The following is a 41,871-nucleotide window of genomic DNA, read 5'->3' as shown; positions in this document are numbered from 1 at the left end:
CAAGGGCGCGAAGACTTCATCTTCAATGGCGATGCTAGATCCTCCCGCCTCAGGACCATAACCGCAAGGGTGAGCAACGCGAACGGCTCAAAGCCCGCCCACAAAACCAAGTCTTTCCAAAACTTCCCTACCGACTGACGCAAAACTCATGTCAAAATCTCGGGCGAGAACCTAAAAGCGGGCGTTCGTAGATCTGCGCCGTAGTGCATTCGCGGAGAGGGGTGGGAGCCACTCAGCCGCCGGCTCGATCAGCGGTAATGATCCATGCGCGGGAGTCGAAGAGCACACCACCGGAGGTCATATGCGCTTCCAGTAAATCACGCAGCCGCAGAAGTGGCTGGTCGGGCGCCTCATCGGTGTGCATGAGCGCGTCCTTGACCATATAGAGGCCGGCAAGGGCATCAAGGGCGGCATCGACATTGGCTCCATAAAATACCGGTTCTTCCACTTCGATAAAGTCGATCGAGGTGAAGCCGGCGGTGCTCAATAGCTTCGTGGCTATGGCTGGATCGCCGAGTGAAAACGCCTTGCCGGCATTTCCTGGAATTGCGCTTCCTGGAGCCAGCGCATCCCGGATTGCGCCAGACCATTCGTTGCGCTCCTGGCTTTGCCATACCATCCAGGCGATGCGTCCAGCCGGGCGGATTGCATGGGCGATATTGGCGAATGCTACCGGCGGATCGGCGAAGAACATGACGCCGAACCGGCTGATGCATAGGTCGAAGCCGGCAGCTGGAAAGGCGTAGGTTTGCGCGTCGCCCAGCTCGAAGCTGACGTTGTGTAATCCTGCTTCAGCGCTACGCTGGCGCGCAATCTCAAGCATCTCGGCGGAAGTGTCCACGCCGACCGCGCTGCCTTGTGTTGCGGCGAGAGCGGCTTGCCGGGTGGTTTGCCCGGCGCCGCAGCCGATATCGAGTACCCGGTCATGCGTCCGGACGCTGGCTGCGGCTCGCAAATGCCGGTTATGCCGTGACAGTTCGGCGTCGTAAAAATCAGCACATTGCCGCACTACAGGCCCCCCTTATCTCGCCTCAATCGCTATTGTGCTCAGCTCTCGCAAGATCTCCGAACAGCTCCAACCCATTGTTCCTACACAATTCCGGCTGGAAAACCGCTGGACGCTCTTCTGGAGTTGCTCTGACGGAAGTCGATACCCGGTTTTGCAGCTCTCTCATAAACTGATTGCATAATAAGATCAGTCATGCAATATGGATTCCAGTTGCAATTTGCAATCGGATGGATTTTGTCATGGAACGAACGAGATCATTCGCCGCCACCGAGACGTCAATCGAGGTCAAGGGAGCGAAGCTGCAGACCCAGGCTTTCGGTGATCCCTCCAGCCCGCCCATCATATTGATCATGGGAATGATGGCTTCGATGCTGTGGTGGCCGGACAGGTTCTGCGAGGCACTTGCCACTCGCCAGCGCTATGTGATCCGGTACGACCAGCGCGATACCGGCCTCTCGACACATTATCCGCAAGGCGAACCCCGGTATTCGTTCACCGATCTGGCCGACGATGCCATCGCCATTCTCGACGGCTACGGATTGGAAACGGCGCATGTGGCGGGCATGTCGATGGGCGGCGCCGTTGCGCAAGAAGTCGCGTTGCGCCATCCTCGGCGCGTGCGGACGCTTACGCTGATCAACACATCACCGCTCGGCGTCGAGGGCTTGCCTTCTTCGACGGAGGCCTATCAGGAGCATTCCAGGTCGGCCGAAGCAATCGATTGGTCGAACCTCGAAGCCATTGCCGGTTTCCTGCGCCGCGAGACGGCCATGCTTGCCGGCACCCGGCATCCGCACGATCCCGACGCTGCAAGGGACCTGATCGCCCGCGACATGGCACGGGCGCCGTCATTTGCCAGTGCTACAAACCATTTCACGCTCGTGAGCGAGGAAAGGCCTGCAAGGCTTCAGGCCTCCGATATCAAGCTGCCGGTCCTTGCGATCCACGGCACAGCCGATCCGCTGTTTACCATAGAACACGGGGAGGCCTTTACCAAGGTCGTCCGAGACGCGCGGTTGCACCGGGTCGAAGGTGGAGGGCACGAAATCCACGAGCGCGACATTGGCGAGATCGTGCAGGCCATCATCGATCATACAGCCTGATAGACGACCAGCCCGAGAGACAACCGGAAAGCCAGGCATGACCTCGCTTTCCGGTTCGTTGGAGATCAGCTTCTCGGCTTCAGGTTTTCGGCGTCATAGAGCGGCTTGTAGCCGACGCCGGCAACTTCGACCGGATAAGTTTCGCCGAAATATTCGACCTTCAGTTTGCGGCCTTCCTGGGCATAGGACCAGGGGAGGTAGGCGAGTGCGATATTCTTGCCGATGGTCGGGCCATAGGCGATCGAGGTGGTGAAGGAGCGGCGGCCGAGCTCATCGACGAGGGTTTCGCCGGTTTCGGGATCCATGACCGGCAGGATGCCAACGGGGTAGCGGGCAACGCCGTTGGAGTCGATATTGTCGGTCATGACGAGCGTGCAGAGCATGGCCGGCTGATGCTCGCGGGCGCGATATTCGAGGTGCTTCGCCTTGCCGCGGAAATCGGCGTCCTTGACCTTCGGGCGGGCGAGATCGGCTTCGAGGAGGTTATATTCCGTCAGCAGGTCGGCATTCTGCAGGCGCAGGCTCTTTTCCATACGGCGGCTGTTGGCATAGGTCTCGACGCCGACGGCGATCGCGCCGGTCGAGCGCAGCGCATCCCAGACGGCCAGCGCGTCGCCATAGGCCATGTGCAGTTCCCAGCCCTGTTCGCCGACATAGGAAATGCGGAATGCGGTGACGTTCTTGCCGGCGATGCGGATCTGCTTGATCGCGGCGAAGGGGAAGTTTTCGTGCGTGAGGTTTTCCGGGCTTTCGACCACCTTCTGCAGGTTGGTGCGGGCATTCGGTCCCCAGATGCCGATCGTGACATAGCGTTCGGTGACATCGGTGATGGTGACGTTGAAGCCCTTATCCTGGGCAACACGGCGCATGTAGTGGAAATCGCGCGGGCCGGCATCGGCGCCGTCGATCAGACGGCAGCGGTCGGCCATGCGGATGACAGTGAAGTCGGCGCGCACCATGCCCTCGTCGTCGAGGAAGTGGGTGTAGATGCCCTTGCCGATATTGGCGTCGCCACCGATCTTGGCCGCGCAAAGCCATTCCAGCAGTTCGACATGATCGGGGCCTTCGATATCGTACATGGCGAAATGCGAGAGGTTGATGATGCCGCAATCTTCGCTCAGTGCCAGGTGCTCAGCATTGGAGACGCGCCAGAAATGGCGGTTGTCCCATTCGTTTTCGCGCACCGGGATGCGATCGCCGTATTTTTCGAGCAGGTGCTCGTTGGCGGCATAGCCATGAGCACGCTCCCAGCCGCCGAGCTCCATGAAGTAGCCGCCGAGCTCTTTTTCTCGTTCATAGAAGGGCGAGCGGCGGATGTTGCGGCCGGTGGCATAAGGCTCGCGCGGGTGGACTGCGGGATTGTAGATCTTCTGCGCAGCCTCCGTGCAGCGGCCTTCGATGAAGCTCTCTTCCAGCATATGCGGGTAGAAGCGGGAATAATCGATCCTGTTGTGGTCGATCGGCGTGCGGCCGTCGGTCATCCAGTCGGCAACGAGCTTGCCGAAGCCAGGGCCGTCCTTCACCCAGATGGCGACGCAATACCAGAGACCGCGGACCTTCTGGCTTTCGCCGACGGACGGGCCGCCATCGGTCGTGACCTGCAGGAGACCGTTGAAGGAATGGCCTTCATTGTAGCCGAGTTCGCCGAGGATCGGCGTCAGTTCCATGGCGCGTTCGAGCGGCTCGATGATCTGTTCCATGTCGAGATCGCGCTGTGAAGGCGAAAGGCGGGCCTCATGCTTTTCAAGGAGATCGCGGGGATGGCAGAGGCGCGGGTTCTTCTCTTCGTAGTAACCCCATTCGATCTGGCCGCCTTCGGCGGTCTTCGGGTCGCCGGTGTCGCGCATATAGGCGGAATTGCCCTGGTCGCGCATCAGCGGGAAGCCGATTTCCTTGCCGGTGTTGGCAAACTCATTATAGGGGCCGAAGAAGGTCAGCGGGTGGTCCACCGGCATGACCGGCAGGTCCTCGCCGACCATTTCGGCGATCAGGCGGCCCCAGAGGCCGGCGCAGACGATGACATATTCGGCTTCGATCGTGCCGCGATGGGTGACGACGCCGCTGATGCGGCCGTCTTTCACGATCAGAGACTGGGCCGGCGTATTGGCGAAGGACTGCAGCTTGCCGCTCTTTTCGCCCTGGTCGATCAGCTTGCCGGCAACGGTCTGAGAGCGGGGAATGACGAGGCCGGCATCCGGGTCCCACATCCCGCCCTGAACCATGCTTTCCTCGATCAGCGGGAATTTTTCCTTGATCTCGGCGGGGTCGATCAAGCTCACGCGCGTGCCAAAGGCCTTGCCCGAGGTCACCTTGCGCTTGATTTCGGCCATGCGGTCGTCATCGCCGACGCGGGCGACTTCGAGGCCGCCGACGCGGGCATAGTGGCCGAGCTTGTCGTAGAAATCGATGGAGTAGAGGGTCGTCCAGCAGGAGAGGAAATCGTGGCTGGTCGTGTAGCAGAAGTCGGAGGCATGGGCCGTCGAGCCGATATCCGTCGGGACGCCTGATTTGTCGATGCCGACAATATCGTCCCAGCCGCGCTCGATCAGATGATGAGCGATCGATGCGCCGACGATACCGCCAAGCCCGATGATGACGACCTTCGCCTTTTGAGGAAATACTGCCATTGCGTGCGACCCTGATTGATACTGAAAACGGATTTTATGATGTGTGCGGCGGCGACCAGAGCCTGTCTACGACATATTCAAGATGCTTGCACGACGACCATCACGCTGTCCTATCAGGAAATGGCTGGGTTTGTCGGTGACATATGCTGATCGGAGATGTCGCAAAGGCGACGGCATCTCCTGAATGCGCTTATTGCGGGATCGACTGCATCATGATCTCGCGTCGCAGGATCGGGCCTTCCGGCCGAGGCTAATGGTCAGCGCGCCGCAGAGAAGGTCGACCTGGCCGCTTTTGACTGCGTCGAAGCCATCGGCAAGCGTGGTTTCGACATAGTCGCGCTTGAGATCGGTGACCTTGCGCCCGACGGCATCGGCGACCTTGCCGCAGAGATCGATGGCATATCCCGCCGGGTTGCCGTCCTTCTTCTTGAAGGAGAAGGGTGCTTCGTCGCTGATATAGCCGATCCGGATCGTGCCCTTTTGGGCGATGAGATCCAGCGTTTGCGCGGCCGTAGCCGTGTAGGCGGATATGCCGAGGATAATGCCTGCCAGAACCAGTCGTCTCATGCAATGTGCCGGCATGATCCTGATCTCCAAAAGAAAATTGGGCAATCGCAAAGGCTTAGGCGCAGATTATGGCCTGACGGTTTTTTGTCAACGATGGATTGTACTTGATCGCCTGCCGTCGAGCAGAGGTGGCGGCCTTTCCTGTCGCGAAGATCGGCTTTTCAGCGAGACAAACTATGATTGGCGGCCCAGCTGGAGATGGCGGCTGCAATCGCATGGGGCTGATCTTCCGGCGCGATGTGCCTTGCCGGTCCGCAATTTTCGATCTCCAATCCGGCAATATTCTCGCGGCACCAATCTATCATCCTTTCGCCTACCAGCAGCGTCTCCGCCGGACCATCGAAAGTCAGCAGCAGTTTCGGGATATCTTCGCTGCGGGCAAGCCAGGCATCATAGGCTTCGATGCGCGCGACGACATCGGCGGGTTCGCCTTCGATCGGCATCGCGCGCGGCCAGGCAAGCAGCGGACGGCGGCTTTCGCGCGTCGGGTAGGGCGCGCGATAGACGGCATGATCCTCGGCGCTCAATCCATTTAGAACCGTGGCTTTCAAAGCTTGTTCGATGAAGAAATTTTCGTCCAGAACCTTCGCTTCGCCCGTGCCCGGTGAGCGCAGCAGTTCATAGCGAGCCCGTGCATTCGGCAGGTCGTTCCAGGTCAAAGGCCTGATGATCGTTTCCATGAAGGCGATGCCGCGCACGCGTTCCGGATGGCGGGCGGCCCAATCGAATGCGAGTGCGCCGCCCCAATCATGGCCGATCAATACGACATCATCGAGCGCGAGTTTATAGAGCCAAGCTTCGAGATAGCGTGCATGGTCGTCAAATGAATAAGCGATATCGGGTTTGCCGGACTGGCCCATGCCAATGAGGTCGGGAGCCAGGCAGCGGGCAGGCACGGCAAGGGCCGGGCTGATATGCCTCCACAGGTAGGATGAGGTCGGATTGCCATGCAGGAAGACGAAGGGTGTTCCCGTTCCGGCATCCTCGTAGAAGATCGTCGAGTCCAGCACATTGAGGGAGGGCATGTGGGTATCCTCTCGTGAAAGAAAATGGTAAGGTACCTGTCTATTTAACATAATAGTCAGGTGCCTGTCTATATCATGAAAGATTGTGTTCCCACTCGCCCGTCCCTGGGCCTGCTGCTGCGGCTCGTGCATCAACATTGGACACAGGATGTCGAAGCCGCGCTGGAAGAGGCCGGTTATGGCGATATCCGACCACCGCACGCCAATGTGTTTACCTTCATGCGTCCGGAAGGAATTCAGGTGAGTGAGCTCACTCGGCTTTCCCATGTCCGCAAGCAGACGATGACGCAGGCAGTAGAGGAGTTGGAGCGCCTGGGTTATGTCGAGCGCCGACCGGACCCTGATGATCGACGTGCAAGACTTGTGTTTCTGACCGAGCGTGGCAGAGGCGTGCGGCCGATAGCAGCGGCAACCGGTCGCCTTGTGGATCAGCGCTGGTCCGATATCGCCGGTTCTGAGGAGATTAATGCGTTGAAGCAGGCTTTGCAGGAGGTGCTCGGCAAGCTCCGCGGCGACCGGGATTCCGCAGAGCCGATGGACGAGGCGGCGACATAGGAGTTTGGGTGATCTGCCTGAGATATGCGGCCGCACACTTTGGAGCGCTATCACGAAGAGTTTCGTTACTCCGTTCTGGTTTATGGCCTATCTCTCCTCCACGACCGTCAAGCGAAGGGGATGTGCCGATGCAAGAGAGGAGCCTGATCAGGAAGACAAATGGAGCGAGGCGGAAATCGGGCCTCGCTTTCGGCTTCGGCTTTTCGGTTCTTTCTGGGACCTTTGGCCTCGCTCTGCCTTCGCCGGCAGCAGCGCAGACGATCATCGATGATTGGCAGAAAGTGAAGCCGCCGGTGGCGCCGGAGCTGAAGACCGTTACCGTCGATCCGAAGACGACGGCACTGCTGATCTTCGATTTCAACGGCGCGCAGGACCCGACCAAGGGACCGTGCAACGTGAAGACCAAGCCCCGTTGCCTGGCGTCCGTCCCCAAGGTGAAAACTCTGCTCGATCAGGCGCGCGCCAAGGAGATGCTCGTCGTCTTCAGCCTGGCCGGTGTTGGCGAGCCGCAGGATATCGCAACGGCGCTGGCGCCCCTGGCGAGCGAGCCGATCGTCAAATCCGGGCCGGACAAATTCATCGGCACCAATCTGCGCAGTATTCTCTCAGACAAGGGCATCAAGACCATCATCGTGACAGGCACGGCCTCGGAGGGGGCGGTGCTCGATACGGCGACGGACGCGGCGCTCAACGGCATGAACATTGTCCTGCCTGTCGACGGCATGTCATCGACAGAGCTTTACGGTGAGCAATATGTGGCTTGGCACATGGTCAATGCGCCGGGCGTTTCGCAGAAGACGACACTGACCAGCATCGACAGGATCAAGTTTTGATTTGCTGCAGCCCGCCGGCCAGCACGCCCTCAAGCGCGCCATTCTCCAGAAGTGCCATGACCGATAATCCGTCGATCAACATCTCTTGAGTTTCGGCGCTTGTCGTCTGTGACATAGTATCGCCGGCAACGACAGCTATGCGATGATCCATTTGGAGGATGCGATTTCATGTCTTTTCGCCAGATAGTTCCCGGCCTGGCGCTGGCCCTTTCGCTGATATCGGCCACGGCATCCGCCGCTCCGCCCGAGCAAGGCCATGGCGCACCTGCCAGTGCGAGCGGCGTGCTCTCGCTCCTGCCGCCCGATGCCGTGAGCGACCATGTGCTGACTACGGATGGCAAGACCATTCCCTATACGGCGACGGCGGGCACGCTCGATCTTTTCGGCCAGGATGGCCAGCGAAGCGCCGCGATCTTCTACACCGCCTATGTCGCCAAGAACCGGGATGCGAACCGGCCCGTGACCTTCGTGTTCAATGGCGGGCCGGGTGCTGCTTCGGCCTTCCTCAATCTCGGGCTCGTCGGTCCGCGCATCGTCGATTTCGGCGCAGACGGCCGTGACGGCGCCAATGCCAAGTTGGTCGACAATCCGCAAAGCTGGCTCGAATTCACCGATCTCGTGCTGATCGATCCGATCGGTACCGGCTGGAGCCGCGCTGCTAAGCCCGATGATCAGAATGATTTCTATAGTGTCGACAGCGATGCCGAAAGTCTCGCCAAGGCGATCGCGCTCTACATCGCCCATAACAGCCGGGCGTCGTCGCCGAAGTACATTCTTGGAGAAAGCTATGGCGGGTTTCGTTCGGTCAAGATTGCCAACAGCCTGCGCGAGGATCAGGGCATTCTGATTTCCGGCATCGTCATGCTGTCGCCGCTGCTGGAGGGCCGGTTCGTCTTCGGGGACGGTGAGGATGCGCTTGGCGCAGCCTTGCAGCTGCCGTCACTGGCGGCGGCCGAACTGGAGCGTCTAAACGCCTTCAGCGAGAAAGCAGTCCAGGATGCCGAAACCTTCGCCTTCAACGACTATTTGCCAACTCTTGCCAGACGGCCGCCATCAGGAGATTCCGGCCAAGCCTTCTACGGACGCATCGCGAAGCTGACGGGCATACCGCAGGATGTCGTTGCCAAGAACCAAGGTTTTCTCGGCGGGGTCTACCGCAAACATTCCGATGGTGACGGCGCGGACGTGGCGAGTGCTTATGACGCCTCGTTCCTCGCGCCGGACCCCTATCCGCAGTCGGAGGCCGAGCATGGCGGCGACCCGATCTTGGATGGCTTTGTTCGTGCTTATGGCGGTGCCTTTTCAGGCTATGCCCGTGACGAGCTGGGCTTTCATACCGACATGACCTACACGCTTCTGTCGTCGTCCGTGAACCGGGAATGGAAATGGAGCGGGCACAATGGCGGCTCGCGCGGGACCGCCGGTGTTGGCGATGATCTCAAGGAGCTGCTATCGCTCTCGTCATCCTTCCGCGTGATGATCGGGCAGGGTTACAGCGATCTCGTCATCCCCTTCGGCGTCAACAAATATGTGCTCGACCATATGCCGTCCGCCTTTGCTGATCGCGTGGCGATGAAGCTTTATCGCGGCGGTCACATGTTCTACACACGGCCGGCGTCGCGCGAGCAGTTCACGATGGATGCCAGGGCGTTTTACGCCGGGCAGGTCCAGGCGGCGCCGGCAACGCAATCGAACTGACTGGCTGGCCTCGCGCAAGGCATCCCGAGAAAGCGGATGCGGCCTAATCGTGCTGCTGCAGTTGAAAGAGATGCTTGATGCGCGAGCTTAGCGAGGTCACATGAGCGCCATGACCGAGCATATCGGCATTGGCGAAGAGATGCTGCTCCGCCTCAATGCGTTTTGCCAGCATGGCACCGAGCTCTTCGGCAAGGGTGGGCCGGTCGTGCAGCAGCGGCGCCAGACATTCCTCGCCGATTTCATAGGTGACGACGAAGGTAAGGGCGCGAACCGTGCCGACTTCGCCCGATCCCATCAGCAGCCCGTTCTCACCGAAATAATCGCCTGGCGCAAGGCGCGTCAGCTCGATCTGGCGATGCCCTTCGCGGCGGGTGATGCTGACGACGCCCGAGCGGACGATCGTGAGCGCCCGCATGCGGGCATCCTGTTCGGCGATGACAGCATCCTTGCGATAGGTCCGCCGCTGCATATGCGATGCCAGATGCTCCTTTTCATCCTCGGTCAGCGAAGAGAACAGAGGGATATTGCTGACAAGCCGCCAGGGCGTTCCGGGCGCATGTTGCTTCTCGTCGGCCGTCTCAGGCTTTTGCTGCATCGGAAGCATGATCGTGCCGGGCGGATCGGCGAGTTTCAAGCCTGCCGCCTTGGTGTGACGAACTAGCAGATCATAGATCTCGTTCTTTGCGGCTTGTGTCAGCGACATATCGCGTACTCGAAAGGACAGCTGCAGCTCGATCGCCTGCCCATCGATGGAAGTGATGGCGACACTGGGTTCCGGGTTCTTCTGGATCGAGTTGCAGCTGATCAAGACGTTTTGCATCACATCCGCGATGATGCGTGGCAGGGCGGTGGGCTGAATGCGTACGTTGACGGTTGCGCCGTGGCTTTCGTCAGGCGAGGAAAGATTGGTCAGCCGCGTCTTGGCAAGGATACTGTTCGGAATGACGATCAGATCGTTGGTGCCGCTCAGCAATTGCGTGGCGCGCCAATTGGTTTCGACGACGCGGCCCTGGACGTCATTTTCGAGGACGATCCAGTCGCCGACGGAGTAGGGGCGGCCGAGATTGAGAGCGATGCCGGAGAAGACGTCGCTCAAAGTGCTCTGCAAGGCAAGGCCGAGAATGATGGCGAAGACGCCCGATGTTGCGATCAGTGTACCGATCGGGACGCTGAAGACATTACCTACGATGGAGAGAATGGCGCCGAGATAGATGACGCCGACGATCAGATCCTGCAGCAGCCGGCCCTCGCGGGGCTTGCGCTCGAAAATCAGGAACAGCCGCACGCAGGCGATCAGCACCCAGGCGCCGTTGACCCACCACACGATCTTGGCAAAGCCCGTGAAGGTGCGCAGCGTCACCGATTCCTGCGACGGGCTCGGCTCATAGGGGACGATGCCGTGATAGAATAAAAGTGCGGTCAGGCAGACGAAGAAGGCCATCTGACCGATCAGACGGCCGGCCCGCTGATGACGCAGCATGACGCGGCTGACGAATGTGCCGACGACAACCAGAATGAAGAACTGGACGATCGGATCGCCAAGAAGCGCAATGGACATGGGGACTCGGTCGCACTCGGTCTTTCGGATGGGCGCTAAATTGGCATGAAAGAGGCCGCAGCGCCATATGCAGAAAAAGTATGATTAATTGACGTTGTCGCCTTGATCTCAGGACATGCACCTTGATAATTAGATGACGATTATCATCTTATATCTGTCATCCCATCCTGCTATCTGCTCTCGCAGCGCAACGCCCTAGCGCTCCGACATCCTTGAGGAATACCCATGACACAATCTTTCGAGATTCGCGGCGATCTATTGATCGGCTCAGATTCTACCGGCGGCAACAGAACCGTGCGTGCCATCAACCCGGCAACCGGCGCAAATCTGGAGCCGGCCTTTGCGGTCGCCAGCGAGAGCGATGTCGCTAAAGCCTGCGAGTTGGCCGCTCAGGCGTTCGACGTCTACCGTGCGACCAGCCCGGAGCAGCGCGCAGCATTTCTCGAAAAGATTGCCGACAACATCATGGAGATTGGCGATACCCTGATCGAGCGCGCGACGGAGGAGACCGGCCTGCCGGTGGCGCGCCTGCAGGGCGAGCGCGCCCGCACCGTTGGCCAGCTGCGGCTCTTTGCGCAGGTGGTCCGCGCCGGCGAGTGGCTCGATCTGCGCGTCGATCCGGCACTGCCGGAGCGCAAGCCGCTGCCGCGGCCGGATCTGCGCCTGCGACAGATCCCGCTCGGCCCGGTTGCTGTCTTCGGCGCCAGCAATTTCCCGCTCGCCTTCTCGGTTGCAGGCGGTGATACGGCGTCAGCACTTGCCGCCGGCTGCCCGGTCGTCGTCAAGGGCCACCTTGCCCATCCCGGCACGGGCGAGCTTGTCGGCCGCGCCATCCGCGCCGCCGTCGGCCAATGCGGCCTACCGGAGGGCACATTCTCGCTGCTGACCGGTGCCAACGAGACCGGTGCCGCGCTGGTGCGCGATCCCCGCATCAAGGCCGTCGGCTTCACCGGCTCGCGCGGCGGCGGCCTGGCGCTTGGCGCCATTGCCGCGGCCCGGCCTGAGCCGATCCCGGTCTATGCCGAGATGAGCAGCGTCAACCCAGTTTTCCTGTTCCCCGCCGCTCTCGCAGCACGCGCTGAGGCGATCGGGACTGGCTTCATCGATTCCCTGACGCTCGGTGCCGGCCAGTTCTGCACCAATCCGGGCCTGCTTTTTGCGATCGAGAGCCCTGATCTCGACCGTTTCGTTCAGGCGGCCAGCGATGCCCTGACTGGCCGCGCGCCGGCGCCGATGCTGACGCCCGGCATTCACGCCGCCTTCGACAAGGGTGTTGCCGCATTGGCGGAACATGAGTCTGTCAAGACCGTCGCTCATGGCGCTCCGGCCGAAGGCGTCAACCGGAGCCCGGGCATCTTCTTCGAAACGGAAGCGGCGGAATTCCTGGCAGACGAGCGTTTGGGCCATGAAGTCTTCGGCGCGGCAAGCCTTCTCGTACGCTGCAAGGATGTCGACCAGATGATTGCCGTTGCGGAAAAGCTCGAGGGCCAGTTGACCGCGACCCTGCAGATCGAAGCGGAAGATTATGCCACGGCCGCCAAGCTGGTGCCGGTGCTGGAACGCAAGGCCGGGCGCATTCTCGCCAATGGCTGGCCGACCGGCGTTGAAGTCTCCCATGCCATGGTGCATGGCGGGCCTTTCCCCGCGACCTCGGACAGCCGTACGACCTCGGTCGGCACGCTCGCCATTCGCCGCTTCCTGCGCCCGGTCTCCTATCAGGATCTGCCGGAAGGCTTGCTGCCGGCGGAATTGCGGGATGAGGGCGTCAAGTCGCTGCCGCATCTGTTGGATGGCGTGCGCAAGGGCAGCTGAGCCGCTCCCGACGGGATAGATGACATTCTTTGGAGCGGGTCAGGTTGGCCCGCTTTTCTTTGAGTGCGGCTATGCTGCCGCATTTTTCTGACGGGCCTCGAGATGGGCCTTGTAGTGCTGAAGCGATAGCTCGGCTCCGAGGTGGGAAAGCTCCGTCGCTACGGCCTCGGCGGCCTGTTCTGCCGGCTCGATGACGCGCTCGAACATCTCTGCTTCATAGGCTCGGACGGCATGTTTCCAGTCCGCCTGCTCAAGAAGCTGGCGGCTGAGTTCCGCTGCATCCAGCATCGCCATATTCACACCTTCGCCGCCGAAGGGCGACATCACATGCGCGGCATCGCCGAGCAGCGTGATGCCGATGCGGTTCTGCCAGTGGTGGCCGACCGGCAATGCGTAGATCGGTCGACAGACGATATGGTCGTTGCTGGCTTCGATGAGGCGCAGTATCTCCGGTGTCCAGCCTTCGAACTCGGCCATCAGCCGCGCGCGGGCTTTTGCCGGCGCTGCAAAGTCGAAGGTCCTGTCTGCCCAGCCGGCCGGCACACGGAAGATCGCGTAGCCTCTGAGATGAGCATTGCCGTTGCGCTGGACGATCAGGCTTTTTCCATCGGCCTCGACGCCGATCTTGCCGCGGCCGACAAGGGCTGCGAGGTCCGGGTGGCTGGCGTCGACGTCGTCGATGCCGAATTCGATGAAGGTGATGCCGCTATACTGCGGGCGGTACGAGGAGACCAGCGGCCTGACCTTGGACCAGCTGCCGTCGGCGCCGACGACGAGGTCGAAGGGACCAACCGTTTCGTTTTCGAAGACCAGATCATAGGTGCCATCGCCGCGCGGGCGGACTTCGCGCAGGCCGTGGTTCCAGCGGATGACTTCTGATGGCAAAGAGGCGAGCAGGATTTGCCTGAGCGCGGTGCGGTCGACCTCGGGCCTATCGGATTCATCAGCGTCGTCATCGGCAAAGAGCAGCGCGCCATGCTTGTCATAGAGCCGGCTTCCTTGATCCTCATAGCGGGCGATCGCCAGGAATTCGCGGTAGAGGCCTGCGCGGCGCAGCGCGAGCTGGCCAGATTCCACATGCAGGTCGAGCGTGCCACCTTGCGGCCGGGAAAGTGCATGTTCATCGCGTTCGAAGACGATAGCCGGCACACCTGCCTGATGAAGGATGCGGGCCAGGGTCAGACCGCCGGGGCCTGCGCCGATGATGGCGATACGGGGATAGGATGTCATGGACAGGGTCCTCATAATTTCGTACATAGGTACCTATATAAATTAACATAGGCACCTATTCAAGTGGTGAAGACATGATGGATTGGGATTTGTTCGACACACCGGCGCCGCTCATCAACATGGCGTCGCGCGCGTTCTCACGTCTTGGCGAACGTCGGGTGAGGGCTTTGGGCTTCAATATCGGTCAGCTGCCGGTGCTGTATTTGCTCCGGAATGGCGCGCAGATGTCGCAGAAGGATTTGGCGAAATTCGCCAAGATCGAGCAGCCGTCGATGGCTCAGATGCTGGCGCGCATGGAGCGGGATGGTCTGATCCGGCGCACGCCCGATCCAGCCGATGGCCGCAGCAGCCTCGTGTCGTTGACCGAGGCAGCAGTCGCGAAACTCCCGGCAGCGCGCCAGGCGCTGGAAGAGGGGCGAGACCGGGTTCTTTCTGGCTTCAGCGCTGATGAAGTTCAGACGCTGGTTCAGCTCATGCGCCGGCTGAACCAGAATCTGGATCGGATGGTGGCCGAGGAGGATGGGTCGTAGGCGCGCTGGTTTGCGCCTACGATGATCAACATTCAGATTTCGGCGTAGACGATGCCGGTGAACGAGCCGGCATGATGAAGAAGTTCGCGCTCGCCCGAACCATCGAGGCTGGCGGAATAGAGATTGCCGCCGATGTCGGTGAAGAACATGCGGTTGTTGGGTAGATCGAGCGAAAGGCCGATGCCTTCGTCGAGGCCTTCGAGAACGACTTCAGATGTGCCGGCGAGATCATCCATCTGGGCGCGGTTGACGGTATTTCCACGCGGAAGATTACCGCGGTCCGTCCAGTAGATGGTGCGGGTGGCGAGGTCCAGCTCGAGGTCGATCGGTTCCGGCAGCTTGTCCAGCAGTGTTTCGATGTCGCTGCGGTTCGTCGCGGTTTCGCCGGCGGGGATGTTGATGCCGGCGCGGAAGATGCGGCCGAGGCCAGCATCCGGCGGCCCTTTCTGGGTCCAGTAGATCTGGCCGAGCGGCAGGTCGAGGGCAATGCCGACGCACCAGCGTGCGATATCGGTGCTATCTCCCGGGCTGTCGCCGTTCTGCACCAGGGTTTCGATGTTGCTGCCATCGATATTGGCGCGCATGACGCGCATGCCTTCGCGGTCGCACCAATAGAGCTTGCCGTTCTCGCGGTCGAGTTGGATCTGCTTCGGCGTGACGAGGGTGCTGCCCGGCGGGATCAGCGTGATGTGGTTGCCGCCGTCGAGGTCCATGCGCTCGATGGAGCCGTCATGGGCGTTGTAGTCGTTGCCCATCTCGGTCCAATAGATCCAGCCGTTCTCGCTGTCGACGAGAATGCCGTCGGGGCTGCGGCCCGCCCGCTGGACGATAAGCTTGAGATCGGTGCCGTCGATGGCGGAGGAGAGGATTCGTCCGTCGTTGATATCGAGGAAAAACAGTCTTTCGGTCTTGTCGGTGGTGGTGGCAGGCGTCCGTGCTTCTGACATGAGAGCATCCTTTCGAGGGGCGGATCTGCGGATCATAGCGCGGCAATCATGGCATCGATTGATGACAGCATCATTCGCCGCTGCGATCGGAACGAGCATCTGCTGCGCTGCAGCAAAGATCAAGGGCCGGAATGTCGCGGTGTGCGGGGAGGGCTGTCAAATAAGTGTCATCGGCCTGATATAAATCCCCCACATTCCCATAAGACTGCGCCAGTCCAGGGCTGAAACCGAAGCCGGAGGTGATTGATATCATGTCGACGCTCCAGCAGATCGCCTTCCGCGCCGGCTGTTCCGTCGCGACCGCCAGCCGCGTGATGAATCGCAGCGGTCCGGTCAGCGACGAGATGGTGCGGCGCGTGCGCCGGGCGGCGGCGGAGCTTGGCTATCGGACAGGTGGGCGTACCGGCACCGGCCGACCGGCGATCGGCGTGCTCATTCCGAGCATCACCAATCCGGTTTTCGCGGCTTCGCTTTCCAGCATCCAGAACCGAGCTCTTCACGCGGGGCATAGCGTGCTGATCGCGCAATCGAACTACGATCCGGCGCAGGAGGTCGATGCCGTCGCCTCGCTGCTCCAGCAGCAACCGACTGGGTTGATCCTGACGCTCTGCGATCCCGAGCGCAGTCTTGTTCTATCCTCCGCCCTGCCGCCGACCGTATTGCTCGGTAACCTGCCGACCGCCCGCTTTACCGCCGCGGTCGCGACCGATAATTTCGGCGCGGGCCGGGATCTGACCGATCACCTCCTAGGCAAGGGTCATCGCCGCATCCTGTTCATATCAGGCCACTTCTCCGCGTCGGATCGGGCGAAGCTGCGCTATCTCGGCTATATCAGGGCCATGGAAGCGGCGGGGCAACAGCCCCTCGACGCGCTCGAAATTTCCTTCGTAAACAGCCTGGAACAGCTCGATCTTTCCGATGCGATTTCGCGGTTCGACCCGACGGCGATCATTGCTTCCAACGATCTTCTGGCGCTCGGCGTCATGGGCGCGCTTCGGCGTCAGGGTCTTTCGATTCCGCGCGATATTTCGGTCGCCGGCTTCGACGGGATTTCCCTCGGTTTTCTGGGCGAAGTGTCTCTGACGACGGTGGAAATTCCGGATGGAACCATGGGGGCCGCTGCCGCCTCGCTGCTGCTGGATATGGCGGAAAATGCCGCGCCCCCGCGTCATCTGACTGTGCCCTATCGAATGCGTGCGGGTGGCACAGTGCGCGATCTCACCATACAATCCTGACCCTTGCCCGGGAATGGAAACGCCGCCTCTTGTTGGGAGGCGGCGCAGGTTGCTCAGCCGGTTCGAATGATCAGCTGCGCGGCAGCAGGCCTTCGACGTCAGAAGCGGCGTCCTCGAGCGCTTCCTTCGGAGCGGCTGAGCCATCGACGATGCGCGAGAGGTTGTCGACGATGGTCTGAGTGACCTTGACGCCGTTGGCGCCCGGGAAGGCATACCAGGGAACCATGATCGACATCTGGCTGAGGCCAGCCTGGAACAGCGGGTTCTTCTTGTAGAAGTCGCCGAGATATTCGGCTGACTTGGCGGCAAGTTCGTTGTTCGGAACATAGCCGGTGCCGGGAACGACGACCGAGGCGCCGTAAGGGCCGGCGGCGAACTTGGCGAACTTCCAGGCTGCTTCTTCCTTGACCGGATCATGGGTCAGGATGACGACGGCATTACCGCCCGTCGGCAGACGGCCATTGACCGGGTCGATCAGCGGCAGCTTGGCGGTGCGCAGGTCGAACTTGGTACCGACATTCTTGATGGTGTTGACGAGAGCACCCGTGGTCTGGAATTCGAAGCCGACCTTGCCGGCAGCGAAGGCCTGTTCGCCGGCAGCCTTGGTGAAGACCGGCATGCCGCCTTCCTTGACGAAGCGCTGGATCAGTTCGACGGCCTTCTGGCCCTCGGGACCGTTGAAGGCAACCTTGCTTTCGTCGTCGTTCAGCATCTTGCCGCCGGCGCCGAAGAGGAGGGCGGAGAACATCCAGTCGTCGCCCTGCCAGCGGAAGTCCATGCCATCGACGCCGTTGCCGAGCGCCTTGATCTTGCCGGCAAGCGTAATGACCTCGTCCCAGGTCTTCGGCGGGTTGTCCGGGTTGCCGCCGGCAGCCTTCACTAGGTCGGCATTGTAGTACATGATCGGGTTGGACGTCGCGAAGGCGAGGCCGACCTGCTTGCCCTTGACCTGGGCGAGCTTCAGGATCGTGTCCGAGAAGCCTTTCTCGGCCATATTGCCCTCCTTCTTGACGAGGGGGCCGAGGTCGACGGCGACGTTGCGCTCGTCGATCATGCGCAGGCGGTTGAGGCCGATGAAGGTGACATCCGGCATTTCGCTGGTGCCGGCCTGACGCAGGATGGTCTGGATGCCTTCCTCATAGGTGGCCGAGGGAGCGGCGAACTGAATCTTGATGTCGGGATTTTCTTCCATGAACTTCTTCGAGATCGTGTCCATCACGTTCTTGAAGAAACCCGGCATGGGATAATGAACCGTCAGGGTGGTTTCGGCATAGGCCGGGACCGTCACGACCATAGAAATGGCCGCAGCGGCGAGAATCTGGGTGATATGCTTCATCGCTCGTTCTCCGTTGTCGAATTTCGAACCGGTCAGTCTTTGAGACCGGTCATGGTGATGCCCTCGACGAAGCGCTTCTGTGCCAGAAGGAACGCCGCGACGAGGGGAAGGGTGATGATCAGGGTTGCCGCCATGAGTGCGCCGTAGTCGTCCCCCGCTTCGGCGGCGCGGAAATACATGAGACCCAGCGGCGGCGTGAAATATTCCTGCTTGGTGATGACGATCAGCGGCCAGTAGAGGTCGTTCCAGTGCGCGACGACCGAGAAGATCGCAAAGGCGGTGACTGCCGGCCAGGCATTCGGCACGATGACACGGGCGACGATGCCGATTTCCGACATGCCGTCGAGGCGGGCGGCATGGATCAGATCGTCGGGCATCGAACGGAAGAACTGCAGGAACATGAAGATCGCAAAGACCGAGATCGAGAAGGGTGCGACGAGAGCCGCATAGCTGTTCAGGAGCGACAGGCTGTTGAAGCCGACATAGAGCGGCAGCGCCGTCGCATGGATCGGGACCAGCAGGCCGAGCATGACCAGCACCATCATCATGCGTGCCGCCGGGAATTTCAGCTTGGCCATGGCATAGGCGCAGGGGATGGCGATCAGCACCTGGAAGAAGAAGATCAGGCCGCAGACGAGGACGCCATTGAAGAGCAGCGTGCCCATGGAAACCTTGCTCAGCGCTTTGGCGATGTTCTCGACGTAATAGAAATGCGTCGGGATCAGCTTCAGCGCCGAGGTAAAGATATCGTCCTGCGCCTTGCCGGCGGTCGAGATCATGAAGATGTAGGGCGCGAGGAAGATGAGCGAGCCCAGGATCAGCAGGGAGAGGCGCAGGATGCGGCCGGGAGTGAAGCCTGTCGAGGTCATGTGTAATGCACCTGCCGGTCTTGGACGCGATATTGCAGGAAGGTCAGCACCACGAGGATGGCGAGGAACACCGTCGTCATCGCCGAGGCATAGCCGACCCGGAGATAGACGAAGCCTTCCTGGTAGATGGTGAAAAGCAGCACCTCGGACGCATGGTTCGGGCCGCCGTCGGTCAAAGCCTTCACCGTGTCGAAGACCTTCACCGCGTTGATGATGCTGATTGTGGTGACAAACAGCGTCGTCGGTCCGAGCATTGGCCAGGTGACGAGCCAGAAGCGATCGGACGCCGATTTCGCGCCGTCGACTTCGGCAGCCGCGTAGAGTTCTCGCGGAATGGCGGTAAGGCCGGCGAGAAACAGCACCATGTTGAAGCCGACGGATTGCCAGACGCCGATGATAGACAGGCTATAGAGCGCTGTTGCCGACGAGCCGAGCCAGTTCGGACCATGCACGCCGATCTCGCCAAGTAGGGCGTTGATCGGGCCGATCGTCGGATGGAAGAGATACTGCCAGACGGTCGCCATCGCGACGATCAGCGAAGCGACGGGCAGGAAGTAAGCGGTGCGGAAGAAGCTGCGGCCGATGCCTTCGCTTTCGATCAGCAGCGCGACGCCGAGGCCGAGCGCGATCGAGACGGGCGCGACGATTGCAGTATAGGTCGCAGTGTTCCAGAGCGACTTTACGAAGGCGCGGTCACGCAGCAGATGCGCATAGTTCTCGAAGGCGACGAAGCGCAGGCTCTTGTCGCCGAGCTGGAAATCCGTGAAGCCGAGCACAACGACGGCGACGATCGGCACGATGATGAAGAGCACGATCAGGACGATGGCGGGCAGGGCGAAGAGCAGGGCCGTGCGGGCTTCGCTTCGCTCGCGGGCCGCAGCCATCCGCACGGGCAGGGATGTGGCGGCAATACTAGCCATGCGCCCTCTCCCGCGTGGCGTCGACGCTCGTCGGGCTCGCGCGCAGGCGGCGGCCGTCTTCGGCGAAGACCATCGCCTGTTCGGCCGCCAGTGTCAGCGCAACGGGCATGTCGGCGGAAAGGCCGGCAGCTTCGGCCGGCGAGAGCTTGACGACCATAGTTTCGCCGATGGCGTCGAGCTTGGCATAGAGGATGACTTCGGAGCCGAGGAACTCCATTCGCTCGATATGGGCGGCGAGCGCATCCTGGCGGTTTTGCGTGAGGCTCACAAATTCCGGACGGATGCCGAGGGTCACGTTCTTGCCGGTAACACTGCCGTCTTCCAGCGCAAGCCGGATGCCACCGAAGGCAACGATGCCGTTTTCGGCGAGCGCCGGCAAAAGGTTGATGCGCGGCTGACCGACGAAGCGAGCCACTTCAACATGGGCCGGGTCGTCATAGATCGTCTGGGGAGAGGCAAGCTGCAGCAGCTGACCGCCGATCATGACGGCGACGCGGTCGGCCATCGACAGCGCCTCGGCCTGATCATGCGTCACGTAGACAGTCGGCACGCCGGCTCGGCGATGCAGATCGACGATTTCGCCGCGGGCGTGGACGCGCAGATTGGCATCGAGATTGGAAAGCGGCTCGTCCATGAGGAAGACGGCGGGGCGGCGCACCATGGCACGGGCAAGCGCCACGCGCTGACGCTGGCCGCCGGACATCTGCCCGGGCTTGCGGTCGAGCAGGTGATCGATCTTCAGCGAAACAGCCATTTCGCGGACGTCGCGGATGATGCCGGAGCGGGCAGCGCGCTGACCGGGGATCAGCGAGCCGATGAAGGGCAGACGCTGGACGCGCGACAGGCGGCGCATGGCGAGCGGCACGGCAATGTTTTCGGAGGCCGTCAGGTGCGGATAGAGCGCGTAGGACTGAAAGACCATGGCGATGTTGCGGTCCGCCGCCGCGACGCCTGATACGTCGCTGCCGCCGAGGATGATTTCGCCGCTGTCGGCATGGTCGAGGCCGGCGAGGATGCGCAGCAGCGTGCTCTTGCCGCAACCGGACGGGCCGACGAGCGCAATGAACTCACCGGGCTGGACATCGAGATCGACGCCCTTGAGAATGGCGTTGCCGCCGAAGGATTTGGCGATGCCGCGAAGCGAAAGCGCACTCATTCGGTCGGCTCCTTTGCCTTGGGGGCGGCCTGCGGATAGACTTCCATGACGACGTCATCGAGGAAGTAGGCGCTCATGCCGGGTACCGCGACGAGCTCGGTCGAGACCATCTCGCCAAGTTCGTGAATTGCTGCGCCGATCAGGCGTTCGCCCGGCATTTCGCGCTCCATCTCGCCAAGGATAAAGGCTGCGGGCGGTGCCCAGACCAGGTTGGTATCGTTGAAGCGGCCTTCCCAGGTCCAGTGCAGGTGGCCGCTGCCGAAGAGAGCCACGTCATGGGCTGCGATCAGATCATAGAGCCTGCGGCGCTGTACCGGACGAACGCTCCAGTAGCCGGTATCGCCCTCATCCGGCGCATCGACGAAGAGCGGCTTATGGGCAAAGAGGGCAATGCGGCGCTCGCCACGGTTTTCGAGCTTCTCCTGCAGCCAGTCGAACTGCTTCTGCTCCTCGGCGTCCTCGAAGCCCATCAGTAGGCTGTTGAGGCCGATCAGGCGCCAGTTGCCGACGTCCTTCGCCCAGTAGTCCGGGCCAACGAGGCGGCGCCAGCGGTCCAACCGTTCGGGATTGACGGGCTGATAGGAGCCGGGCAGGTGGCCGACATCGTGGTTGCCGGGCACGATCAGCATCGGCACCGACACCTGTCGCATCAGATCCATGGAAAAGAGGAGATCTTCGTCCTTGTCGGCGCCATCGACACTCAGATCGCCAGTGTGAACGACGAGATCGGCGCCGCTTGCCTCGATCCATTTCGCCAGCGGCTCCCAATTGCCGTTGAAATGCGGCTTGTTGGGGCTCAAATGCGTGTCGGTGATCTGGATGATCTTCAAGGCGCTTCTCCGCAGTCTTCAGAAAGGGTGCGCCCGCGGAAGGAATGGCCTTCAAAACCGGCGCGTCTCTGCGCTCTCTTTAGAAGGCCGCCATGTCATTTAGGTAACGGGTCTTTTCAGCTGTTTTTCAGTTTTGTCACATTACCGTCAAACGACGCTGCAGCTCGCCTCATGCGGAATGGAAGGGCTGTACGCGACGGTACCGGTGCTATAGATCGTTGCGAAAGGGATCAGACATGTCAGACGAACAGAGCCGCATCACCAAACTTGAGGAAACGGTCGCCTACCAGGCCAAGACGATCGAGGAGCTTTCCGATCAGCTCGCCGAGCAATGGAAGGTAGTCGAGCAGACCAGGCAGAAGCTCGACCGCCTGACCGAGCGGTTTCTGACGCTGGAGGAGCAGTCGCTCGACGCACCGGCCGTTACCAAGCCGCCGCACTACTGAGCTGCGTTCGGCGTTCACGTTTCGGTGTTGCACGCGGGCGTGTGTAACAAAAATGCCCGTCTTCCCGTATTTCCTTGTGACTGTCGCATTTACAATCGCGGTCGAGAGGAAATCACCATGAAGATTTTATCGAAGGACACGACCCGCATTTATTCATCGCGCGTCACCCGCTTGGCCGGCTTTACGGCGCTCGCGGTATTACTCGGCGGCGTCGCGCTGCAATTCGTCGGCCGCGCCTCGGCAGAGGATGCACGCGTCATTCCCGCGCCGAGTATGGATGAAAAGGCGATTACCACCAGCACGGAAACAGCGGTGCTTGCCGGCGGCTGCTTCTGGGGCGTCCAGGGCGTCTTCCAGCACGTCAATGGCGTGATCAGCGCGACTTCGGGCTATACGGGCGGCAGCAAGGATGCGGCTCATTATGAAACGGTAAGCGCAGGTGATACCGGCCATGCCGAATCCGTGCGTATCGTTTTCGATCCGCACAAGATCAGCTACGGCCATCTGCTGCAGATCTATTTCTCGGTGGCGCATGATCCGACGGAGCTGAACTATCAGGGGCCGGATACCGGGACGCAGTACCGTTCGGCGATCTTCCCGACCAGTCAGTCGCAGGCTGATATCGCCAAGGCCTATATCGAGCAGCTCAACCACGCCAAGGTCTTCGATGCGGCTGTTGTCACCAAGATCGAGCCTGCGCGGCAATTCTATGCGGCCGAGGCCTATCATCAGGATTTCCTGACGACGCATCCGACCTATCCCTATATCGTCATCAACGACCTGCCCAAGATCAAGAACCTGCAGCATCTCTTTCCCGGCGATTATCGCGCCGACCCGGTTCTGGTAACGGCAAGCGCCAGTGTGAAATGATGGCCTGCCCTGACCGGCGAGCGATATCGGCCGGTCGGGGCCGCCTTGCAAGAAGTACTCGTTACTTCCGGCTCGTCTGGTGTATTGCTGCGCCGTCAGACATTCATCGAGAGTGCGTTTCGTCATGATCGTCCGCGACCGGCCGAATCTCTTCCAACTTTTCTTCATCGTCCACGGGTCGATTATCCGCCGCATCCTGCCGCAGATCATCGCCATCTTTTTGCTATCGGCGCTGATCGTCTGGGGTCATGAGGCTCGGCCGAACCTCATCGTTTCCTTCAACGGCTCGGCACTATCGCTGCTCGGTATCGCGCTTTCGATCTTCCTCGGCTTCCGCAACAATGCCTGCTACGACCGTTGGTGGGAGGGCCGCAAGGATTGGGGGCAGCTCGTCCATCTCGCGCGCGGCTTCGCCCGGCAGACGCTGGTGCTGGAGAGTGCAGGGGAGGCCGGTATCGAGACGCGCAATAACCTGCTGCGCCTGACCATCGCCTTCACACAGGCGCTCGTCTGTCTCCTGCGACCCGGCAGCGACGAGGGCAAGGTGTTTTGCCTGCTGACCGCAAGCGAGGCGGAATTCTATCACGCGGCCCGCAACAAGCCTGATCTCATTCTGCGCCTGATGTCCGCCGATCTCGCACGGCTGAAAGCATCGGGTGTGATTTCGGATATCCAATATCAGATGCTGGATATCACGATCGGTCAGATGGGCGTGGCCCAGGCGGCCTGCGAGCGGCTGCGCAACACGCCGCTGCCCTTCGGCTACACGCTGCTTCTGCATCGCACTGCCTATCTCTTCTGTTTCCTGCTGCCTTTCGGTTATGTCGATACGCTCGGCTGGGGCTCGCCCTTTGTTACGGCACTCATCGCCTACACCTTCTTCGGTCTGGATGCGCTGGGCGACGAATTGGAAGACCCTTTCGGCAAGCGCCCCAATGCGCTCGCCATCGGCGCGCTTGCCGATACGATCGAGATCAATCTGCGCGAAGCGCTTGGGGAAACCGACCTGCCGCCGTTGCCGCAGCCCAAGGATTTCCTGCTGATGTAAAAAATCAGCAAAAAATATTCGCCGGGCGATGGAATAGAATCCGGAGTGCTTCCGTATATAGGTGTATGGAACGCAAAGGACGCACATTCGATGTTTTGGGGCAGCTCGGTTCGCTGAGACGTTACGCCCGCTCGCTTGTGCGCAATGCGGACGAGGCCGAGGATCTGGTGCATGACGCGCTGGTCAAGGCTTATGAGCGCAAGGCATCGTTCAGGCGCGACGGCAATCTGCGCACCTGGCTGCTGTCGATCCTGCACAATGTGCATATTGACCGCCTGCGCCAGAAAAAGTCGCTGAGCCGTCGTCACGAGGAGGCTGCGGCCGACCTCGAAACTGCATTGCCGGCATCGCAGGACCATACGGTGCGTTTGAACCAAGTTCGCGAAGCCTTCTTCAGTCTGCCCGAGGAGCAGCGCGAGGCGCTGCATCTCGTGGCGATCGAGGACCTCTCTTATCAGGAGGCGGCATCAGCGCTTGGCATTCCTGTCGGCACGCTGATGTCCCGCATTGCACGGGCTCGCGCGACGCTGCGTAGTTTCGAGGAGGCAGCCTCCAAGGTTTCGCATCTCAGGCTTATCGAGGGAGGCGGCAATGAAAATCGTTGATCCGATCATCGATACCGATCTCGACGCCTATGTCGACGGCGAGCTGACGCTTGCGCGCCGTATCGAGGTGGAATCCTATCTCTCGGAGCATCCCGAAATCGCAGCCAAAGTGATGGCCGACATGAGCATCCGTGGCGAGCTGCGCATGGCTCTGGCCGGCGAAGGCCATGTGGTCCGGGCGGAAACGCGGGAGGCCGCACGGCGGCTGGAGCGCGGGCTGGCCTATGGCCGCGTGCTGGGCTCGTTTCAGCGTGTCGCCGCCATCGCCGTGCTGGTGACCACCGGCTGGGTTGCGCATACGTCCTTCGGCGCCTTCACGGCGAGCGAGGTTAGTGCGTCGACACGTCCACCGGCCTTCGTCGATGACGCGGTACGCGCCTACAAGACGACGGCCGTGCGCGAAGAGATCAAGCCGCAGTCGGCGTCTGCGAATTACAATCCGGATGAAATCCGCGCATCGACGGCAATCATATTGCCGGAGCTGCCGGGTGGCTGGCGTGTCACCGATGCGCAAATCTATCCATCCGAATTCGGGCCGAGCGTCGAAATGATGGTCGATGCCGGCGAAGACGGACATTTGTCACTGTTTGCCGTCCGTCCGGGCAATTTCGCCGTCCAAGATGTCAGTCACATCAAGCGTGACGATGTCCAGGCTGCCTACTGGCAGATTGGCGAAGTCGCCTATGCGCTGATCGGCAACGGCAAGGCGGGTCAGCTTGACGGCGATGCCGAAAAGCTTGCCCGCAGCCTCTACTAGTTTGGATTAAAGGAGAACGACCATGAACCCGACCAATCCGCGATACGGCTACGGAGCCGCCGCCGGCTCTCAGGCGCTCTTCGACGAGGGGCTGCGCCGGCACATGCTGCGCGTCTACAACTACATGGGTATCGGCCTTGTCGTGACGGGAATCGTCGCGCTGATCGTCGGCACGACGCCGGCGCTCTATGTGCCGATCTTCCAGAGCCCGCTGAAGTGGGTCGTCATGCTGGCGCCGCTTGCCTTCGTGTTCTTCTTCTCGTTCCGCATCCAGTCGATGTCGGCGGGAATGGCGCAGATGATGTTCTGGGCCTTCTGCGCTGTCATGGGTCTGTCGCTGGCCTCCGTCTTCCTGGTCTTCACCGGTACGAGCATCGCGCGCACCTTCTTCATTGCCGCGACCATGTTCGGCGCGACCAGCCTCTACGGCTATACGACCAAGCGTGACCTTTCCAACATCGGCTCGTTCCTGATGATGGGTCTGTTCGGTGTGATCATCGCCAGCATCGTCAATATCTTCCTGGGTTCGAGCGCGCTGCAGTTCGCCATCTCGGTCATCGGTATCGTGGTCTTCGTCGGCCTGACCGCCTGGGATACGCAGAACATCAAGGAACAGTATGCCGAAAACTACGATCAGGAATCGCAGCAGAAGCTTGCCGTCTTCGGTGCTCTGTCGCTCTACCTGAACTTCGTCAATATCTTCCAGCTGCTGCTGAACTTCACCGGCGAGCGGGAGTAGTTTGAAATTGCCTGCTTGAGCATGGTCCAAGCTAAAGGGCACTCCACGCCTTTGGTGATCATGCTCCGGTAATGCGTCTCCCTGGGGGCTTGTTGAGACGCATGACGCGCCTGCAGTATCTGCGCCGATACTGCAGGCGCAACTTTTTTGAGGGCGAGCCAACTTGGCTAAACCGCTCGAAAATCACCTTCGCCGCCAGGCGGCAAAGGGGGAAGGTGCCGGACCAAGAGAGCACCGTCTAAAGAAAAGGCCCGATAGCGCAGATCTGCTGCCATCGGGCCTTTCATCATTGGAGATATGCGGTGTCTCGTCCGTCAGGTGACGAGCGTGGTCTTACCACTCCGCAACGCTGCCGTCCTCGTGGCGCCAGACCGGGTTGCGCCAGCGATGGCCTTCCTTGGCGCGTTCGATAACATAGGCTTCGTCGACTTCGATGCCGAGGCCGGGACCCTGGGGAATGCTGACGAAGCCGTCGGCATACTGGAACACCTCCTTGTTGGAGATGTAGTCGAGAATGTCGTTGCCCTTGTTGTAGTGGATGCCGAGGCTCTGTTCCTGGATGAAGGCATTGTAGCTGACGGCATCGACCTGCAGGCAGGCGGCAAGCGCGATCGGGCCGAGCGGGCAATGCGGGGCAAGCGCCACGTCATAAGCTTCGGCCATCGCCGCGATCTTGCGGCACTCGGTGATACCGCCGGCGTGCGACAGGTCGGGCTGCAGAATGTCGACATAGCCGTCCGACAGAACCGACTTGAAGTCCCAGCGAGAATACAGGCGCTCGCCGAGCGCAATCGGCGTCGAGCAATGATTAGCGATTTCCTTCAGCGCCTCGCGGTTTTCCGACAGCACCGGCTCTTCGATGAAGAGCAGCTTGTAGGGTTCGAGCTCCTTGGCGAGCACTTTGGCCATCGGCCGATGGACGCGGCCGTGGAAATCGACGCCGATGCCGATATAAGGGCCGATCGCCTCGCGGATGGTGGCGATGGTTTCGACGGCCTTCTCCACCTTGTCATAGGTGTCGACGATCTGCATTTCCTCGCAGCCATTGAGCTTGATCGCCTTGAAGCCGCGGGCGACGACGTCCTTGGCATTGTTGGCAACGTCCGAGGGACGGTCGCCGCCGATCCAGGAATAGACCTTGATCTTGTCGCGCACCTGGCCGCCGAGCAGCGAATGGATCGGCTGTCCCAGCGCCTTGCCCTTGATGTCCCAGAGCGCCTGGTCGATGCCGGCGAGCGCCGACATGTGGACGGCGCCGCCACGATAGAAGCCGGCGCGGTACATGACGTTCCAATGATCTTCGATCAGGAACGGATCCTTGCCGATCAGATAATCTTCCAGCTCGTGGACAGCCGCCTGTACGGTCAGTGCACGGCCTTCGACCACGGGCTCACCCCAGCCGACGATGCCTTCATCGGTCTCGATCTTCAGGAACAGCCAGCGCGGGGGAACGATATAGGTCGTCAGCTTGGTGATTTTCATGGGAATGATTCCGTTTGGCTTTGGGTTGTGTCAGCGGCGCGATGCCGCAGATCTCTGGGTTGCGGGATTTGTTTTCCGGCCTTTGTCCAGCCGTCGTTCGACGGCGAGATCACGGGCGGCAAGATCGAGCATGCGGTGAGCGCAGACGCGCGCCGCATCGCGGTCGCGAAGGCGCAGGGCCTCGACGAGTTCGCCGTGCACGGCGATTGCTTCGTCGCGGCTGTCGGCGGCGACGTTGGAGGCGTGCAGCGCATATTTCAGGCCGGCATGCATGGCGCTGGAAAGACGGCGAAACACCTGGTTGTGACTGGCGTTGAGCAGCAGCTTGTGGAACGTCACGTCGGCTTCGGTAAAGCCTTCCGGATCATCGCCGCTGTCGCGCATCTGCTGCCATGCGCTCTCCAGGTCGGCAATTTCGCGAGCCGTGGCGCGCTCGGCTGCATATTCTGCCGCGGCGGGTTCTATGGTGCGGCGTGCCTCGAGGATGGAGCCGAGAATATCGAAATCGGCGATATAGGGACCCATCCATTCCAGCACGTCCTGGTCGAGAATGTTCCAGTCATCCCTGTCGCAGACAGTGGTGCCGATGCGCGGCTTGCCGCGCACGAGGCCCTTGGATTCCAGCACCTTGAGGGATTCGCGGATAACAGTGCGGCTGACGCCGTACATTTCGCAAAGATCGTTTTCGCGCGGCAGGGTCGAGCCGGATGAATAGCGTTCGGCGCAGATGTCTTCAGCGATTGCCGCCGTCACATTCTTACGCACACGCGGACGACGCTCAGGCTTGGCCAACGCGCCATGCTCCTGCCCTTGCAGCGATTCCACGCTTTTTCCTCCGCACCATTCCGCATTCTCTGCGGAAACCTCTCGCTGCGAGGGAGCTGGGCGTGTTGGCACCTTCCCTTTTCGCATTGAGATCAGGATACGCTAATCATCATACATTGGCAATATTCTTGTATGATGATTTAGCCTGCTGCATTCCAGCCGTTTGGGAACAATCCGCGACCACCAGGCTTTTCAAAGTCGGCGCCCCTGCTGTTACTGCGGCGTCGTCTTCGAGGGATAGAAGGATTAAGGTGACGACGCAGGCGGCCGTTCCGCCTGCCGTCGATCGTTACCGGGAGGCGGGACCGCCTCCCCAAGTTCATTCAACGACAAGGAGAACGACATGCAGATCAATCGTACGGGTTCGGCTCAATGGTCGGGCGGTCTGAAGGACGGCAAGGGTCAGATCTCGACCCAAAGCGGCGCACTCAATCACTATCCTTACGGCTTCGCCAGCCGTTTCGAAGGCGTTGCTGGCACCAATCCGGAAGAGCTGATCGGCGCGGCTCATGCGGGTTGCTTCACCATGGCCTTGTCGCTGATCCTCAACGAGGCCGGTTTCACCGCCGAAAGCATGGAGACGACGGCCAAGGTCACGCTCGAAAGCGTCGAAGGCGGCTTCGCCATCACCGCCATCCACCTGACGTTGACCGGCAAGGTGCCTGGCGCCGATGAAGCGACCTTCACCGAGCTTGCCAACAAGGCGAAAGCCGGTTGCCCGGTTTCCAAGGCGCTTGCCTCCGTTCCGATCTCTCTGGAAGTTCACGCCGCCTAAGCGGCCTTTTCGGACCTTCGCGTCGCGCTGGCTGGCGCGGCGCGTTTCGTATATATTCCGCATTCGGGGCGTTGGGCTGTCATTTCTATCGGAATGCAATGCCCCTTGGAGGGGCGAATGTCTGGAATTCTCTTGATTCACGTCGTCATCAGCTTGGTCGCCATCATCAGCGGCATCGTGGTAGCCTACGGCTTTCTCACCGCCGATCGTCATAACCGCTCGACGCTCGTCTATATGCTGACGACGGCTCTCACCAGCTTGACGGGTTTTCTGTTCCCGTTTCATGGCGTGACGCCGGCGATCATCGTCGGCATCATCTGTCTGCTGATCTTCATTCCGACGGCGCTGGCGCGTTACACATTCCATCTTGCCGGCTTATGGCGTGCCGTCTTCGTGATCGGCGCGCTCGTGCTGCTGTTCTTCAACTGTCTGGTGCTCATCATCCAATCGTTCCAGAAGATTCCGACGCTCAATGCGCTGGCGCCTACCGGTAACGAGCCGCCGATCCTTGCGGCGCAGGTGGCGCTTTTGGTGGTCTGCCTGTTTGTTGGCTATTTCAGCATTCGGCGTTTCCATCCGGCTTTTGTAGGCGCCTGATCACGCGGCGATCAGCCTGCGGCAAAATGCCTGACACTTTTAGCCCGTTCCGCAAGGAACGTTGTTGAACGTTTAACTGTTGTTTCAAGTTCTTCGCCACATCATCGGTTTATTCAGTAGCATCTGAAGCTGCCTACGGTTGTGGGCGGCTTCTTGACATCGGCACTCTGATAGATTACGAGTGACGAAAATTGAAAATCGTCACTCGTAATCTATCAGGCTTCCTTCATGCTCGAGCTTTCCGATGTCAACGCCGATCCTGCCCGTCAGGAAAACATCACGCGCATTCTCGATGCCGCTGAAAGGCTGTTTCGCCACTACGGATACAGCAAGACGAACGTAGCCGATATTGCGCGCGATCTCGGCATGTCGACGGCGAATATCTATCGGTTCTTCGGTTCCAAGACGGAAATCCACCAGGCTATCTGTGGGCGTATGCTCGGCCAGAGCTACCAGATGGCTCTCGCCATCCGCAATCGCCCAATCAGCGCGACCGAGCGGCTGCGAACCTACGCGCTATCCCAGTACAAGATGATATTGGAGACCATGCTCGATGAGCAGAAGGTTCACGAGATGGTCATCGTGGCCATCGAGCGCGACTGGCACGTCATCGAAAAGCATATCGAGCGCACGCAGGCGTTGGTCGCAGAGATCATCGCGGAGGGAATTGCTGCCGGCGAATTCGCCGAACAGGACCCGCATCTTGCCGCCAAATGCTTTGCTGCGACCACCGTCGATCTCTGTCATCCGCAGATGGTGGCGCAATGCCTTGCCAAGCCCTACCAGGCGGATCCCGAGGATATCATCGAATTTGTCATCAGGGCTTTGAAGAAATAACGGTGCGCTCCGGATGTCCGGCGTGCTCTCACTCTTTGTTCGACTTTAGGAGAGCGACATGGTTTCGCTGACGACCAACACTTTACGGACCATTGCCGGTGCGGCTCTCTTTGCCGCTTTCGGGCTTGGGCTTACGGGCTGCAATGAGAAGAAAGAGGAGACGGCGGAGGTGGTCCGGCCGGTCAAGGTCGTTGAAATCGCTCAAGCTGACACGACGCGCAAGCTTGATTATTCCGGCGCCGTTCGAGCGCGCACTGAAATGAATCTCGGGTTTCGCGTCAACGGCAAGATCGTAGAGCGCAAGGTGGATATTGGCCAGAAGGTAAAGCCCGGCGATGTGATCGCCCGCATGGACGCCACCGACTATATTCTCGCGGTGCGCCGCTCGCAGGCCGATCTGGATGCGGCCGAGAAACAGGTGCAGACGACCGAGCTTGCCCGCACGCGTGCGCAGACACTCTTTAACAAGAATGTCACCTCCAAGTCGCAGCTCGAACAGGCGGAACTTTCCTACGAGCAGGCCATCTCGACCCGGGATTCTGCGGTGTCGGCACTGAGCGAAGCCAAGAACCAGGTCGCCTATGCCGACCTGACGTCCGACATGAACGGTATCGTGACTGCAATCAATGCCGATGTCGGCCAAGTGGTCAGTTCCGGTACACCCGTCATCACCGTTGCTGTCGATGGCGAGAAGGAAGTGCAAGTCGCTGTCCCGGAAATGGACATCGCCCAATTCAAGGTCGGCAAGGACGTCAAGGCGCGCTTCTGGTCCGACGCCGCCCTCGTGCTCAATGGAAAGGTGAGGGAAGTGTCCGGCAGTGCCGATCAGTCGCGCACCTTCGCTGTGCGCGTGAGCGTGCCGAACGATCCGCGCGTGCTGCTTGGCATGACCGCGACGATCGAGGCGCTTGCCGACAATACCCAACCCTATGTTTCCATTCCGCTCAGCGCTCTCGCGCAGAAAGACGGAAAGCAGATCGTCTGGCTCGTCGATCGCAGCGCCGGCACAGTTCATTCCCGGGCCATCAAGGTTGCCGATTTCGCCGATGACGGCGTAAGGGTCGCCGATGGCCTGAAAGCCGGCGATGTCGTCGTTGCCGCCGGCACGCAATTCATGACCGAGAACATGAAGGTCAAGCTTGCGGTTGCATCAGCCCAGCAGGCTTCCGCAGAAATCAACGCCGCCTCGGCGGATATCGTACGCTGACCCGGATCGAGGGGGACGAGATTATGTCCATCAATAGCACCTCCGGTGAGAGGAAGCGTTTCAACCTGTCGCGGTGGGCGATCGCCCATCCAAGCATCGCGCGGTTCCTCTTCGGGCTCATCATCGTCGCTGGCGCGCTTGGCCTCACCCATATGGGCCAGAAGGAAGATCCGGATTTCACCTTCCGCGTCATGGTCGTGCAAACCGTCTGGCCCGGTGCCTCGCTGCAGGACATGGAAGACCAGGTGGTCAACAAGATCGAGCGCAAGCTGCAGGAAACGCCGCATCTCGATTGGGTCAAATCCTATACCCGCGCCGGCTTTGCCATCACCACCATCCAGATCAAGGGCGACACCAACACCGCTGAGGTGAAGGACGCCTTCTATCAGATCCGCAAGAAGGTGGGCGATATCAGCAACGAGCTGCCCTCCGGCCTGCTCGGCCCCTATTTCAACGACGAATTTGGCGATACCTTCATCACGCTGCATTCGATCAGCGGCGACGGCTACACCTATCCGGAGCTGAAGAAATTCGCCATCCAGGCGCGCGACATGCTGCTTTCGACACCGGGTGTCGAGAAGGCCACCATCATCGGCGACCAGGCGGAGCAGATCTATATCGATGTCTCCTCCAAGGTTTTGGCCGAACGCGGACTGACGCTCAACGATCTGAAGAACGCCATTATCGGCCAGAACAACGTCGATCCGGCCGGTAATGTCGATACCAGCACCCGCTCCGTGCGCATCTCGGTCGAGGGCGATGTCAACAAGATAGAGGATATCAAGAACCTGCGGCTCAACGCCGGCGGCCAGGTGACCCGTCTCGGCGAGATCGCCACCGTCACCGCGGGGCTGCAAGACCCCTATACGGCCAAGTTCCTCTACAACGGCCATCCAAGCGTGCAGCTCGGGGTCGTCATGGCTCCAGGCTTCAAGGTGACCGATGTCGGTACGTCGGTGGAAGAAACCTACAAGCGCTTCGAAGCCTCGCTGCCAGTCGGCGTTCAGGTCGATCAGATTGCCAACCAGCCTGACGTCGTCACCGATGCCATCAGCGAATTCATGCATGCGCTCGGCGAAGCTCTCGTCATCGTGCTGATCGTCTCGTTCCTGTCGATCGGCTGGCGTTCCGGCCTCGTGATCGCCATTGCCATCCCGCTGGTACTAGCTGCGACCTTTGCCATCATGTACGAGTTGGGCATCGACCTGCAGCGCATTTCGCTCGGCGCGCTCATCATCGCGCTCGGCCTGCTCGTCGACGACGCCATGATCGTGGTCGAGCTCATGGAGCGCAAGCTGGAAGAGGGGCTCGTAAAGCTCGATGCTGCCAGCTTCGCCTATTCCTCCACCGCCTTCCCGATGCTGACGGGTACGCTGATTACCACGGCCGGCTTCATCCCCGTGGGATTTGCGGCATCGACAGCAGGCGAATATGTCCGCTCGCTCTTCTATGTCGTCGGCATCGCACTGGTCGTCTCCTGGTTCGTGGCGGTCTATTTCACGCCATGGCTCGGCTACATGATCCTCAAGCAGCGCCATCATGCCGGCGAGCACCATGACGTGTTCGACACCCGCTTTTATCGGCGCCTGCACTCCTCGGTTGCCTGGGCCGTGCGCCACCGCGTTATTGTTCTGCTTCTGACGCTTGCCGCCTTCGTTGGCAGCCTATGGTCCTTCCAGTTCATTCCGCAGAACTTCTTTCCGCAGTCGTCGCGTCCGGAAATCCTCGTGGACCTGTGGCTACCTGAAGGCACCAGCATCAAGGAAGTCGAGCGCCAGGCCCAGGCACTGGAAGCCCGCATGGCTGACGATCCGGACAAGCGTTTCATCGCCACCTATGTTGGCCAAGGTGCGCCGCGCTTCTTCCTCCCGCTCGACCAGCAGCTGACGAACCCGAATTATGCCCAGATGCTGGTCATGGCGAAGGACGAGCCGGCTCGCGAGCGGCTGATCACCAAGCTACGTGGCATTCTGGCGGCCGATTTCCCATCCGTGCGCGGCAAGGTGGACCGTCTGTTCCTTGGTCCGCCGACAGGCTGGCCCGTGCAGCTGCGCGTCATGGGTCCGGACCGGCAGGAGGTTCGCCATATTGCCGACGAGGTGAAGCAGCGCTTTACCCAAAACCCGCTGCTCGGCGCCATCCATGACGACTGGCTGGAGCCGGTGCCGGCCATGAAGCTGGTGATCGATCAGGACCGCGCCCGCGCGCTCGGCGTCACCTCACAGCGCATCCGCCAGATGCTGCAGGCCTCGATGTCCGGCTTCACCCTCGACAATTATCGCGAGGGTGAGGAAACCGTCGGGATCGTCGCCCGCGAGCCTGATGCGAGCCGCCATCTGCTGACCTCGGTGAACTCGGTCTATATTCCGACCGATAGCGGCGGGTTCGTGCCGCTGTCGCAGGTCGCCAAGATCGTGCCTGTCATGGAGCAGGGCATAGAATGGCGCCGTGACCGCCTGCCGACCATCAGCGTACGGGCAACCCTACCCGACAATGTGCAGTCGAACGATGTGACAGCCACGCTCTACAACGACATGGCCGATCTCAGGAACAGCCTGCCGGCCGGCTACAAGATCGAGATCCAGGGCGGTGCTGAAGACAGCGCTGAAAGCCAGGCTTCGATCGCCGCCAAGGCGCCGATCATGCTCGTCATCATCGTCGTGCTCCTGATGGCGCAGCTGCAGCACTTCGGCAAGGCAATGCTGGTGCTTGCCACCGGCCCGCTCGGCATCATCGGCGCGGCCGGTGCCCTCCTGATCAGCGGTGCGCCCTTCGGTTTCGTCGCGATCCTCGGCGTCATCGCGCTGCTCGGCATCATCATCCGCAACTCGATCATCCTCGTCGACCAGATCGACCAGGATATCGCGGCGGGCATGGACCGGAAGGAAGCGATCATCGGCTCGGCCGTGCGTCGTTTCCGGCCGATCATGCTGACGGCGCTGACGGCTGTGCTGGCGCTGATCCCGATCTCGCGCGGTGTCTTCTGGGGTCCGCTCGCCTACGCCATGATGGGCGGTATCCTGGTTGCGACCGTGCTGACGATCTTCGTGCTGCCTGCCGGCTATGCCCTGTTCTTCGGCCGCGATCCCAAGAGCAAGTCGGCGGAGCCGGTTGCCAGCGAGCAGGCTGACGAGGAAGAGGGCAATACGGTTCAGCTGCCGCCGGCGGTGGCGGCGGAGTAGCACGCCTGAAAGAAACAAATATCCCGGCTTCGAGCCGGGATATTTGTTTGAACCGTTCAGATCGACTGCAGGATTGTCGGTCTGCCATCGGCGATCTTGAGGATCGTCAGGCTTCCGCCCATGGAAACGGCCGTGTCGATGCCGATGCGGCCCAAGCCGAAGGTGGCACGCGAATGCGGTGTGTGGCCGTGGATGACCAGCAGCGGCAATTGCGGTCCTTCCGACAGGAAGGGTTCGCGGATCCACATCAGATCCTCATCTGTCTGATCGCTCAAGGGGATGCCGGGCTTGATGCCAGCATGGACAAAGAGCGTCGAGCCGAAACTGACGGCTATAGCCAGTGAACGCAGCAGATCGACATGCGTCGGCGGCATGGCGTTCAGTATTACGTCGCGCAATTGCCGGACGTCATAGCCAAGGTCGAAGAGAAGATGTCTGGCATCGACGCCATAGGAGGCGAGTGTCGGCAGTGCGCCGAATTCGAGCCAGTGGCTATTGGTTTCGGGATCATCGAGAAAGCGCAGGAATACATCGTCGTGATTGCCGCAAAGCGCATAGCGGTCGAAGCCCTCGGGCGGCGGCGCGCTGAGATGCGCGAGCACATCGCTGGAACGTGGGCCGCGATCGACATAATCGCCGAGAAACATCAGCAGTTTTCGGCCTGGATGATTGCGGGCATCCGCAACGATGCGTCTTTCCGCTTCCACCATTTCGTCATGGCAGCCGTGGATGTCGCTGAGCGCATAGATCGCGGTATAGTCGCGTCCGGTGAGATCGATGCGGTCTCTTTGCTGCTGCATGAAATCAGCCGTTTCCTGCCGGTCGTGTCTAAACGGCGCGGCAGCCAATCCCTTGAGTGGTGTCGAGAAACTCGCCTTTGACGAGCCTATAACGAACGGTATTCCAAGCATCGAGTTGCCGCAAGTCTTACGGGCGCCGGCATTGGTCTGAACCGCTGAAATTGCAGAAAGATTCGGCATCCTCTTCGGGAGGTCGCACCTTGTGTAACTTCCCGAAGGGGTACCCCGCTCAGCCGCGATAGGCGGCTTCGAGGCCGGCAATGTCGAGTTTGACCATCCCCATAAGGGCTCGCATGACGCGGGCCGCCTTGGTCGGATCCGGATCGGCGATATACTTGCTGAGCACCGTCGGAACGACCTGCCAGTAGACACCGTAGCGATCCGTCACCCAACCGCATTCCACCGGCCTGCCGCCATCAACAAGACCGTCCCAAAGGCGGTCGACCTCAGCCTGGTCGGCGCAATCCACCTCCAGCGAGATCGCATGATTGTATTCGATGCGGTCGCCGCCGTTCAGTGCCATGAAGCGCTGGCCGGCAAGCGTGAAGTTGACGACCAGAACCTCGTCGGGTTTGCCGGCGGGCGTGTCGACAATGTTCTTCTGCACATGATCGATCCGGGAATTGGGGAAGAGCGAGACATAGAAGTTCGCTGCTTCCTCCGCTTCTCGCGCAAACCACAGGCATGGGGCAATCTTGGACATTTGGTACTCCTCTCTCCGATTGGATGCCCTTAGGACGAAGGAGAAGCGGCAGGGCCGACAAAGCTTTTGAAAATTTTTCGGCGACCTCGGTCGAGCCGAAACCAAAATGTCAGCCGGCTGCCAACCTTTCAGCGAATTCGATCGCCTCGATCAGGCTTCGCTCGTTGGCGATGCCCTTGCCGGCGATATCGAAGGCGGTGCCGTGATCGACCGAGGTGCGCACGATCGGCAGGCCGAGCGTGATGTTGACGCCGGAAAGATCCATCCATTTACCCGTCGCGGGATCGATCTCGAAACCCAGCAGCTTGACCGGGATATGCCCTTGGTCGTGATACATGGCAATAACGGCGTCATACTGGCCCGCGCGGAGCTTGACGAAGACGGTATCACCGGGAACGGGACCGACGATATCGAGCCCATCGGATACCGCCTTGGCGATGGTCGGCGCGGAGATGTCGATATCCTGCCGGCCGAAGAGGCCGCCTTCGCCGGCATGCGGATTAAGCGCTGCTACCGCAATCTTCGGGGTGGCGATGCCGAGGTTTTTGAGTGCCTTGTGCGTGAGGTCGAGGACGAGCCGCAGCCGTTCGGGCGTCAGGCGTTTCGGCACATCCTCCAGCGCGACATGGGTCGTGACGTGGCTGACGCGCATATTGCCATGGGCGAGCATCATGACAGAACCGCGCGCGCCGGTCAGTTCCGCCAACAGCTCGGTATGGCCGGCATAATGGAAGCCGGCCTTGTTGAGGGCTTCCTTGTTGAGCGGCGCCGTGACGATGCCGCCGACTTTGCCCGATAGCGCCAGCTGGACGCCCTTTTCGATCGCCTTGAACGCCATGCGTCCACCATCGGCGGAAAGCCGGCCCGGCAGGATCGGTTCTCCCTCGGCATCAGCCTGGATGAAGCAGAGGTTCGGCCAGTCGCCCTCCATCTCAGTCTCGGGAATCTCGATATCGAGGCCAAGCTGCTTTTCAGCGAGCCGCAGGGCAGGTCCGCTGCCGATAATTGTAAGTTTCAACTTACCCTGCTCAAGCCGACCCTTCAGCCGCATCGCAGCCTTGACGATGATTTCCGGGCCAATGCCGGCGGGGTCACCCATGGTGATCGCCAGATGCCGCGTCATGGTTCTTCTCCTCCAGCAATCAGCCCGTTTTCATTCAAGAGGTCGCGCCACAGGGTCGGGCCGCCGAAGGCACCAGACTTGGAGATGACCGTGGTGCCTTGCCACGGACCGCCAACGATCGTCGAGCGGGGGAGGCCGGGTGCGGCCTGGCCGGTGATGCTGAGGGCGGTCACGGCAAGCGCCGAGCAGAGATTGCGCAAGGTCTCGCCGCCGGCGACGATCAGCGTGCCCGGGGCCGGCAATGCCCTAACCATGCCGCCGAAAGTCGCCGCGATACGCGTGGCCGCATCGTCGCGTTCAAGCCCCGTCGGCAGGTCGAGACTGACCATGGCGACGCCGCTTTGCCGGATTTGATGATCGATGGCGTCGGCATCCGCGCCTTCCGCAAGCCTCAGCCAGTTAGGACCGCAGGCCTGGAGCTGCGCGAGCGTGATCGGCTGGTCCGAGCCGAAGAGGCCGAGCACCGGCCTTTGCAGCTTGCGCGAGATAGGGACCGATGGCGCGGAGCGTCGTTCACCCGCGCTTTTCTGGGCGCGAGGCAGATGATGCGTTGCCAACTCGATATTGCGTGCCAGCGCTCGGGCCAGCCCGCCGGTGCCGCTCCAGAGGACTGGCCCTTCCAGCTGCGACGACACCCATGCGATGACGGCATCGAGATCGTCATCTGTTTGCGCATCGAAAACATGGATGCCATCCGGAATGGACTGGTTTTCGAGGCTATCGGGCGTCGCGTTGAAGGCCGGCAATCCCTCGGCTCGCAGATGCGCGACGAGATCGCCGCTGATGTCGCGCCAGGCGTCCTTGCCGGCATAAAGCACCTGCCGGCCGCCGCGTGTATGCCGCCCGTGATGCGGAAAGGCCGGCGCGAGGATGCAATGCCGCCAGTGGCCGAGCCGGAAACAGGCGGCCAATTCCGCCGCCCAAGGGCCGCGAAACAGGCTGTCCACCTTCTTGAAGGCGAGATCGGCGCCTTGCAGCAACGGCGCAATGCCGCCGACGATCGCCTCTGCTTCGGCGGCCGTTTTCTCTCGGGTGCCGCTGTCGATCGCCAGGCAATCCGGCAGCTTCGTGGAAAGCGCATCGCTGCGCTCGACCGCGATCGGCCCGTAGACACCGACGAATTCGACGGCGGTATCGAGCGCGCCGGTCAAATCATCGGCAATGAGGCGGAGAGTGGGCATTGGCGGAAAAGCCTTCGGCGGGCCTTGCGGGTATCGGATATGGAAATGGACGTGAGGCCTTGCGGCGGCTCGGATGAAGCGCAATCTTCAGCCTTCCATGAAGGATGTCAACGGATTGCTTTGTCACCGAGTCATGTCGGGCCGCTGGATATGAAATATAAAAATGCCCCTCACCCCAGCCCTCTCCCCGTTTTGACGGGAGAGGGGGCGATCCAGTCAAACCCCTTCGCCCCGCGTGCGGGGAGAAGGTGGACTCGAACAATCGAGCGAAGCGAGACTGTGAGAGGACGGATGAGGGGCTCTTCTGTCCATATGCAATTCCCCCGCCGATACATCGATCGCGACTGCGACGTCTGCCCACGTTTACCCACTGGCGCATATGCGGATATGCTTGTAAGTGAACGGCGCGGCAGATCGCTTCAGTCGCTTCAAGGAGGGCAGGGTGAGTTACGATTTCCATGTGGGCCAGAAGGTCGTCTGCATCGATGACAAGTTCAAGCATGTCAGCATCGATCAGCTGATCCGCAAGGGGACGATCTACACCATCCGCTGGGTCGGCGAGTACACGCATTATGTCGATGGCACCTTCATCGGCGTCAAGCTGGAAGAGATCCATCGCGGCAATGATGATGGCCCGGAAGGCTATGGCGCCGCCGACATGCCCTATCGCGCCAGCCGCTTCCGCCCGCTGGTGGAGGACAAGATCGCTTCGCTGAGAAAGCTGCTCGCGCCGACGCCGGATGCGCCCGCCGAGCCGAAGGTCAAGACCAAGAAGAAGGAAAAGGTCTGACGGGCGGGCGGCATTAAAGCCAGCCGCCCCTTTGCATTACCCCTGCCGCGCTCGCGCCAGCCCGTGCTCGATCAGCCGGCTGATGAGTTCCGGATAGGAAATGCCCGAGGCGTCCATGGCCTTGGGATACATGCTGATATTGGTGAAGCCGGGCATGGTGTTGATCTCGTTGATGACAGCGCTGCCGTCCGGCCGCAAAAAGAAATCGACGCGCGCCAGCCCTTCGCATCCGAGCGCGCGAAAACCGTCCGCCGCCATGCGCTTCATCGCCTCTGCCGTGTCAGCCGGAATATCCGCCGGCACGGTGACGACGGCGCCGTTCTGATCGAGATATTTCGCCTCGTAGGAATAGAAGCCGTGGGTCGCCGCCGTGGCGATTTCGCCCGGTACGGAGACGAAGAGCGTGCCATCCGGCTGCTCCAGCACCGCATATTCGATCTCGCGGGCGCGCACGAATTCTTCCACCAGCACCTTGCGGTCATGTCGGAAAGCCTCGGCCAGTGCTCTCTCGAACGCTGCGGCATCCTGCACCTTGCTGACGCCGACCGAGGAGCCCTGGCGCGTGGGCTTGACGAAGACCGGCGAGCCGAGCCTACTCACGATCTCATCGAAATCAGGCTTGTCGCCGCGCGTCAGCGTTAGGGAGAGTGCCACCGGCAGGCCGGCCTCGCGCAGCAGGCGCTTTGCCATATCCTTGTCGATCGCATTGGCCGAGCCGAGAATGCCGCAGCCGACGAGGGGCAGGCCGACGATCTGGGCAAGGCCCTGAATGGAGCCATCCTCACCGTTCAGCCCATGCAGCACCGGAAACAGCACATCGACCGCAGGCAGCTCGCGCGCGCTCGACCCTTCCAGCGCCATAAGCCGGCCCTTGCCGCCCGGAACCAGGCAGACTTCCGTGCCTTCATAGGCAATCGGCTCCGGCAGCACGCCGCCCTTTTCCTCCACCAGCAGCCAGCGACCAGCGCGATCGATCAGGATCGGCACGATCTCATATCGCCCGCCATTGATCGCCTTGACGACATTGCGGGCCGACATGACGGAAACCTCATGCTCGCTGGACTGACCGCCAAACAGAACAGCGACGCGTAGTTTCGACATGAGGGTGCTCTCCCGGGCCAGGATGGATGTGATGGGAGAAGGGTTTAAATGGGGGATTGTAGCGGAATTGGGGTCGTGACGGCCGCTTTCGCGCATACTCGTCAACCGAAGTTAAGATCCCGATGTCATAGCCGATTTAGTTTTGAGGCGTCTGGCTTAATTGGAGACGGCTTTGGCGAAGAAGTTCTTCATATAGCGATCCACGCCGAGCTTTTTGGGTTGCCGGATTCCATGAATAGAAATTGTCGTTGTGGGGAACTGCGTACAATTCAGGATTTTCAGTAACTGCGACGACAGCATACAACGCACCAAAAACCCGGACACCCACCGTCAAAGATGGGCCTATCCGCATTATAAACACGAGGTGCGAATCTGGCTCGGAGGACCATGCTTTGCCAAATGGTATCTCTTCGCTCCAGCCTATCGTTCCCGCCAGTGAATCTTCGGCACCTTCTAAGATAAAGTGTCGGAGAAGTTGCGCTCTTTTGTCTTCGAGAAAGGTATCTCCCAGCCAAAGATGAGCCGCTTCATAGGCGATTTTCGCAATCCCTCGCCTGTAGTTCTCCAAATCAACTTTTAGCGTGTGGACGACTTCAGGACGCTCGATTTGCTGCCTTTGAATGTCCTTGGTTACTGAAGACATTTGTTCTTCGGTCAAGGGCGGGAGTTTAAGTTCTTTTCTACGGCGATTAACGATTTTAGAAACATCTTCAACGTTTGCGGCATCAACGCGTATGTTGATCAACTCTTCGCCGTTTTCGCCAGCGAGCGGATGTTGGTTCGTTATCAGACGAAGATTGAAACGGCCTGACTCTAGGTGGTTCTCTATTCTAATGCGAGAACCGGAGCCATCCTGCAAGACACCTAATCCTAGGTCCTGTTGACAAAGTCTGTGACTGAGGTGAACTTCTCGCAATGCAGTTTCGCAACATCATTGAGCCTCCCGTTCAGGGGCAAGCATAC

The 41,871-nt window shown here is 60.7% G+C and carries 40 protein-coding genes and 1 pseudogene; 19 read left to right on the top strand and 22 right to left on the bottom strand.

The genetic code is table 11. The annotated features are described in order from the left end of the window. Window positions 1-232 precede the first annotated feature (232 nt). Entirely contained in the window at window positions 233-1,009 is a 777-nt protein-coding gene (locus tag FHT73_RS27630; protein WP_183716218.1) for a class I SAM-dependent methyltransferase, read from the bottom strand. Between the two features lie 239 nt (window positions 1,010-1,248). Between FHT73_RS27630 and FHT73_RS27625 the strand changes: the two genes are divergently transcribed. Then, window positions 1,249-2,112 carry an alpha/beta hydrolase gene (locus tag FHT73_RS27625; protein ID WP_183716216.1) on the top strand — a complete coding sequence of 288 codons (864 nt, stop codon included), beginning with the start codon at window positions 1,249-1,251 and terminating at the stop codon, window positions 2,110-2,112. Between the two features lie 65 nt (window positions 2,113-2,177). Here the strand turns inward: FHT73_RS27625 and FHT73_RS27620 are convergent, their stop codons facing one another. From FHT73_RS27620 to FHT73_RS27610, 3 genes and pseudogenes are all read right to left on the bottom strand, one after another. After that, on the bottom strand, window positions 2,178-4,739 hold the full coding sequence (locus FHT73_RS27620; RefSeq protein WP_183716214.1) for an FAD-dependent oxidoreductase: 2,562 nt from the start codon (window positions 4,737-4,739) through the stop codon (window positions 2,178-2,180). A 237-nt stretch (window positions 4,740-4,976) separates the two neighbouring features. Further along, window positions 4,977-5,321, bottom strand: a pseudogene (locus tag FHT73_RS27615) (transporter substrate-binding domain-containing protein); the annotation flags it as partial. A 146-nt stretch (window positions 5,322-5,467) separates the two neighbouring features. After that, complete coding sequence (locus FHT73_RS27610) at window positions 5,468-6,382, bottom strand: haloalkane dehalogenase (RefSeq protein WP_281409885.1); 915 nt, start codon at window positions 6,380-6,382, stop codon at window positions 5,468-5,470. A gap of 24 nt (window positions 6,383-6,406) precedes the next feature. On the opposite strand from FHT73_RS27610, the gene FHT73_RS27605 reads away from it, so the two are divergent. Both FHT73_RS27605 and FHT73_RS27600 read left to right on the top strand, forming a co-directional pair. Further along, window positions 6,407-6,886: a MarR family transcriptional regulator gene (locus FHT73_RS27605; RefSeq protein WP_183716193.1), complete on the top strand. Its 480-nt coding sequence runs from the start codon at window positions 6,407-6,409 to the stop codon at window positions 6,884-6,886. A gap of 128 nt (window positions 6,887-7,014) precedes the next feature. Next, the gene (locus FHT73_RS27600; protein ID WP_183716191.1) at window positions 7,015-7,719 is read left to right on the top strand and encodes an isochorismatase family protein; all 705 of its coding nucleotides are present in this window, start codon (window positions 7,015-7,017) and stop codon (window positions 7,717-7,719) included. Here FHT73_RS27600 and FHT73_RS29380 read toward each other — a convergent pair. Then, the gene (locus FHT73_RS29380) at window positions 7,709-7,870 is read right to left on the bottom strand and encodes a hypothetical protein (protein WP_184353648.1); all 162 of its coding nucleotides are present in this window, start codon (window positions 7,868-7,870) and stop codon (window positions 7,709-7,711) included. The genes FHT73_RS27600 and FHT73_RS29380 overlap by 11 nt on opposite strands. Window positions 7,871-7,887: 17 nt before the next feature. On the opposite strand from FHT73_RS29380, the gene FHT73_RS27595 reads away from it, so the two are divergent. After that, window positions 7,888-9,417 carry a carboxypeptidase gene (locus FHT73_RS27595; protein ID WP_183716189.1) on the top strand — a complete coding sequence of 510 codons (1,530 nt, stop codon included), beginning with the start codon at window positions 7,888-7,890 and terminating at the stop codon, window positions 9,415-9,417. A 43-nt stretch (window positions 9,418-9,460) separates the two neighbouring features. On the opposite strand, the gene FHT73_RS27590 is transcribed toward FHT73_RS27595, so the two are convergent. Further along, the gene (locus FHT73_RS27590; RefSeq protein WP_112603013.1) at window positions 9,461-10,975 is read right to left on the bottom strand and encodes a mechanosensitive ion channel family protein; all 1,515 of its coding nucleotides are present in this window, start codon (window positions 10,973-10,975) and stop codon (window positions 9,461-9,463) included. Window positions 10,976-11,200: 225 nt separating this feature from the next. Here FHT73_RS27590 and FHT73_RS27585 point away from each other — a divergent pair, with 225 nt between their 5' ends. Continuing rightward, entirely contained in the window at window positions 11,201-12,787 is a 1,587-nt protein-coding gene (locus tag FHT73_RS27585; protein WP_183716187.1) for an aldehyde dehydrogenase (NADP(+)), read from the top strand. Window positions 12,788-12,856: 69 nt separating this feature from the next. Here FHT73_RS27585 and FHT73_RS27580 read toward each other — a convergent pair whose 3' ends face one another. Continuing rightward, on the bottom strand, window positions 12,857-14,017 hold the full coding sequence (locus tag FHT73_RS27580; protein ID WP_183716185.1) for an NAD(P)/FAD-dependent oxidoreductase: 1,161 nt from the start codon (window positions 14,015-14,017) through the stop codon (window positions 12,857-12,859). 74 nt (window positions 14,018-14,091) lie between these two features. Between FHT73_RS27580 and FHT73_RS27575 the strand changes: the two genes are divergently transcribed. After that, complete coding sequence (locus FHT73_RS27575; RefSeq protein ID WP_112335267.1) at window positions 14,092-14,547, top strand: MarR family transcriptional regulator; 456 nt, start codon at window positions 14,092-14,094, stop codon at window positions 14,545-14,547. A gap of 32 nt (window positions 14,548-14,579) precedes the next feature. Here FHT73_RS27575 and FHT73_RS27570 read toward each other — a convergent pair whose 3' ends face one another. Together FHT73_RS27570 and FHT73_RS27565 are read right to left on the bottom strand one after the other, a co-directional pair. After that, window positions 14,580-15,494 (bottom strand): 3-hydroxyacyl-CoA dehydrogenase, encoded by a 915-nt coding sequence (locus FHT73_RS27570; protein ID WP_183716184.1) that lies wholly within the window; start codon window positions 15,492-15,494, stop codon window positions 14,580-14,582. A gap of 70 nt (window positions 15,495-15,564) precedes the next feature. Beyond that, the gene (locus FHT73_RS27565; RefSeq protein WP_183716182.1) at window positions 15,565-15,747 is read right to left on the bottom strand and encodes a hypothetical protein; all 183 of its coding nucleotides are present in this window, start codon (window positions 15,745-15,747) and stop codon (window positions 15,565-15,567) included. Between FHT73_RS27565 and FHT73_RS27560 the strand changes: the two genes are divergently transcribed. Then, complete coding sequence (locus FHT73_RS27560; RefSeq protein WP_183716180.1) at window positions 15,746-16,729, top strand: substrate-binding domain-containing protein; 984 nt, start codon at window positions 15,746-15,748, stop codon at window positions 16,727-16,729. The two genes, FHT73_RS27565 and FHT73_RS27560, sit on opposite strands and share 2 nt — an antisense overlap. 70 nt (window positions 16,730-16,799) lie before the next feature. Here FHT73_RS27560 and FHT73_RS27555 read toward each other — a convergent pair whose 3' ends face one another. Genes FHT73_RS27555 through FHT73_RS27535 form a run of 5 tightly spaced genes read right to left on the bottom strand, consistent with a single transcriptional unit; the run spans window position 16,800 to window position 21,840 of the window. Then, window positions 16,800-18,065, bottom strand: a complete 1,266-nt coding sequence (locus FHT73_RS27555; protein WP_112410098.1) for an ABC transporter substrate-binding protein — start codon at window positions 18,063-18,065, stop codon at window positions 16,800-16,802. Window positions 18,066-18,097: 32 nt separating this feature from the next. Beyond that, window positions 18,098-18,934: a carbohydrate ABC transporter permease gene (locus tag FHT73_RS27550; RefSeq protein WP_183716178.1), complete on the bottom strand. Its 837-nt coding sequence runs from the start codon at window positions 18,932-18,934 to the stop codon at window positions 18,098-18,100. Beyond that, window positions 18,931-19,854 (bottom strand): sugar ABC transporter permease, encoded by a 924-nt coding sequence (locus FHT73_RS27545; protein ID WP_183716176.1) that lies wholly within the window; start codon window positions 19,852-19,854, stop codon window positions 18,931-18,933. Before FHT73_RS27545 ends, FHT73_RS27550 begins: the two co-directional genes overlap by 4 nt. Next, complete coding sequence (locus FHT73_RS27540; protein WP_183716174.1) at window positions 19,847-21,010, bottom strand: ABC transporter ATP-binding protein; 1,164 nt, start codon at window positions 21,008-21,010, stop codon at window positions 19,847-19,849. The genes FHT73_RS27545 and FHT73_RS27540 overlap by 8 nt, the downstream gene beginning before the upstream one ends. Continuing rightward, a complete protein-coding gene (locus FHT73_RS27535; protein ID WP_183716172.1) occupies window positions 21,007-21,840 on the bottom strand; it encodes a metallophosphoesterase in 834 nt (277 codons plus the stop codon). Before FHT73_RS27535 ends, FHT73_RS27540 begins: the two co-directional genes overlap by 4 nt. Window positions 21,841-22,076: 236 nt before the next feature. Between FHT73_RS27535 and FHT73_RS27530 the strand changes: the two genes are divergently transcribed. The 6 genes from FHT73_RS27530 (at window position 22,077) to FHT73_RS27505 (ending at window position 26,305) form a co-directional block, all read left to right on the top strand. After that, window positions 22,077-22,286 (top strand): SlyX family protein, encoded by a 210-nt coding sequence (locus tag FHT73_RS27530; protein WP_112335260.1) that lies wholly within the window; start codon window positions 22,077-22,079, stop codon window positions 22,284-22,286. 117 nt (window positions 22,287-22,403) lie between these two features. After that, the gene (msrA, locus tag FHT73_RS27525; RefSeq protein WP_183716170.1) at window positions 22,404-23,156 is read left to right on the top strand and encodes a peptide-methionine (S)-S-oxide reductase MsrA; all 753 of its coding nucleotides are present in this window, start codon (window positions 22,404-22,406) and stop codon (window positions 23,154-23,156) included. Between the two features lie 124 nt (window positions 23,157-23,280). Next, a complete protein-coding gene (locus tag FHT73_RS27520; protein ID WP_183716168.1) occupies window positions 23,281-24,204 on the top strand; it encodes a bestrophin family protein in 924 nt (307 codons plus the stop codon). Between the two features lie 65 nt (window positions 24,205-24,269). Beyond that, window positions 24,270-24,809 (top strand): sigma-70 family RNA polymerase sigma factor, encoded by a 540-nt coding sequence (locus tag FHT73_RS27515; protein ID WP_183716166.1) that lies wholly within the window; start codon window positions 24,270-24,272, stop codon window positions 24,807-24,809. After that, complete coding sequence (locus FHT73_RS27510; RefSeq protein WP_183716164.1) at window positions 24,796-25,566, top strand: anti-sigma factor; 771 nt, start codon at window positions 24,796-24,798, stop codon at window positions 25,564-25,566. Before FHT73_RS27515 ends, FHT73_RS27510 begins: the two co-directional genes overlap by 14 nt. 22 nt (window positions 25,567-25,588) lie before the next feature. Continuing rightward, a complete protein-coding gene (locus FHT73_RS27505) occupies window positions 25,589-26,305 on the top strand; it encodes a Bax inhibitor-1/YccA family protein (protein ID WP_183716162.1) in 717 nt (238 codons plus the stop codon). Between the two features lie 333 nt (window positions 26,306-26,638). Here the strand turns inward: FHT73_RS27505 and dgoD are convergent, their stop codons facing one another. Both dgoD and FHT73_RS27495 read right to left on the bottom strand, forming a co-directional pair. Beyond that, window positions 26,639-27,787, bottom strand: coding sequence for a galactonate dehydratase (gene dgoD / locus FHT73_RS27500; protein WP_092712672.1), 1,149 nt, complete (start codon window positions 27,785-27,787; stop codon window positions 26,639-26,641). Between the two features lie 30 nt (window positions 27,788-27,817). After that, window positions 27,818-28,612, bottom strand: coding sequence for a FadR/GntR family transcriptional regulator (locus FHT73_RS27495; RefSeq protein ID WP_183716160.1), 795 nt, complete (start codon window positions 28,610-28,612; stop codon window positions 27,818-27,820). A gap of 343 nt (window positions 28,613-28,955) precedes the next feature. Between FHT73_RS27495 and FHT73_RS27490 the strand changes: the two genes are divergently transcribed. The 5 genes from FHT73_RS27490 (at window position 28,956) to FHT73_RS27470 (ending at window position 35,210) form a co-directional block, all read left to right on the top strand. Then, complete coding sequence (locus tag FHT73_RS27490) at window positions 28,956-29,387, top strand: OsmC family protein (RefSeq protein WP_004117925.1); 432 nt, start codon at window positions 28,956-28,958, stop codon at window positions 29,385-29,387. A 117-nt stretch (window positions 29,388-29,504) separates the two neighbouring features. Next, window positions 29,505-29,984: a hypothetical protein gene (locus tag FHT73_RS27485; RefSeq protein WP_112413455.1), complete on the top strand. Its 480-nt coding sequence runs from the start codon at window positions 29,505-29,507 to the stop codon at window positions 29,982-29,984. Window positions 29,985-30,212: 228 nt separating this feature from the next. After that, entirely contained in the window at window positions 30,213-30,821 is a 609-nt protein-coding gene (locus FHT73_RS27480) for a TetR family transcriptional regulator (protein ID WP_112410090.1), read from the top strand. Window positions 30,822-30,879: 58 nt separating this feature from the next. After that, window positions 30,880-32,028 carry an efflux RND transporter periplasmic adaptor subunit gene (locus FHT73_RS27475; RefSeq protein WP_183716158.1) on the top strand — a complete coding sequence of 383 codons (1,149 nt, stop codon included), beginning with the start codon at window positions 30,880-30,882 and terminating at the stop codon, window positions 32,026-32,028. Window positions 32,029-32,051: 23 nt separating this feature from the next. Further along, the gene (locus tag FHT73_RS27470; RefSeq protein WP_183716156.1) at window positions 32,052-35,210 is read left to right on the top strand and encodes an efflux RND transporter permease subunit; all 3,159 of its coding nucleotides are present in this window, start codon (window positions 32,052-32,054) and stop codon (window positions 35,208-35,210) included. Between the two features lie 56 nt (window positions 35,211-35,266). On the opposite strand, the gene FHT73_RS27465 is transcribed toward FHT73_RS27470, so the two are convergent. From FHT73_RS27465 to FHT73_RS27450, 4 genes are all read right to left on the bottom strand, one after another. After that, on the bottom strand, window positions 35,267-36,010 hold the full coding sequence (locus tag FHT73_RS27465) for a metallophosphoesterase (protein ID WP_183716154.1): 744 nt from the start codon (window positions 36,008-36,010) through the stop codon (window positions 35,267-35,269). 229 nt (window positions 36,011-36,239) lie between these two features. Next, window positions 36,240-36,713, bottom strand: coding sequence for a VOC family protein (locus tag FHT73_RS27460; RefSeq protein ID WP_112602983.1), 474 nt, complete (start codon window positions 36,711-36,713; stop codon window positions 36,240-36,242). Between the two features lie 109 nt (window positions 36,714-36,822). After that, window positions 36,823-37,836 (bottom strand): 4-hydroxythreonine-4-phosphate dehydrogenase PdxA, encoded by a 1,014-nt coding sequence (gene pdxA / locus FHT73_RS27455; protein WP_112602981.1) that lies wholly within the window; start codon window positions 37,834-37,836, stop codon window positions 36,823-36,825. Beyond that, entirely contained in the window at window positions 37,833-39,017 is a 1,185-nt protein-coding gene (locus FHT73_RS27450; RefSeq protein ID WP_112602979.1) for a four-carbon acid sugar kinase family protein, read from the bottom strand. Before FHT73_RS27450 ends, pdxA begins: the two co-directional genes overlap by 4 nt. Window positions 39,018-39,459: 442 nt before the next feature. Between FHT73_RS27450 and FHT73_RS27445 the strand changes: the two genes are divergently transcribed. Further along, window positions 39,460-39,807 (top strand): CAP-Gly domain protein, encoded by a 348-nt coding sequence (locus FHT73_RS27445; protein WP_112410135.1) that lies wholly within the window; start codon window positions 39,460-39,462, stop codon window positions 39,805-39,807. Between the two features lie 36 nt (window positions 39,808-39,843). On the opposite strand, the gene FHT73_RS27440 is transcribed toward FHT73_RS27445, so the two are convergent. Together FHT73_RS27440 and FHT73_RS27435 are read right to left on the bottom strand one after the other, a co-directional pair. Then, window positions 39,844-40,908, bottom strand: coding sequence for a D-alanine--D-alanine ligase family protein (locus FHT73_RS27440; RefSeq protein WP_183716152.1), 1,065 nt, complete (start codon window positions 40,906-40,908; stop codon window positions 39,844-39,846). A 136-nt stretch (window positions 40,909-41,044) separates the two neighbouring features. Beyond that, window positions 41,045-41,767 carry a hypothetical protein gene (locus FHT73_RS27435; RefSeq protein ID WP_183716150.1) on the bottom strand — a complete coding sequence of 241 codons (723 nt, stop codon included), beginning with the start codon at window positions 41,765-41,767 and terminating at the stop codon, window positions 41,045-41,047. Between the last annotated feature and the right edge of the window lie 104 nt (window positions 41,768-41,871).

The organism is Rhizobium sp. BK098 (assembly GCF_014193155.1).
Lineage (GTDB): Bacteria > Pseudomonadota > Alphaproteobacteria > Rhizobiales > Rhizobiaceae > Rhizobium.
This window is presented reverse-complemented; position numbering and strand designations above follow the sequence as displayed.

Excerpts from the sequence above, each read along its gene's own strand:
- FHT73_RS27510 (WP_183716164.1), top strand. The coding sequence starts at position 24,796 with ATGAAAATCGTTGATCCGATCATCGATACCGATCTCGACGCCTATGTC.
- FHT73_RS27460 (WP_112602983.1), bottom strand. The coding sequence starts at position 36,713 with ATGTCCAAGATTGCCCCATGCCTGTGGTTTGCGCGAGAAGCGGAGGAA.
- FHT73_RS27610 (WP_281409885.1), bottom strand. The coding sequence starts at position 6,382 with ATGTTAAATAGACAGGTACCTTACCATTTTCTTTCACGAGAGGATACC.
- msrA (WP_183716170.1), top strand. The coding sequence starts at position 22,404 with ATGAAGATTTTATCGAAGGACACGACCCGCATTTATTCATCGCGCGTC.
- FHT73_RS27550 (WP_183716178.1), bottom strand. The coding sequence starts at position 18,934 with ATGACCTCGACAGGCTTCACTCCCGGCCGCATCCTGCGCCTCTCCCTG.
- FHT73_RS27470 (WP_183716156.1), top strand. The coding sequence starts at position 32,052 with ATGTCCATCAATAGCACCTCCGGTGAGAGGAAGCGTTTCAACCTGTCG.
- FHT73_RS27540 (WP_183716174.1), bottom strand. The coding sequence starts at position 21,010 with ATGAGTGCGCTTTCGCTTCGCGGCATCGCCAAATCCTTCGGCGGCAAC.
- FHT73_RS27605 (WP_183716193.1), top strand. The coding sequence starts at position 6,407 with ATGAAAGATTGTGTTCCCACTCGCCCGTCCCTGGGCCTGCTGCTGCGG.
- FHT73_RS27570 (WP_183716184.1), bottom strand. The coding sequence starts at position 15,494 with ATGTCAGAAGCACGGACGCCTGCCACCACCACCGACAAGACCGAAAGA.
- dgoD (WP_092712672.1), bottom strand. The coding sequence starts at position 27,787 with ATGAAAATCACCAAGCTGACGACCTATATCGTTCCCCCGCGCTGGCTG.
- FHT73_RS27485 (WP_112413455.1), top strand. The coding sequence starts at position 29,505 with ATGTCTGGAATTCTCTTGATTCACGTCGTCATCAGCTTGGTCGCCATC.
- FHT73_RS27515 (WP_183716166.1), top strand. The coding sequence starts at position 24,270 with ATGGAACGCAAAGGACGCACATTCGATGTTTTGGGGCAGCTCGGTTCG.
- FHT73_RS27450 (WP_112602979.1), bottom strand. The coding sequence starts at position 39,017 with ATGCCCACTCTCCGCCTCATTGCCGATGATTTGACCGGCGCGCTCGAT.
- FHT73_RS27565 (WP_183716182.1), bottom strand. The coding sequence starts at position 15,747 with ATGATATCAATCACCTCCGGCTTCGGTTTCAGCCCTGGACTGGCGCAG.
- FHT73_RS27575 (WP_112335267.1), top strand. The coding sequence starts at position 14,092 with ATGATGGATTGGGATTTGTTCGACACACCGGCGCCGCTCATCAACATG.
- FHT73_RS27465 (WP_183716154.1), bottom strand. The coding sequence starts at position 36,010 with ATGCAGCAGCAAAGAGACCGCATCGATCTCACCGGACGCGACTATACC.
- FHT73_RS27600 (WP_183716191.1), top strand. The coding sequence starts at position 7,015 with ATGCAAGAGAGGAGCCTGATCAGGAAGACAAATGGAGCGAGGCGGAAA.
- FHT73_RS27560 (WP_183716180.1), top strand. The coding sequence starts at position 15,746 with ATGTCGACGCTCCAGCAGATCGCCTTCCGCGCCGGCTGTTCCGTCGCG.
- FHT73_RS27585 (WP_183716187.1), top strand. The coding sequence starts at position 11,201 with ATGACACAATCTTTCGAGATTCGCGGCGATCTATTGATCGGCTCAGAT.
- FHT73_RS27530 (WP_112335260.1), top strand. The coding sequence starts at position 22,077 with ATGTCAGACGAACAGAGCCGCATCACCAAACTTGAGGAAACGGTCGCC.
- FHT73_RS27475 (WP_183716158.1), top strand. The coding sequence starts at position 30,880 with ATGGTTTCGCTGACGACCAACACTTTACGGACCATTGCCGGTGCGGCT.
- FHT73_RS27505 (WP_183716162.1), top strand. The coding sequence starts at position 25,589 with ATGAACCCGACCAATCCGCGATACGGCTACGGAGCCGCCGCCGGCTCT.
- FHT73_RS27620 (WP_183716214.1), bottom strand. The coding sequence starts at position 4,739 with ATGGCAGTATTTCCTCAAAAGGCGAAGGTCGTCATCATCGGGCTTGGC.
- FHT73_RS27545 (WP_183716176.1), bottom strand. The coding sequence starts at position 19,854 with ATGGCTAGTATTGCCGCCACATCCCTGCCCGTGCGGATGGCTGCGGCC.
- FHT73_RS27480 (WP_112410090.1), top strand. The coding sequence starts at position 30,213 with ATGCTCGAGCTTTCCGATGTCAACGCCGATCCTGCCCGTCAGGAAAAC.
- FHT73_RS29380 (WP_184353648.1), bottom strand. The coding sequence starts at position 7,870 with ATGGATCATCGCATAGCTGTCGTTGCCGGCGATACTATGTCACAGACG.
- FHT73_RS27580 (WP_183716185.1), bottom strand. The coding sequence starts at position 14,017 with ATGACATCCTATCCCCGTATCGCCATCATCGGCGCAGGCCCCGGCGGT.
- FHT73_RS27555 (WP_112410098.1), bottom strand. The coding sequence starts at position 18,065 with ATGAAGCATATCACCCAGATTCTCGCCGCTGCGGCCATTTCTATGGTC.
- FHT73_RS27595 (WP_183716189.1), top strand. The coding sequence starts at position 7,888 with ATGTCTTTTCGCCAGATAGTTCCCGGCCTGGCGCTGGCCCTTTCGCTG.
- FHT73_RS27590 (WP_112603013.1), bottom strand. The coding sequence starts at position 10,975 with ATGTCCATTGCGCTTCTTGGCGATCCGATCGTCCAGTTCTTCATTCTG.
- FHT73_RS27440 (WP_183716152.1), bottom strand. The coding sequence starts at position 40,908 with ATGTCGAAACTACGCGTCGCTGTTCTGTTTGGCGGTCAGTCCAGCGAG.
- pdxA (WP_112602981.1), bottom strand. The coding sequence starts at position 37,836 with ATGACGCGGCATCTGGCGATCACCATGGGTGACCCCGCCGGCATTGGC.
- FHT73_RS27625 (WP_183716216.1), top strand. The coding sequence starts at position 1,249 with ATGGAACGAACGAGATCATTCGCCGCCACCGAGACGTCAATCGAGGTC.
- FHT73_RS27490 (WP_004117925.1), top strand. The coding sequence starts at position 28,956 with ATGCAGATCAATCGTACGGGTTCGGCTCAATGGTCGGGCGGTCTGAAG.
- FHT73_RS27520 (WP_183716168.1), top strand. The coding sequence starts at position 23,281 with ATGATCGTCCGCGACCGGCCGAATCTCTTCCAACTTTTCTTCATCGTC.